This window comes from Streptomyces atratus, from assembly GCF_900119365.1.
In the GTDB taxonomy this organism is placed as follows: Bacteria; Actinomycetota; Actinomycetes; order Streptomycetales; family Streptomycetaceae; genus Streptomyces; species Streptomyces atratus_B.
On the sequence record NZ_FPJO01000042.1, the window covers coordinates 4,631 to 45,892 of the forward strand.

The following is a 41,262-nucleotide window of genomic DNA, read 5'->3' on the forward strand; positions in this document are numbered from 1 at the left end:
GCCTTCCAGAAGAACCAGGGCCTCCAGGCCGACGGCGTCGCCGGTCCGGCCACCTGGAAGGCTCTGGTCACCGCGCCCACCGGCGCCCGGCCCGACACCGGCCAAACCGCCCAGCCCGGCCCCGCCGGGTACTCGTTGAAGTTCACCAAGAACCAGAAGCACCCGATGTACTCGACCCTTGCCCTCGTCCATAACGGCAAGGCGGTCAAGAGCTACCGCGCCAACTCCGGCATGGGCAGCAAGGACACCTGCCTCTCCAACGAGGGCTGGCTGCCCAACGGGACCTACAAGGTCAAGGGGCACGAGACCAACCGCGGAGGGTGGAACTACAACCCCAATGTGCAGATCCGGGGCTACGCCATCCAGCTCGAAAACAAGACCTGCACGCCCGCGCCCGGCCAGAAGCCCGTCGAGCGCACCGACATGTTCATCCACAGCGAGATGCTCGCCGACGGCACGCAGGCCGTCGACGTTCCCCTCAAGGAAGACGACTTCTGGCGCTGGGACGCCGACTTCGACTACAAGTCCAACGGCTGCATCAAGCTCAAGCCCACCGACCTCAAGGACCTGTTCTCCCGCCTCGACCAAGCCGGCTGGCCGAAGAACCTGACCCTCCAAGTCGGCTGACACCTGCGCCACCTACGCCTGGTGGGCGGCACCCCATGAGGGTGCCGCCCACCAGGCGTTTCGCGGGGGCGACACCACTGGGGTACCGCCCACCATCGCTGATGGAGTGTCAGGCGGGATGGTGAGGCCGTTCCTCAGCGATGGTGCGGCCACCGGTCCCGAGGGGCAGCGCATCACCGGCCGCCCCGGCCGCCGGGCTCCCGTGCAGCGGGTCCGCAGCGGGGTGACGGCGCGGCGGCCGGGATCGTGGTGTGGGAGCAGCGTGCTGGCCCTGGCCTGCGGTGGTCGGGCCTGCGGTCGGCCCACGCCAGCCCCGCGGTCGGGCGGAGGGTGACCTGGATGTCCACGCTCAGCGTCGATCCGCAGGCTCAGGCAGCCGAGGCCCTGACACGCCCCTTGCCCCGGTAGTCCGGGGTCTGCGTCTTCATCTGGGACTGCTTGTGCTGCCCGGTACGCGTCGTGGTCGTGGCGGAGGTCGTCTTCTTCTCTTTGACGGACACGGCCCCGCTACTCCGACGGAGCGTCAGCCCGCCCAGACCTCGGCCTCGTCGGCCGGGACGGTGGTGGCCAGGCCCAGTTCCTTGCGGGCGGCGACCGACTTGTTCGGGTTGATGTCGGTGAACGCCGGGGCGTAGGCGATGTAGAACGTGTCGGCGTCGGCGGCGTTCGCGGCCTTCTTCCAGTTCCCGGCCGCCTTCGTCAGCGTCGCGCGGAGCTTGCCGACCTCGGTGCCCTCGATGCCGTCCAGGCCCTTGACGTGTGCGTCGAGGGCGGCCGCGACGGCCTTGGCCTGCGCCTTGTAGCCGGCCAGGTCGTCCTCGACGGCGTCCTTCTCGGACTGGTTCGCCCACAGGGCCTCGTAGACCGCGTTCGAACCGTTGAGGTACGTGGTCTGCTCGGGCTTGAGGGACTTCGCGGTGCCCAGCGAACCGCTGAACGTGCCCTTCTCCACGGTGTAGGTGCAGCTCACCGCGCGGTCACCCGTCGCCCAGCTCTCCTTGGTCGGGGTGTAGTAGAAGAGGGCGACGCCCTTGGGGAGCGCCCAGGTGTCCGGGGCGTACTTCTGCGCCTCGACCGGGCAGCGGGTGTCCGCGATCGTCGAGACCCCGTCGTCGCCGGGGTACCCCTTGCCCTTGTCGATCGCGAACTCGCCGACGACCTGGCCCTCGTGCGCCTCGTCGCAGGGCACGATCTCGACGGCGTACGCCGTCCCCTCGACCTTGCCGTTCGGGTTGTAGCAGTCGCCGATGTCCAGCGAGAACACCGAGCGCTGACGAGTCACCTTCTTCGCGCTGTCCTTGGCGCTGTCGACGGCGTCGGAGACGTCCGAGCATCCCACCGCACCGATCGCGAGCAGGGCGGCAACGGCAGATATGCCGCGAAGGGAACGATACTGAGCACCGATTTTCATGACGTGTACATCCCATTAAGTGATCTTTATGAAGGTCGCGCGCATCGTATGCCATTCCTGTGGCCCAGTTACACGAAGGCCCTCACCTCATCGCGGCGCCCCTGACTCGCGGCGGGCCGCGAGGGTTGCATCCGGGCTGCTCACAGGTGACCTGCCTTCGCCGATTGAGGACGGCGAAACAGACCCTTAAAGACGATACCGGTGACTTTGTTGGTGGTGGGTCGTTGGGTGTGGTGTGCCAAGGCCTGGACAGGTGAAGTCGTCGGGTGAGCGGTTGTCGGACCGGATCGCTCTGGGTGTGCTGACGCGGGTGTTTCCGCCCGAGTTGGTGGATGAGGTGGTTGTTGAACCTTCCGCTTGATCGTGGACACCTGGAAACTGGGACGTGAGAGCCCAGAGGAAGCAGTGCCAGGTGGGAAGCAAGTACACGAAGCGGTACTCCTCTGCGGCATCCCCGCGATCGACAGCACCCACAGTGACGGCAAGATCCACGTACCGTCCACCGAATGTGCCCGTACACTGACGCAGCGTAGGGGTCGCGCTACTGGGGCGCGCCGCCGCACGCCCGTCGCGGTTTCCCCATACACGCCTCCACGCCCCAATCCTGCGCCACCGTACGCATGTTCGCTCAGCAGCTCTCCTCCACCCGCCGCGGCGCCCGCCTGGCCCAGCTCCTGGCCATGGAACAGCTGACCGCCTGGGAGATGTCACCCGCCGTCATCGAACGAGCAGAGCACATCGTCGCGGAGCTGTCGTCGAACGCGGCGCTGCACGGCCGTGTCCAGGGCCGCGACTTCCTGCTGGCACTGACGCTGGACGACGCGGCCGGCACCCTGCGCATCGCGGTGAGCGACACGCGGGGCGAGTGCCGTCCCGCGATCCCCCAAGGTCAGGATCCGGACGACGAGTCGGGCCGCGGCCTGCTCCTGGTCGAGGCCCTGGCCGACCGCTGGGGCACGGAGCCCCGCCCTCCCTCCGGCAAGACCGTCTGGGCGGAGATCAGCCAGCACGGCGAGGGTCCGAAGACGGATTCCGGCCAATCAGGCAGCCAATGCCGTTGAGGACCGCCAAACGCTTTGAGTGACGGCATCCGGTCGGCCTACGCTCCGTCAACGGATCACGGCGCCCCCGAGCGCCACACCACGCCACCCCGCCACTCAACAGGAGTGTGTCCCTTGCCTTTCCCGCCCGGTGACATGGTCGCCGCCTTCGGCAGACACCTGCACTTGAAGAGCCTGGAACAGGCTCTGTGCGACCGTCATCCCGAGCTGGCCGACCGGGTGCACTTCGACGACGTGAACCGCCTGATGCATCTGAAGGTCACGTTGTCCGGCAAACGCTCGGTCGCTCTGGCGCAGGTACGTATGGGGTACACGATCGTCTGGGCGGTGCTGGATCCGGTTCTGAACAGTGAGCCGTCGGTCTGGCCGCTGGACACGCCCGACAAGGTACTCGTCGACGGCCTGCACGCCGTGGCGTCGGCGCACCTCACCGGCGTACCGGTTGCCTCACCATGGCGCTGGAACGAGAGCGAGGCGTCCGACATGACCGAGCTGGCCGACCTCCTGGATGCGCGGGGTGTGCGAGTGCGGCGCGTGGCGGCGGGGAACGGCTATTTCCCGTACGGGCCCCGCCACTCGCCGAAACTCGACATCGTGGGCGGACGTGATGGCAGCTTCGTCGAGGCCGAGTTCCCCGACGCGTTCGTCCGCGTCTCGCTCAAGCCCGCCCTCGGCTGGCTGGTGGATGTGTACCTCGCAGAATGCGGGGCTTGGGGCCGTGTCGATCTGGGCTGGAACCTGTGGCGCAGCACGCGGCCCGGGCCAGGGGTACCCCGTGCGGACGCGTCGGTGGCGGACATCGCCGAGGTGCTCGGCAAGGGCCTGAATGCCTGGGACGTGGAGGTGCCGTACGAGCCGGCCGACCGCGGAGAACCGGTTTCCGCCGAGCGCCGGTCCGAATGGCAGGAGTCCCTCTTCGCGGACGAAGCCGCCCTGCCCGAGTCGCCGGCGGACGTCGACGTCGACCTCGGTCAGCTCATCGAGGATTCCGCGCCGAGGACGTCGCGACGCTCGACCAGCCCCCTGCACATGACCGACACGGTTCTCGAGCAGCTGACGGCATTCGGCTTCGAGGACCTCGAAGAGGGGGACGCCGAACAGCCCATCCGGTCCGATACGTTCCACATCGAGTGGCACGACCGAGCCAAGAACCTTTCCACTTCCGAGGTTCAGCGGCTGAACGGCCTGGCCGCGGCGGCCGGTGAGGACACACCCAAGCGGCTCATCGTGATCACAACAACCGGTATCAGTCGCCCGGCAGCGGCCTTCGCCGACACCGCCAAGGCGTTTGTCTTCTTCGTCGACCGCACAGCGGACAAGCTGATGGGCCTGAACTCACGGGCTCGGGAGGCGCTCTTGCCCCATACGAACCCGGCCGAGCGAGGGCTGGAGCCCTGGTAGCCGTCCTGCCCGCGACGGTCGCGTCACAGACCGGCCCGCTCCAGCAGGATCTTCAACGCCCCCGGCTTGACCTTCTGCACGGACCGAACCTGGCCGAGTTCCATCTCGTCCCGGCCCACCGGGCTGCCGTACAAGGCATCGGTGGGTTCGGGCAGTAGGGTCGCCTCGACCCGATAGCCGAACTCCGGGTCGTCGGGGTCCTCCCGCGGTTTGCTGTCGACCTCGGCCACCGCCGCCACCCCCGACTCCGGATGGCTGAAGAACAACCACAGTCGGTCGCCCGGGCTCCATGCGGTTACGTCGGCTGAGCCAGAAATCGCTCTTCGGGTCATCGTGGGCAAGACGGCGCATGGTCTCCTTGCCGGCCGGCTCCCCGTCGAGGGTGTCCTTGTTCGGATTCAGGATGTAAATCCAGTCCTGCACGATCTCTCCCGTCGCCGTGGCGCTCGCTGCCCAGGAACCGGCCTCGCCGTGCTGAGCATCGTGCCAGCCACCTGAGTCGCATGCAGGAAGTTGCCCAACCTCGCCAGCCGCTGAGAACGCCACCTCGCGCTCCGGCATCATGGCCTCCATGACGAACGGGGTGGATGTGCGCACGGCTGCGGCCGAGTTCGACCGGACCGCCGTGGCGGACGCCGAGTCGGCTGCCGAGGACGAGCGCAAGCAGGTGCTGTCCCAGTTTCCGCTGGAGGAGTGGGCGGAACTGCCGCTGGAGCGCTACGCCCTCGGGCAGGCCGCGCCGCCCGGGTCGGGGCCGACGTACTGCCGGCTGCTGGAGTTCCTCACCCCGAATCTGGGCAGCATCAGGGGCGGCAGTGCCGCGAAACACATCATGTACCACCACGTCTCCGGTGAATGGCGGCTGGCCGCTCCCCTGCGCGGCATGGACTCACAGGACGCCTGGGCGGAACTGCGCGGTCAGTTCGTCCGGGCCTTCGACGCCGCCGGGGCGGGAGACTTCGATGCCTTGGACGACCTCGAAGTGCTGCGGTACGGGCCGACGTTGGTGACGAAGTCCCTGGCGACCTACTTCCCACAGCACTTCCTGCCGATCTACGCGGCCGAGCATCTGCGGACGTTCGTCACGCTGCTCGGTGGCGAGACGCAGGCCGGCGTTCCCGCCTTGCGCACGAACCGTCAACTGCGAGAACTCGTGTGGAGCCGTGAGGAGTTCGAGGGCTGGACGGAGCAGGAGGTGATGCGCTTCCTGTACAAGCACTTCAATCCTCGGCAACGCACCATCTGGAAGATCGCCCCCGGCGAGCGCGGCCGCCTGTGGGAGGAATGCCGGGACAGCGAGTTCATCTGCGTCGGGTGGGACGAGCTTGGCGATCTCGGCCAGTACCAGAGCGACACCGAACTGAAGCAGGCCCTGGACGCGCACTGGCCGCGCAGCAGCGGCGGCGGCAGCCTGACCCTCGCCCGCCGGCTGCTGGCCTTCCGGGACCTGGAGTCGGGAGACCGGGTCGTCGCCAACCGCGGGATGGACGAGGTCCTGGCCACCGGCAGGGTCGACGGGAGCTACCGCTACGCCCCGGACCGGCCGGAGTTCCACCACGTCGTCCCGGTGGTTTGGGACCTCTCCCACGCGCAGAAACTGTCGAAGCCCCAGCGCGGGTGGCGGTCCACCTTCGCCAAGGTCGACCCGTCCCTCTTCGCCAGGTTCACCGCACACAACGCCGGCTCCCACTCCGCCCCGGGTACGGGCCAGGCGCAGGCGGGCGCGCCGGTCGCGCTGCCCGATGACGTGCAGGTCGTACTGGACGCGCTGGAGCGCAAGGGTCAGGTGATCCTGCACGGGCCGCCCGGTACGGGCAAGACCCGGCTCGCGCTCGGCGCCGCCCTCGCCCTGGACGGCCGCGCGGACGTGCTCGGTACCGACGCCCGCCAACATGCCGAGGCGCAGGCCGAGATGCTGCATGGCGACCGTGTCCGCATGGTCACCTTCCATCCCTCCTACGGCTACGAGGACTTCGTCGAGGGGTTCAAGCCGGACCTGAGCGCCACCGGCCCGGGGCTCACCCTCGCCCTCACGGACGGCCTGTTCCACAGCCTGTGCAGCCGGGCCGCCGCCCATCCCGACCAGAAGTTCCTGCTGGTCGTCGACGAGATCAACCGCGGTGACCTGCCGCGGATCTTCGGCGAGTTGATCACGCTCCTCGAACTCGACAAGCGGAACCTGCCGGTCGCCCTGCCCATCAGCAAGCGCCGCTTCTCCGTACCGCCGAACGTCCGGGTCATCGGCACGATGAACACCGCCGACCGTAGCATCAGCCACCTGGACGCCGCGGTTCGCCGCCGCTTCGCCTTCCTGCCCGTGGGCCCGGACCCGGACGCGGTGTCCGGAACCGTCGGCCCTCTGGACCTGGCCGCGTTCTTCGAGTCCCTCAACACCCGCATCGCCCGCCATCTGGACGCCGACCACCAGATCGGGCACGCCTACCTACTGCGGGACGGTGAGCCGATCGCCACCGAGGAGGATCTGGCCGCGGCCTTCCACCACGAGGTGATCCCGCTTCTGGAGGACTACTGCCTCGGCCGGGCGGAACTGCTGCACCGTATCCTCGGCGGCCTGGTCGACGCCGAAACCGGGCGTCCGCTCCTCATGCCCCCGCAGGACCTGGCGGACGCGCTGGCGACCGAGTTCACCAGCGGCGTTCCCGGCCCGGATGCCTGACCGCACCCCGGTCCAGCTCGGCGAGTACGAGTCCGCCCCGCTGGAGCCCGATCAGCTCACTCCCCGGGACGTCGACCGTCTGCACGCCCTCCAGGCACGGGGCTGCCTGACCCTGACCCCGGACCGTACCGGGTGGCGACTCAAGGCCGACGCGACCGTCGGGGTCCTGGTCCTGGACCGTGTCCGCGTGGTCATCGCACCCAAGTTCGCCATTCCGGGAGAGCAGCTCATGAGCTGGCTCGCCTACGCCCTCGGCACGCCCGTCCCTGCGACGGCCAGGCGGTGGGCCACCGGCCCTGACGGTTACGCCGACCTGGTCGCCGCCGCCCTGCTCGAACAGTGCGAGCGGCTACTGCGGGAGGGACTGCGCCGGGACTACGTACGCCGCCGGAGTGTCGAACCGGTGCTCCGGGGACGCCTGGACGTCGCCGCCCAGGCCACCCGCCGCTACGGGCAATTGGACCATCTGCACGTCCGCACCTTCGACCGGGAGGCGGACATCTGGGACAACCGCGTTCTGGGGAGCGCGCTGAAAGCGGCGCTCAGCCTGACCGCCAGTCCCGACCTTGCTCGTGCTCTGCACGGCGCCGCCGGTGTCTTTCCGCAGGCCCCGACCCCGGCCGCGGCGCTCCGCGCTCTGGACCGCACCCACTACACACGCCTGAACGCCCGCTACCAGCCCGCCCACACCTGGGCCCGCCTGCTGCTGCGCGGTGGCGGTGTGACCGACCTGCTCACCGACCACGGCACCACGGCGGACGGCCTCCTGCTCGCCATGCCCGCGCTCTGGGAAGCCGTCGTCCGCCGTCTCGGCACCGAGGCCGTCGGCCCTCACGGCGGCCACGCCGTACCCGGCGGAAGCGGCGTCGGCATCACAGTCCGCGGAGACCTGGGCAGCGCCTCGACCTTCCGGCCCGATCTCCTGCTCAGCCTTCCAGGACACGACACGACACGGCACTTCGCACGCTGCTGCCCTTGGACGCCAAGTACAAGCGTTACGACCGCCACGGCGTGAGCGCGGCCGACGTCCACCAGCTCCTCACCTACGGCAGCGGCTACACGTCCGCCGATGCCCCGACGGCCGTCATCGTCCATCCCCAGCCGGGCAGTCACGCCCAGCGAACCCTCCAGGTACGCGGCCCCAAAGGCCTGTTGGGCATCATCCACGTCCTGGGTGTCGACACCCGCACCACGCCCGACCAGGCGACGGCCTGGATCGGCTCAGTACTGCGCTGACCGTCACAGGCTGCCCGGTCGGTGACGGCCGTCGTGGGCGGTGAGGTGCCTGGGGGGACGGTCGGCACGGCGGATCGGTCGGCCGAACGCATTTCCGTTCCGGGCAAGACACCCGAACGTGTGTACACACATCAACACGTCGTGAATTCATATAGGCCTGTTGACGTCGCTAACAAACTTCCGCCATGCTCGGATTAACAACGGCTCACCGTCCCCTCGCGTCGCCTTGGGCACGCCCGCCGCAGCCATCCAGAGCACCCAAGGAATCCGAGCCATGAGCGACACCAGCCTCCGTAACCTGCTCCTCGCCCGTTTGCCCGGATCAGGGCTCTCCCGCGAGGAGCAGGCACTGCTGCGCGGTCTGCTGCCTGCTGCTCAGCCCCGGAGCGGTGGCCGTTCCGGGACCGTGTACATGCGGTCCATCACAGCCTCGGGCTGGCGCGGTATCGGGCCCGCCGCCACTGTCCGGCTGAATCCCGGCCCTGGTCTGACGCTGGTGGCGGGCCGCAACGGCTCCGGCAAGTCGAGCTTCGCCGAGGCCGCGGAGATGGCCTTGACGGGCGACAACTTCCGCTGGCAGGGGCGCACTCAGGTATGGAAGAAGGGCTGGCGCAACCTCCACGAGCACTCCGCTCCCGAGGTCGCGGTGGAGCTCAGCTTCGACGCCGGCAGTGACGGTGAGGGCGCCAAAAAGCCCGTGACCGTACGCCGGGTCTGGTACGGCGAAGGGCTTGAGGAGTCCCGCACCGTCGTGGAGGAAGCCGGACAGCCCACCGGCGAAGTCGTGCACGATGTGATCGACTCCGAGCAACTGTCGCTGTACCGGCCGTTCCTCCCGTACACCCAGCTCGGTGCGGTGATCAACGGTCCGCTGACTACCTTGCACGACGAGATCTCCCGGATCCTGGGCCTCGAACTGCTCAGTGACGCCGACGCGGCGGCACGGGCTCGGGCCAAGACCCTGACCGAGACCGAGAACGCTGCGAAGGCCCTCACCGCCACCGTGATCCAGGAGTTGTCGGAGGTGGACGACCCGCGCGCGAAGGAAGCGATCACGGCTCTCTCCGGCAGGAGCCCTGACCTGGACGCCGTCCGGGCTCTGTTGCAGGGCCACGGCGCCGCGGACGAGGCGCACCTCGCCCGACTGCGTCGGCTGGCCGATCTCGAGCCCCCGGACCGTCCGTTGATCGCGAAGGCCGTGACCCGGCTGCGCTCGGCGGCTGCCGCGGCCGACGACGCACGCCACGGGTCCGCCGAGGATGCCCGGCAGTTGATCAAACTGCTCGACGCTGCGCTGGAACACCGCCGCCGCCATCCCGATGTCTCCGACTGCCCCGTCTGCGGCAGCACTGACCTGTTGGACCGCTCCTGGGCGGAGCGGACGCGCGCGCAGGTCGAAAGGCTCCAGACGGAGGCGGCCGAGGCCGAGGCAGCACACCGCGAACTCGTCAACGCAGTGCGGGAGGTGCACGATCTGATGCGGCCGGCACCCGCCTGGCTCCAGGCCGACGAGCCCTCCCTCGCCGCGCTCTGGCGGGATCTGGTCGCCTGTCGCACGGTTCGTGACCCGCGCGAGCTGGCCGACCGTGCCGAACGCGCTGAGGCGGTCCTCGGTGATGCCTGTGATCAGGTCCGTGAGTGCGCCCGCCGACGCGTCACAGCGCAGGACGGCCGCTGGCAGCCCGTGGCCGCACGCCTGTCCGCATGGTTGGGGCAGGCGGAGGCCGCGCAGGCGGCGAAGCCCGTCCGCAAGCAGGTCAAGGCCGTACGCGACTGGGTGCGGGCGCTCACCGACGAGTTGCGGGACGCCCGGTTCAAGCCGTTCGCCGACCAGTCCGGGCAGATCTGGCGACTGCTGTGCGAGCGGAGCAGCGTCTTGCTGGGGGCGATCGGGCTCACGGGTGTCGGTCCGCAGCGGCAGGTCAGTCTTCCCGTCTCCGTGGACGATGCCGACGCGCCCGCCTTCGGCGTCATGAGCCAGGGCGAACTGCACTCGCTCGCGCTCTCCCTGTTCATCCCGCGGGCCACCCACCAGGACAGTCCCTTCGGCTTCCTGGTCATCGACGACCCGGTGCAGTCCATGGACCCGGAGAAGGTCGACGGCCTCGCCAAGGTTCTCGACCTGTACGCACAGCACCGGCAGGTCATCGTCTTCACCCACGACACCCGGCTCGAAGAGGCCATCCAGCGCCTCGGCCTGAGGGCGACGGTCATGCGGGTGTCCCGGCAGACCGACTCGGTCGTTCACGTTTCCTCCGTCAGCGACCCGGTGAGCCAGGCCCTGGCGGAGGCACGGGCCATCGCCCTCGATCCGCACCTGCCACCGGAAGTCGCCGACCGGGTGCTCCCCTCGATGTGCCGTCTGGCGCTGGAGGCCGCCTACCAGGACACCGCGCGGCGTGCCCTGCGCGAGGCCGGCATCGGGCAGCGCGCCATCCAGGAGCGGGTCACCCGGCCGGGGCCCCTCACCGGCCTCGCGGCCCTCGCGATGGGCTTGCAGGGCAAGGAGGGGCGCGACGTGCTGGACGCCGTCGCCCGCGACCACGGCCTGTGGGCCCGGGAGTTGATCCAGCGTCTGAACCAGGCATCTCACCAGGCGCCGGCCACGCCCCTCGGTGACCGCGTGGCCCTGGTCAACCGTACGAAGCGGCTCGCCAAGGAGGTGCTGGCCCGATGACCACTCCCGTGCGTTCCACCCTCGTTCTCCCCACCAACGATCTCTTGGCGGCTGCAGACCAGTTGCTCAATCCCCCGGGCGACACCGCGCTCTCCCCCGGTGTCCGGGCGCGCGCCGCGGCCACCTTGATCCGGCTGGCCCTCGACGAAACCCTCGACGCCTTCTGGCGTTCAGTCAGCCCTCGCATGACCCGCAATGGCCGCACCCGCATGATCTGCCTGCAGTGGTACGTCAGTCCCTCCGTCGCGCGCCAGTGGTACACCGTCTGGTCCGGCCTCAGCGCCGCCTGTCACTACCACACGTACGACCTGCCTCCTACCCCCGCCGAGGTACGGGCCTGGCACCAGGACGTGAGTGAACTGCTCCGCCTCCTGGCCGCCACCACCGCCTGAACCACGCCGCCCTTCCCCGTACACGTGAGGAGCAGCACGATGGACGCCCGCCGCTACCGCATGGTGGTCACCAGCCGGACCGACTACGTGCGGACCGGTGCACTCGTCGACGAGCAGTTGCGCCACTGGCTCGCCCAACCACCCAAGCGCTACAACGTTGACGCATTCGCCGAGGGCCGCAATGAGATAGCCCGCGGAGTCACACTCGACCACGACTCCGTCACGGCTGTCACCGGCACCTACGGACGATGGCGGCTCCGGGAGACCACGCCCGACGGCACCTGGCAGACCACGGTTGTGACGCGGCAGATCGCCGACGGGCCGACCTGGGTTCAGCTCGACGTCGAGCACCTTCCCGACGACGCCGAGGCGGCCCCCGTGCCCGCCAAGACACCCCGGCTCGCGAAGCGCCTGCTGGAGGCGCTCGACGCACACGACGGCCTGGCCGACGTGACGGCCATGCCCCAAGTCGTCGAGGCGGAGGATGTCGAGGCGGTCATCGACGAACTGTGCGACGCCGACCGACGCCTTCCCGTCGTCATGGCGAGCACGCCGTACGACGTCGACTTCGACGCCTGGCTGGAGGGGACGATCGACCTTCTCGTCCGGCCCCTGGTCGGGTTGGCGATCCTCTACGTGCTCACCCCGGGAGCCGAGTCGGTCTTCAACCGGGCGTTGGAACACCACCGCGTGTACAACGGGGGGATCCGCACCTACCTGCCCGGCGTCGACCCGGCCTGGCCCGCCGACGGCCAGCGGCACCGTGTGATGTCGAAACGGCTGATCACCGAGAACCCTCGACTGGCCGCCCGCATCCTCAGCCAGCTCCCTCAGGGACTCGCCACCCGACTGCCACTGCCCGACGCCCTGGATTCCGTGCCGCTCATGCGCACACGGGCCAGGGACGGGGTCGGCGGCTCCGAACGCGAACGGCTGCGCGACGAGAACGACGCCCTGCACGAGATCCTGGAAGAGGCGGCACGTGAACAGCGCGTCAGAGCAGACGAGATCCGTGACCTCAAGCGGGAACTGCGTCAGGCGGAGAGCAACGAGGCCCAGGTCTTCGTCGACTACGACGAGCAGTACAAGGAACTCCACCGGGCCAAGGCGCAGATACGGGAGCTGCAGAGAGAACTCCTGAGGCTGGGCGCCGCCGAGCAGGCGTACGCGACGGTGGACCCGTCGGTGAACGCGCCCACGTCCTTCGCCGAGATCCTGGACCGGATCGGCGACATGCGACACGTCCACTTCAGTGGCCGGCCCAAGTACACCCTGGAACTCGACGACCAGGCCTACGGTTCGTCCTGGGTCCGGATGGCCTGGGATGCCCTGCTGGCCCTCCAGGACTTCGCGGAAGCAGTCGCCAGCGGCAAGGCGAACAGCGACTTCAAGCAGTGGTGTGCGGACGCGCCCGAGGGAGCGCACGTCATCTCGCCCCGCAAGGTCGTCAGGGACGAGTCGAAGTCCGTGAAGGCGAACGGCGACTGGAGCCGGGCGCGCACGTTCCCGGTGCCCCGCCACGTGCACCCGGACGGCAAGCTGTTCATGGGTGCCCACCTGCGGATCGGCGGAGGCAACACCATCGCGCCGCGCCTGCACTATTACGACGGAGCCTGTACCGATCACGGAATCTTCGTCGGCTACATGGGTCCGCATCTGACCAACACCATGACCTGAGGCAACGACCCGCGGCGAACGCCGGTTGTCGTACCCCGCGGGTAGGGTCGCGCGGAGTGGATCGGGAGGGCGCCGGGGCAAGGAGTGGAAGTGAACGAGCGAGACGAGGCCCGCCCCGAGGCGGTGCAGGCCGGGGCCGCCACGGTGTACCCGGAGTTCCTGCTGCGCCTGCCCAATAGAGGACCGCAGGCCCGGGGCCGGGTCCTGCCCGAGAAAGGGATGAACGGAAGCCTGAAGTTCCTCGTCCTCGCCGGCTCGCCCGTGCGTGCGGAGACGATGCCCGGCATCGGGCCTCATCCGTCGGCGCAGCGGGAACGGCTGCTGGCAAACGGCGGTATCGGGACGTCGTCGGACCGGTGGCCGGGATATTGGGAGACGACCCGGGACATCGAATGCAACTCCCCGTCCGCAGCCGCATCGGTGGTGACCGGGCGTAGTTCCGACGGTCTCTCGGAATGGCGCACGGAAGAGGGCTTCCCCCTCGTCGACTACCTCGGCGCCTCATGGCGCACCCCGCACAAGGCCTGGCTGGTGCGGGGGTCGAACGTGTCCGGGCGCGATCTGGTGAAGCGCCTGTGGGTGACCGAGGGCTGGGTGACTCTCGCGGCCATGCACCTGCCTCAGGTGGACGAGGACGCGCCGACCAAGAGCGTCCTGCGGCGGTACGTGCAGGAGGGATACGACGCCACCACCTCGTACAGCCAGAAGCAGGTGATGGCCGACGAACTGCACTACTTCCTGACCCAGATGCGGCAGGGCGACACCGTCTGCACCATCTCGGACGGGCAGCTGTACATCGGAACGCTCACGGGAGACGCGGAGCAGGTCGAGTCCGAGGGCGGGCTGTCGAATCTGCGGCGGAAGGCCGAGTGGCGGTCCGCCGGTATCCCCTACGACGAGTTGCCGGAGGCGCTCCAGCAGAAGCTGTCCGTGCAACACGACGTCGTCGACCTGACCTCCGTGCTGGCACTCGTCGAGGGACTCGGACGAAGCGACGAGGAACTCGCGCAGGAGGCCCAGGCGATAGAACGGGACCCGAGCGTGGAGATTCCGGCGATCACCGCCCGCCGTGAGCCCGAGCTGCCCGGCCCCACGGATGAACTGGCGGCCGAACTCCTCGTGCACGACACGGCGTGGCTGCGCGAAGTACGCGATCTACTGGCCGACGACCGCCAGCTGGTGCTTTACGGACCACCAGGCACCGGCAAGACATACCTGGCGCTGAAGCTCGCCGAGTTCCTCGGCGGCGGGCCCGAGCAGGTCAAGCTCGTACAGTTCCACCCGTCGTACGCCTACGAGGACTTCTTCGAGGGCTTCCGGCCTCAGGAGGACCCGCAGACCAGAGAGGTCGCCTTCCGGCTCACCGCGGGCCCGCTGCGCGAACTCGCCGACCTGGCCTCCCGCGAGGGAAACCGGCACATCCCGCATTTCCTGATCATCGACGAGATCAACCGGGCCAATTTGGCGAAGGTCTTCGGCGAGCTGTACTTCCTGCTGGAGTACCGCAACAAGTCGGTTCGGCTGACCTACTCAGGCGACGACTTCGCGCTGCCGCCGAACCTGTTCGTCATCGGCACGATGAACACCGCCGACCGGTCCATCGCCCTCGTGGACGCGGCGATGCGCCGCCGCTTCGCCTTCGTCGAACTGTCGCCGCGTACGGAGCCGACACGCGGTCTGCTGCGCCGCTGGCTGGCCAAGGAGGGCAAGGGCGCGGAGCCGGCCGACCTGCTCGAGGCGCTGAACTCCCGTATCGACGATCCCGATTTCCGTATCGGGCCCTCGTACCTGATGAAGAAGGGTGTGTACCGGGAGGGCGGCCTGGAGCGGACCTGGCGGACGAAGATCCTGCCCCTGATGGAGGAACATCACTACGGGGAAGGTGTGGACATCGAGAAGCGGTACGGGCTGGCCGCGCTGCGGGAGTCGCTGGGGTGACGTCCGCAGTAGGCACTGTACAGGCCGTCGAACTCGTCGAGCACGCGCCGGCGAGGCGTCTCGTCCTGCCGGATGCCGTCGGTCGTGCCCTGGCCGCTTCCGACTTCGTGGACGCGACCCCCGACCCGTACACGCCCGGGCACTGGTCGCTGAGGGCCGGCAGCAAGGTCGGGACCGTGGCCGTCACGGCACCGGGCGGCGGCGAACCGGTCACCGTACGCATCACACCCAAGGTGCCCATCGTCCGGCTCTTCTTCCTGCTCGGCTACAGCCTTGATCCGAGAAGGAGTTGGCGAGACGGCGAGGTCGAGGTCGCCGAGCACCGCGATCTGCTGCCCGCGCTCGCCCACGCTGTGGAACGGCAGGTGGACGGGGCACTGCGACAAGGCCTGTTGCAGGGCTATCGGGCGACTGAGGAATCCGCGCTCGTCGTCCGCGGCCGGATCAGGGAGGCCGAGCAGATACGGCGGCGCTTCGGGGCGAAGCTGCCGATCGAAGTGGCGTACGACGAGTTCACCACCGACATCCCGGAGAACCGCATCCTCCGTGCGGCCGTCGAACGCCTCCTACGCCTGCCCGGCATACCGCGCGACGTACGCCGCAGGCTGCTGCACCAGCGCGCCCGCCTGACCGACGTCACGGCGATCGTGCGCGGACAGCCGATCCCCGACTGGCGTCCCACACGCCTCAACTCCCGCTACCACCAGGCCCTGCGTCTCGCGCGCGTCGTCCTGGACGGTGCCTCCGCCGAGCACGGCCCCGGCGATCTGCGCATCGACGGCTTCCTCTTCGACATGAACAAGCTCTTCGAGGACTTCGTGACAACCGCCCTACGGGAGGCCTTCCAGGACCGGGGCCGGGGTTCAGGCGGCCATACCGCCCGCCTCCAGGACTCTCACCACCTCGACGAGGCCGCCGCGATCCGCATGAAGCCGGACTTCGTACTGTACGGGCCGGACGGCACCCCGTGCGCGGTGGCGGACGCCAAGTACAAAGCCGAGCGACCGAGCGGCTATCCCGACGCCGACCTGTACCAGATGCTGGCGTACTGCACGGCTCTCGACCTGCGCGAAGGGCACCTGGTATACGCGAAGGGCAATGCCCCGCACGCCGCCCACCAGGTGCGCCACGCGGGCATCGTCATCCATCAGCACGCCCTCGACCTGGACCAGGAACCCCCCGGACTGCTCACGGACATCGAGGAGGTGACCCAGCGGCTGGCGAACACCCCGCGCGTATGATCGACTGCGGAGTGTCCGTCCAGGGTGGGGAGTTCACCTCGTGCCGCAGCTCGCGTTCGCCAACAGCTTCTGGGAGAGCTACGACGTCCTGGAGAAGCCCGTCAAAGCAGGCGTACGCAAGGCGATGCAGAAGTTCCAGCTGCTCTCCGTGCCCGAACTGCACGCGGACAAAAGGCTCCACCTCGAGTCCGTGCAGAACGCGCAGGACGCACGCATGCGGACCACCGCATCAACGACTTCTAGCGCGGTGTCGTCCTCGCCCCGGATGACGGCAGTGATGTGTTCCTGCTCGTCAACGTCGTACGGCACGACGACGCATACACCTGGGCCGCCAAACGGCTGTACACGACGAACTCCGCGACTCGCGCGCTCGAAGTCCGCAACGTGGTCGCCATCGAGCAGCTGACCCCGGCCCTGGAGAAGGCGGCTGCCGCCGCCGACTCCCTGCTCTTCGCGAAGTACTCGGACACCGTGCTGCGCGAACTGGGGATCGACGAGCAAGTGTTGCGTGCGGTGCGGACCATCATCGACAAGGCTCAGCTCAAGGCGTTCGAGACACTGTTGCCGGAGGACCAGTGCGAGGTGCTCCAGTACCTCGCCGAAGGGTTCGGCCCCGACGAGGTGTACCGGGACGTGGTCGCCGTCCGCCGTCCGGTCGACGCGGGCCCCGACCCCGACGAGAGCCTCGCCGTCGCCGTCGCCATCGCCAACACCACGAACCGCATCACCCTTGTCACCGGCCCCGAAGAGCTCGCGGACATCCTGGAGAAGCCGTTCACGGCCTGGCAGGTCTTCCTGCACCCTTCACAGCGCCGCGTCGCCTACCGGGTGTCGTACGGCGGCCCGGTCCAGATCACCGGCGGTCCCGGCACGGGCAAGACGGTCGCGGCCCTGCACCGCGTCAAGCATCTCCTCACGCGCTCGCCCGACACCCGCGTCCTGCTGACCACGTACACCAACGCCCTGGCCGGCTCACTGCGCGAGAACCTGTCCCTGCTCCTGGACGGTGACGACGCGCTGCTCGGCCGCGTCGATGTGACCACGGTCAACGCCTACGCGCACAACGTCGTGACCCACCTCGACGGCAAGGCCCCATCTCCCATGAACGATCGGGAGGAACGGCAGCTTTGGCAGCGTGTCGTCAAGCAACTGGGGCTGCCGTGGACGGAGCAGTTCCTGGCTCAGGAGTACCGACACGTCGTACTCGCCCAGGACCTGCGCACACCTGACACCTACCGCAGCGCCCTGCGGCGCGGGCGCGGCAGGGCGCTGCCGTCGGCGCGACGCGACCAACTGTGGTCGCCCGTCGAGCTGTTCGAGTCGATGCTGCATGCCCAGAAGGCCACCACGCATCTGAAGGTGTGTGCGCGTGCGGCCGACCTCCTGGCCGGGTCGGCGCCCACGCACGACCACGTCGTGGTCGACGAGGCGCAGGATCTGCACCCCGCGCAGTGGCGTGTCCTGCGCGGCGCGGTGGCACCCGGCAGCGACGACCTGTTCATCACAGGCGACCCGCACCAGCGCATCTACGACTCGAAGGTGTCGCTCGGCTCCCTGGGCATCTCGGTGGCCGGCCGCACCCACCGTCTGCGCATCAATTACCGGTCGACGGAGGAGATCCTGATCTGGTCGACCGGCATCCTCAGCCCGGTGTCGGTCGACGACCTGGGCGGCGAGGGAAGCGACAGCCTGGCCGGTTACCGCTCCCTGCTGCACGGCCGGAGGCCCCACGTGGACGGGTACGGCTCCGAGCAGGCGGAGGTCGCGGCGCTCGTCGAGCGCGTCGAGGGCTGGATCAACCAAGGCATCCGGCCGTCGGAGTCGGGGTGTGCGCCCGCTTCAACGTGCTGCTCGACAAGGCGTACGACAAGCTGACCGCGGCCAGGATCCCGGTGGTCCGGGTCAGGGACAACCCGGGGCCCGGCGCGGACGGGGTGCGGCTTGCCACCATGCACGCCATGAAGGGGCTGGAGTTCCGCTGCGTCACCGTCCTGGGAGTGACGGCAAGCGCGGTGCCGTTCGCCCGCGAGGTGACACCGGCCTCCGTGGACGCGCTGCAGCGCGACTCGGATCTGCTGCGGGAGCGGTGCCTGCTGTTCGTGGCGTGCACGCGTGCGCGGGAGGCGTTGGCGGTTACGTGGAGCGGGTCGGCCAGTTCGTTCGTGCCGTAAACGAATCGGCGTACAGGGCAAGCGATGTGACGCTCCCCGTCAGCTTTCCGGGGCGAGCGCGCCGTTGCCGAGCCCGTCCCTGGCCAGTGTCGCCGCGTCCCTGCTCAGCTCCACCACTCTCCGCGCTCGCTCCTCGAACTCCTGAAGCGCGCGGAAGGCTGCCCCGTACCGCCGTTGCTCGGTGATGTCCATCTGCGGGATGCGGGCGCCCTTGCCGTCGAGGCGGAAGGTGCCGCTGGTGCTCGTGGAGCGCCGGGTGTTGGCCGCGCTGCGCAGGAAGCCCTGAAGGTAGTCGGTGTCGAGCTGGTCGCTGATCGAGACCGGTTCCGGATCGCCGTACTCGACGAGCCCTGCGCGCGCGAGGTCAGCGACGCTGACGGTAGGTCCGTCCAGAGAGCTGGGACCATCGCCTTCGACCAACGCCGGCAGCAACTCCGCCAACAGCCTCACCTGCTCGGTCAGCTCCCGTCGCAAGGTCTGATACTCAACCGCGTAGTCGCGATGGGAATCCTCGACATGACGGCCGGGCGTGAGGTCCACGGCATCGTCAAGCAGATCGATCAGGGGAACTTCCGCCATCTGCTCGGGGGCCGGTTCCAGTGAGCCGTCCGGATCGCCCGCCGTCAGATCGACCATGCGGACACTGGTGACGGCATCCCCGAGGGTCCGCGGACGACGCAGCTGCCAGAGGTGGACCGGAAGCGCATGCGAGGCCGCCGTACCGGACGGAAGGGCGGTGACCTGGGTGAGGATGCCCCGTCGTACGAGCTCGGCGCGGATGCGACGGCCCGCCTTGCGGTAGGCGACCGAGGCGGGCAGGACCATGAGGACACGACCGCCGGGCGCGGTGTGCGCATAGGCGTGCTGCAACCAGGCGAGTTCGCCTTCGGCACGAGACGGGGTGCCGAACTCCCAGCGCGAGTCGAGCAGCAGATCCTCACGCCCCCAGTCGGGTTCACCGACTGGCGGATCGCAGACAACCAGGTCGGCCTTGAGGTCCGTCCACTGGTCGTCACGCAGGGAGTCTCCCGTGACGATGCCGACACCGATGCGCCCGGTGAGGTCGGCTCTCAGTCGCGCGAACATGGCCCTGTTGGCGTCGGACTCCTGCCCGCAGCGCCTGGAACCGTGCTCGGGACCGACGGCGAGCAGGAGGGAGCCGATCCCGCAGGCTGGGTCGAAGAGAGTCGCGCCAGGTGCCATCTCACCGGCGAAGTGGCATACGGCACGGACGACGCGCGGTGAGGTGACCTGGTCCGATCCGGCCCGGCGTACGGAGTCGGTGAAGCGCTCCGCGAGGACGCTCACCGCCTCTGCCGCGCCACCGCTCTCGGCCAGATCCCGCGCGAGCCGGACGACGTCCGCCGGAAGCTCCTCACATGCCTCTCCCTCGGTGAGGAGACGGGCGACATGCACGAGCCCGCCGAGCATGTCGTCGCCGTACACTCCGCGCAGCGCCTGCCACAGCTGCACCTCCACGGAGACTTCCTGCCCCTTGCTCTGCCTGTCCAGCCAGGCCTGCACCTCAGCCAGATCGAACAGCGGACTGTTGACACCCCCGCCGGTCGGCGTGGGGAAGTCGTCGTAACGTCGCCGCCAGTTCGAGACGGCGGCGCGGGTGACGCCCGCCAGCCTGGCAATCTCGGAGCCGGTGACCAGTGGGTTGGCCTCTGGGGCGGGAGTGTCCATCACACGGCCAACCGTACACAGCACTCATGCCGCTATCAATACATGTATTCGTTGACGGCGTTAACAGTGGATGCGATTACTTACTCCGTGTACCGAATTTTGTGGCTATTTCTAGGGCGCCCGAGGCGTCCCTGATCGCTGGCCGGTGTCCTACGAGAGGAGACCGGCCAGTGCGTCGCATGCTCACGCTTCTGCGACCGATGCGGCCATCCGGTCCGCTCGGCTGGCAACCGGCTGTGCACCGGGACTGCCGCCGCAGGGCCGAGCGGCTCGCGACCCAACAGTTCTGCCCGCGCTGCGGCAAGCCGGGTCACCTGCGGGAGGGCACCAGCTGATGCAGGTCGTGCTCGCGCCCGGTTCCACCCAAACAGCCACCGCGGATGCCGCGAGCGCGGCCAACCGCTGCGACATGCCGGACCGGGCCTGTGCTCGGCCTGCTGGCAGAGACATCCCGAACGCCCCTCATCCGCGGCAAGCGCTTCCGGGACCAGCTCACCGATCCGCCCGCCTGGCTCGAGAACTTCGTCACGAATGTCGCGGCCCGATTCTGCGTCGCCCGGACCTGCGGCCTCGTCACCGACCTGGGCCGATTCCTGGACGACGAGCCCTCCAACTCGACCCAGGCCCTGCTGGAGCGATCCCGAAGGCCCAGACGGTCGATGGGGTCCCTTCGCCCGTGAGGACTTCTTCACCATCCGCGCGCTCTGCCCTGCCCACCGACAAGGCCGAACGGCTCGCCGTCGATCGGCGCAAGCGCCGCATCGAGGCCGTTCCAGAACCGCTCCGACCGACTGTGGCCGTCTTCGATGCCTTCCGCATATCGGCTTAAAGTCGGCGCCGTGCTGGCACCCGCCTTCGCAGCGACCACAACCTGGAAACCGTCAGATTGCCCTCGAAGGCGACCAGGTAGTCCTTGCCGACCGGCCGAAGGTGCCGTTGGGTCATCAGACACGGGGTCGGCGGCAGCGGCTTGAGAGCCGCGTGGTCGCGGCTGGCCCGCTCCCGGATGACCTCCCAGTGCGTCCTGCGGATCTGGGCCCGCCACTGAGGCACTCAGGCTGTCAAGGCGACGCCCATCTCCTTGCGGACGAGAACACCCGTCCGGACAGGACGTGGTCGCGGACGATGAGGACCTGCCGTTCGAGGCGTCGTGGGGGCCGGTAGGCGGACGTCCGCCCGGAGGCCGTTCGGTCCGATGCTGACCGTTTGCTGACCCGAGCGGCCTCATCATGCCTCTGACCTGCACAGATGGCCAAGCGTTAGATCTTGGACTTGAACATTGTACGCATCATCAAGGCACTCCTGGGCGTAGGCTCCCTGCCTGCATTTTTGCAGGTCAAGGGCGTTCTTCACTGTACAACCGCACACCTTGGACTCGTAGATCGCAGAGAACAAAGGCCTCGGGAAACGTTGCCGAGACCAGCCAGAGCATCGACGCCGGCAAGAAGATCAAGGGATGCAAGCGACACCTGATCACCGACACCACAACAGCCTGAACATTGATCAGATGCCTTCGGTCGTAGCGGACATCGGCGTCCGGGGTCGACCGGGGCCGGCAGCGCATGGGGCAGGCCCTGCCGGAATACGCGGTCTGACAGAATGGCCTCCGAAAACTCAGGCGACGCGCGTCAGGAAACCGGTGTGAATCCGGTACGGTCCCGCCACTGTGACCGGGCTGCAGCAGCCCGGAAGCCAGATACTGGCCGCGCCGCCTTCTCGTACAACCCAGGGGACGAGGACATCCCCCGGAAAGGCTCGGCCATGCTCCGGATCCGCCGTGTACCACTCGCGCTCATACCGCTGCTTCTCCTGCCGCTCACCAGCTGCGGCTCCGGCACGAACGGCGAGCGCAAGGCAGAGGCCGCACCGGCCGCCGACGGTTTTCCCTACACGGTCACCAACTGCGGTACGAAGACGACCTTCGACGCCCCGCCGAAGCGGGTCGTCACCATGAACCAGCACGTCACCGAGATCATGCTGGCCCTCGGACTTCAGGACCGGCTGGCCGGGACGGCCTACCTGGACGACAGCATCCTGCCGGAGTACCGGTCCGCGTACGCCAGGACCACGGTGCTCGCGAAGGAGTACCCCTCCAAGGAGGTGCTGCTCGGCGCCAACCCCGACTTCGTCTACGGCGGGTACAACAGCGCCTTCGACAAGGCCAAGGGCCAGGACCGGGCGGGGCTCCAGAAGGACGGCATCAACACCCGGCTGAACATCGAGAACTGCACCGAGGGCAAGGTCGGTATCGATCAGCTCGCCACCGAGATCACCCAAGTCGCCAGGACCTTCGGCGTACCGGAACGCGGCGAGAAGCTGATCGCCGAGGAGCGGCAGAAGATCACGACGGTCGAGGCAGAGCTCAAGGGCTCCTCACCTCCCTCGGTGTTCGTGTACGACTCCGGCGACAGCTCCGCGTTCACCGCGGGCGGTAAGGGCATCGGCAACGAGATCGTCCGGCTCGCCGGAGGCAGGAACGTCTTCACGGACCTCGACGCCACCTTCGGCGACGTGTCCTGGGAGCAGGTCATCAAGCGCAAGCCCGAGGTGGTCGTGATCTACGACTACGGAGGCACTACCGTGGCGGCCAAGAAGAAGCGGCTGCTGAACGATCCCGCACTCGCGGACGTGCCGGCGATCAGGAACAAGAAGTTCGCGGTACTCCCGCTGTCCTCGGCCGTGCTCGGTGTCCGGGTGGCCGACGCCGTGCAGGACCTGGCCGGGCAGCTGCACCCCGGCACACCGTGAGCGCGGAGTCCGCCCGCCCCGGCCCGAAGTCCGTACTCCGCTCGCCCCCCGTCGTGATCGGCGTCCTCACTGTGCTGCTGCTCGCGGCGGCTGTGGCCGGTCTGGCGCTCGGCCCGGTACGGATTCCGCCCGGCGAGGTACTGAGTACGGTCCTGGGTGGTGAACGCACCGGTGCGTACCCGACGATCGTGTGGGAGGTACGACTGCCCAGGGTGCTGCTCGGGACCGTCGTCGGCGCCGGGCTGGCCCTGTCGGGCACGGTGCTCCAGGCGCTGGTGCGTAACCCGTTGGCCGATCCGTTTCTGCTGGGCACCTCGTCCGGGGCGTCAGCGGGCGCCGCCGTGGTCGTCGTGCTGGGGGTCGGCGCCGGGGCGGCCACCGACGTGGCGCTGCCCATTGCCGCGTTCGCCGGGTCCATGGCCGCGCTGGTCGCCGTCTACGCGATGGCCCGGCGCGGCGGCACCATGACAACGGGCCGGCTGATCCTGGCCGGGGTGGCGATCCAGTACGTGCTGTCCGCGTTCACCAGCCTGATCCTGGTGCTGTCCTCCCGGGCCGAGCATGTGCGGGCGATCCTGTTCTGGACCCTGGGCGGCCTGGGTGGCGCCCGCTGGGACCAACTGGCACTGCCCGCTGTGGTATTGGGCGTCGGGGCCGTACTCCTGATCAGCCTGGCCCGTCCGCTGGATCTGTTGCTGACCGGGGAGGAAGGGGCCCGCAGCCTCGGCCTGGACCCCGGACGCTTCCGGGGCGGGGTCTTCGTGCTGGTGTCACTGATCATCGGCGTGCTGGTCGCCTACAGCGGGGCAATCGGCTTCGTCGGCCTGATGATTCCGCACGCCGCCCGGCTGGTCGTCGGCGCGTCCCACCGCAGGCTGCTGCCGGTGACCGCGCTCGGCGGGGCCGTCTTCCTGCTGCTGGCCGATCTGCTGGCGCGGACCGTGGCAGCCCCCGAAGAGATTCCCGCCGGGGTGATCACTGCCCTGGTGGGCGGCCCGTTCTTCCTCTGGCTGCTGCGCCGCTCCAGCCGTACCGAAGGGATCACCGGATGAGCCCGGCACCGTCCCCGACGGCGCTCGCCGCCGACGGGATCAGCTACGAGGTGGCCGGCCGTACCCTGCTCGACGCGGTCACGCTGGACGCCGCCCCCGGCGAGACGGTCGGCCTGGTCGGGCCGAACGGCAGCGGCAAGACCACCTTCCTGCGCTGTGTGTACGGCGCCCTGCGCCCCGCAGCGGGTCGGGTCCTGCTGGACGGAGCGGACGCCGCGGCCCTCGGTGTGAAGGAACGGGCCCGCCGCGTCGCCGTCGTACCGCAGGACAGCCCCGGCACCTTCGGCCTGACCGTACGCCAGGTCGTGGCGATGGGCCGAAGCCCGCACAAACGGTTCTGGGAGCAGGACGACGCCGGCGATGCCCGCCGCATCGACCAGTCGCTCCAGCGCGTCGGCGCGGCGCCGCTGGCCGACCGGCGGTTCGAAGAGCTGTCCGGCGGGGAACGGCAACGGGCCCTGATCGCCCGCGCCCTGGTCCAGGAACCGGGGCTGCTGGCGCTCGACGAACCCACGAACCATCTGGACATCCGCTACCAGCTGGAGATCCTCGGCCTGGTGAGAACCCTGGGCACCACCAATCTGCTGGTGCTGCATGACCTCAACCTGGCCGCTTCCTACTGCGACCGGTTGTTCGTCCTCAGCGCCGGACGACTGGTGGCGTCCGGCTCCCCGCACGCGGTACTGACGGAAGAACTGCTGGCCGAGGTCTACGGGATACGATCCCGGATCGGCGTCCACCCGGTCACCGGCTCCCCCAACGTCGTCTACCTCCCGCTGTCATGAGTGACGACACTTCCCCCGTCTGGACGCCCTTGCCGCACGGGCCACGCTGGCAGGTCACCGAAGGCGAACCGTCCGCGAGCGAAGCAGGGCTGTGGCTGGCAGCCGACCGACTGGCCGATCCGGCGGGCATGGAGCTGTCGAGTCTGCTGGAGCGCGAGCGCACCGGCAGCGGCCACCGCACCGGTCATGCGACCGCGCTGACCCTGATGGCGGTGTACGCGGGCTGGGTCACTGCCGCCGCCGTGCTCCATTGGGCGCTGTACGACGAGGTCCCGGACATGCGGTCCGGCAATGTCCTGGTGCGCCCCGCCACGCACGGGATCGACGGAGTCCGGGTGCGCAGAGCCCGGCTGCTGGTGCCCCGGGCCGGGGAGGACTCCGTACGGCTGCTGCACCGCACCGTGCTCGATGGGCATCTGCTGCCCATCGCCGATGCACTGCACCGTCGTACCCGCGCCGGGGCCAGGCAGTTGAGTGGAGGGATCGCCCATGGCTGCGCCACAGCGCTGTGCGCGTACGGCGCGCGGGTGGATCTGCTGGCGGCCCGCTGGCGGCAGATCGTGGACACCGCACCCGGCGGACTCGCGACGCTGGGCGAGGTGGTACGGGTCCGACGAGCGCCGGACGGCCCGGAGCGGCTGGTCTATCTCCGCAACACCTGCTGTCTGTACTACACGGGTGCGGAGGCGGTGCGCTGTGCGAGCTGTTGTCTGACAAGCCGCGAGGAGCGACTACGGGCCTACACGAGGCCGAGGTAGCACCAGCGGCTCCGAGGCCCAGGCACCGGTTCCAGCGAGGACGGCGCGCAGTCCCGGCGGTCGACCTCGGCATTGGGCCGTTGGGTGAGCCAGGCGGCCAGGGCGAGACCGACTGCGGCGAGGGTCGAACGCGGCCGCTCGGCGCAGCCGGCAATGGTCCGGAGCGACCCGGTGGACGGCCACCGCGCGCGGCCCGGCAAGGTTCGGGCGCGGTGGCCTATGGCTCAGCGGTGGGCGAACGCGGGGGCGCTTCCCCGGGCCGGTAGACGCACTCCGCGAGCGTCGCGTACTTCTTCCAGCCCAGCGTCTCGTACAGCGCGCGCCCGGCGTCGGTCGCACCGAGAACGCCGAGGACCGCGCCCTCTTCCAGCGCGCGGTCGGCGAGCGTACGCATCACGAAGCCGCCCAGCCCGCGCCGCCGGTGGGCCTCCTCGGTCACCACCCGGTCCACGGCCACCTCGTCCCCGAGGACTGCCATCTGCCCCTTGGCCGCCTGCCGGCCCGCCGCATCCAGTCCCCGGACACAGATGACTCCTCCGCCGGACTCCAGGGTCGTGGTGTATCCCTCGGGCGCGGCCGGGTTCGTAGCCATCAGGTCCAGGGCCATCAGATGCCCGGTCTCCTCCCAGGCCACGACCCACCCCTGAGGCAGCCAGGGCTCGATCGTCTCCGGTTCCGCGGGCATCTTCATCCACGTCCGCGGCGCGGTCACCGAGGCGGCGGCACTGCGGACCGGCGACAACGGTGGCGGAGGGCCGCGGTGTTGCCGTCACCGGCAGTGACGACAAGACGGCACGGGTGTGGGACCTGGCCGGCGGAGAGCCCATGGGCGTGCCCCTCGTCGGTGGGGTGGGCGGTGCGGCCCTCCCGTCGGCCGGACCTGTGTCATACGTCCCGGTGGCCGGTGTCCAGCGAGCGGAGGAAGGCCAGCGTGCGGTCGAGCAGCAGCGCGGCGGCCTCGGCGTCGTAGGACGGCAGCGAGTTGTCGGCGAACAGGTGCTGATCGCCGGGATAGAGGTGCAGTTCGGCGTCGGGGGCCTCGTCGGCCAGGGCGCGGGCGGCGTCCGCGTCGCCCTCGTCGGTGAACAGGCGGTCCGCCTCCATGGCGTGGACACGGACCGGGAGCCGCGACGGCCACGCCCCGAAGGCCGATGTCGGCACGCATGAGTGGACGAACACGGCGCCGCGGGCGCCGGCTCGTGTCTGTGCCAGCTTCTGGGCGGGCAGCACGCCGAGGGAGAACCCGATGTAGACCAGCTCCGCCGGTGAGTCCGCCACCGCCCGGACGCCGCGGTCGAGCAGCTCGTCGAAGCCGGTCTTCTCCGCGTACGCCAGTCCCGCGTCCAGGGTGTCGAAGGTGCGGCCGTCGTACAGGTCGGGGGTGTGCACGGTGTGCCCCTCGCCGCGCAGGGCGTCCGCGAAAGCGGTCACACCGGGGGTCAGGCCCTGGGCGTGATGAAACAGGAATACTTCGGCCACCGTGAGCCTCCAACAGCCTTCGGTCAAGGATCGGTTGGTCAATCTAAAAGGTCCGGGGGCCGTTGATCAATCCGGAGACCGTTGATCAGCGGCGGCTTCCCGGGCCGCGGAACCGGTCCGGAGACCGGACCGCGTCCGGCGGCCTCCTCACTCCTCGGGCGGGGGTGCCAGCAGCATCGGCCAGTCGGCGTCGGGCGCCCGGTCCGGGGCCCCGGTGAACACCGCGGGCGCCGCCCGCGCGTACAGCTCCGGGTCCGCCTCGGTCTCCGCCCGCAGGACCAGCACCGCCTCCGGGTCGGCGGACGAGCGGCCGGGGAACGCGACGAGGTCCGCACCCGTCCGCGCCGGCGGGGCGGGGTACACGGCGATGTCGACCGTCAGGCGGCGGCCGTCGAGGGTGTGTTCGGCCCAGCCGTCGGTCTGCGACAGGAACAGCACACCGTCACCCTCGTAGCAGTGGTCACCGAGCCGGGCGACGGCACGCTCACCGGGTGAGCCGTCCGGGTCGACGCGTACGACCCGGTCACCGAGGTGGACTGGGACACCCCGCTGGACAAGGACTTCCACGGTGCGAGCCCGGAGTGGAGCACGCCAGGAACGCCTCCCCGGCCGCGTCGCCGCCCTTCCGCAAGCAGCGCAGCGGATCCGGGACCGGGCGGCTCCCTCCCTGGGGTGCCGTCCGGTCCCTGTCCCGCCGGGCGGTCAGGTCGCGTCGGGGTCGACCGCGACCCGCCCCCTGGCGCGCCTGCCGACCACGGCCGCCGCCGCGACGGCACTGCCCGCGAAGGCCAGGGCGACCATCCACGGCTGGTTGAAGACATGCCGGGTGGCATGGTCGACGGAGTAGCGGCCGGGCCCGGTCAGGCCGATCGCCGCGGCGGTGAAGCCGAGGAACGCCGGGTACTCGTAGCCACCGCCCTGCGCGAAGAATCCGGCGGGTGCGTGGACGGCCACGGCGCCCGCCATCGCCCCGGCCGCGGCCGCGCCGGCCGCCGGGGTGGCGAGGCCGAGTGCCAGCAGCACTCCGCCGCCCGCCTCGCCGAGCCCGGCGGCGACCGCGCTGTGCTTCGGCGGGTGGAAGCCCATCGCCTCCATCGCGGCGGTGGTCCCCTGGATGCCTCCGCCGCCGAACCAGCCGGCCAGCTTCTGGGTGCCGTGCGCGACCAGTACCGCGCCGGTGCCGACGCGCAGGACGAGCAGGCCGAGGTCACGCCGGTCGAGGCAGGCCATGGGTGTCTCCGCAGGGGTTCGGGGGTGGGCGGGGTAAGCATGTGCGGTCGCACCGCGTCGGGCGGATGCCGCGCTTCCACTTTCCGCGCCACGGGCCGCCGACGGGTCCTGGTGTTACGCCGTTCGGGGGACGGGCCGTGCGCGGCACTGAGACCCACGCCATTGTGCAACTTGTTGCACAATGGCGTTCCGGTGGTCTACAACTGGCGCAACCGACACTGCGCGAGGAGCCGCCGCATGAGCCCGTACCCGAATCTGCTGAGCCCGCTCGACCTGGGGTTCACCACCCTCCCCAACCGGGTGCTGATGGGTTCGATGCACATCGGTCTCGAAGAGGTCGAGCGCGGCTTCGAGCGGATGGCCGCCTTCTACGCGGAGCGCGCCCGGGGCGGCGTCGGCCTCATGGTCACCGGTGGCATCGCCCCCAACGCCCGGGGCTGCTCCTTCCCCGGCGGGGCCAAGATGACCACCGAGGCGGAGGCCGAGCAGCACGCGCGGGTCACCGCCGCCGTCCACGCAGCGGGCGGCCGGATCGCCATGCAGATCCTGCACTTCGGCCGGTACGCACACCACCCCGCTCTGGTGGCGCCGAGCGCGATCCAGGCGCCGATCAGCGCCTTCACCCCGCACGCCCTCACCGACGACGAGGTCGAGGAGACCATCGAGGACTTCGCGAGGGCGGCCGAACTGGCCCGCCGCGCCGGGTACGACGGGGTCGAGATCATGGGCTCCGAGGGCTACCTGATCAATGAGTTCATCGCCGCGGCCACCAATCACCGCACCGACCGCTGGGGCGGCTCGTACGAGAACCGCATCCGGTTCCCCGTCGAGATCGTGCGCCGGGTCCGTGAGCGGGTCGGCAGCGACTTCATCGTGATCTACCGGCTGTCGATGCTGGACCTGGTGCCGGGCGGTTCCTCGCTGGAGGAAGTGGTGCGTCTCGCCCGCGAGATCGAGTCGGCCGGGGCGACGATCATCAACACCGGGATCGGCTGGCACGAGGCGCGCATCCCCACCATCGCCACCTCGGTGCCGCGTGGCGCCTACACCTGGGTCACGGAGAAGGTGCGCGGGGCCGTCTCCGTGCCGCTGGTGACGAGCAACCGCATCAACACGCCCGAGGTCGCCGAGGAGATCCTCGCCTCGGGCCGGGCGGACATGGTGTCGATGGCCCGGCCGTTCCTCGCCGACCCCGACTTCGTCGCCAAGGCCGCCGAGGGCCGCGCCGACGCGATCAACACCTGCATCGGCTGCAACCAGGCCTGCCTGGACCACATCTTCAGCGGCCAGGTCACCTCCTGCCTGGTCAATCCGCGCGCCTGCCACGAGACCGAGCTCACCCTGTCGCCGACCCGCACCGCGAAGCGGGTGGCGGTCGTGGGCGCCGGGCCCGCCGGTCTCGCGTGCGCCGTCTCGGCGTCCGAGCGCGGGCACCGGGTGACACTGTTCGACGCGGCCGAGGAGATCGGCGGCCAACTGAACGTGGCGCGCCGGGTCCCCGGCAAGGAGGAGTTCGACGAGACGCTGCGCTACTTCCGTACCAGGCTCCGGGAGGAGAAGGTCGAGCTCCGGCTCGGTACGCGGGTCGCAGTCGGCGCGCTCGACGGTTTCGACGAGGTCGTCCTCGCCACCGGCGTCACCCCGCGCTCCCCCGCGATACCGGGCCAGGACCACCCCAGCGTGGTCGGCTACCTCGACGTCCTGCGCGACGGGGCCCCGGTCGGTGAACGGGTCGCGGTCATCGGGGCGGGCGGCATCGGCTTCGACGTCGCCGAGTTCCTCACCGACCCGGGCGACGGGGCGAGCCGCGACCCCGAGGTGTTCTTCCGGCAGTGGGGCGTCGACACCGGCTACCGCGACCGCGGCGGCCTCCGCGCCCCGGAACGAGCGAAGACCCCCCGGACCGTCCACCTGATCCAGCGCAGGACCGGCAAGGTCGGCGCGGGGCGGGGGAAGACGACCGGCTGGATCCACCGCACCGAGCTGCGCCACCGCGGCGTCACCATGATCGCGGGCGCCGCCTACGACCGGATCGACGACCAGGGCCTGCACCTCACGGTCGACGGCGAGCAGCACGTCCTGCCGGTCGACACGATCGTGGTCTGCGCCGGTCAGGAGCCGCGCCGCGACCTGTACGAGGAGCTGCTCGCCGCAGGCCGTACGGCGCATCTCATCGGCGGCGCCGACGTGGCGGCCGAACTGGATGCCAAGCGGGCGATCCGCCAGGGCACGGAGCTCGCGGCCTCGCTGTGACGCGCCGGCCTCGTGGCGCGGGGACCGGCCCCCGTACCACGGGGCCGCGGCCGGCCGTCCATAGGATGCACCCCATGTCACTCCCGCATGCGATTCTCACCGCCCTGCTCGAGAAGCCGTCGTCGGGGCTTGAGCTGACCCGCAGGTTCGACCGGTCGATCGGCTACTTCTGGTCCGCCACGCACCAGCAGATCTACCGGGAGCTGGGGAAGCTGGAGCAGGCCGGGCAGATCCGCGCGCTGCCTTCGGAGCAGCCCGCCCGGGGGCAGAAGAAGGAGTACGAGGTGCTGCCGGCGGGCCGTGAGGCGCTCTCCGCATGGGTGGCCCGCTCCGAGGACCCCAAGCAGGTCCGGGATCCGCTGCTGCTGCGCATGCGGGCCGCGGCCGTCGTCGGGGCACCTGGTCTGGATGCGGAGCTCCGCCGCCATCTGGGGCTGCATCGCCGGCAGCTGGCGCAGTATCTGGAGATCGAGGAGCGGGACTTCCCGCCCGAGCGGAGCTCCGAGGAGGACCGGCTGCGCCACCTGGTGCTGCGCGGCGGCATCGATCTGGAGAACTTCTGGATCGGCTGGCTGACGCGGGCACTGGATCAGGAAGAGAAGCCGGGTCCGTAGGTGGGTCGTTTCTGTACGTGACAGTCCAGTGGCGCCGCGACATGCAGCAGCGCGCCACCGGCGTTCAGCGCGACCGCCGACCACCAGGCGCCTCGTCCGAGCAGCCGCAGCACCCCGGCGTCCGGTTCGGTCCGCCCGGCGAGCCGCGCCTGCGCCACCGCGGCCGAGGCGTAGGCGGCGGCGGAGACCAGGGACAGCGCGACGGCGATCACGGTGGCGTTCATCGCCGCGCCCCGGTCGAGGCGTACGCGGCCGGGACGGCGGGCTCGGTGGCGTACGGCACGGCCGACGGCGCGGGTTCGCCCGTCGTGGACGGCCACGGGAGAGGGGCCCGTACCGGATCCGTGCGCGGCAGCCGCAGTGCCGCGAGGGCCACCGCGAGCAGCGCCGAGACCACGATCGAGTCGAGCCAGTAGTGGTTGGCCGTGCCGACTATCACCAGCAGGGTGATGAGCGGGTGCAGCAGCCACAGCCAGCGCCATCGCGTCCGGGTCGCGACGTTCAGCCCGACGGCGACCATCACCGCCCAGCCGAAGTGCAGCGAGGGCATCGCGGCGAACTGGTTCGCCATCGAGTCGGTCGCCGGAGTCGCCCCGTACACCGTCGGTCCGTACACCTGGCCGGTGTCGACCAGTCCGGCGGCGTCCAGCAGCCGCGGCGGGGCGAGCGGGAAGAGCAGGTGGAGGGCGAGCGCCGCGCCGGTGAGTGCGGCGAGGATGCGGCGCGACCAGACGTAGTGGCGGGGTCGGCGCCAGTAGAGCCACACGAGGAAGAGCAGCGTGGCCGGGAAGTGCACGGTCGCGTAATAGGTGTTCGCGAGGTGGATCAGCGTCTCGTTGTGCAGCAAAAGGCTCTGGACGGCGCCCTCGCCGGGCAGGTGCACGGCGCGTTCGAAGTCCCAGACGTCTCCGGCATTGCGGTACGCCTCGTCCACGTGACCGTTCGCGGCCCGGCGGCCGATCTTGTAGATCACGAAGAGACCCACGACCAGAAGAAGTTCGCGGACGAGGGGCGGTCGGGCAGAACTGTCCGGCTCCCGATCTGCTGGCTCGCTACCGGCGTACATCACCCGGTGCCCCTTTGCTGATGAAGCGGTGTTACGGCGGCATGGTCCAGTCCATGCCGCATCGATACGCCAGTGTACCGATACGCGAACGTATCGGTACACGCGCGTATCGGTACACTGGCGTATCGAAGGACCTCGTCGCAGCTCGCCGAGAGGGAAGACACATGTCGCCGCAGGAAGTCGCACAGGAACCGGCACACACGCCGCGCCGCTCGAAGATCACGCCGGAGCGGGCCCAGGAGTTCTACGCGGCCGTGCTCGACATGCTGCGAGAGTCCGGTTACGAGGCGCTCACCATGGAGGGCGTCGCCGCGCGGACCCGCTGCGGCAAGTCCACGCTCTACCGGCAGTGGGGCTCCAAGCCCGAACTGGTGGTGGCCGCACTGCACGGCACCCGGCAGGCACTGCTTCCGCACATCGACACCGGCAGCCTCGCGGGCGATCTGCGTGAGGCGGCACGGTCGATCGGCGCGGGCTCGGGGCGCGACACCCCGCTGGTGCACGCCCTCAGCCATGCCGCGCTGCAGAGCCCCGAGCTGCTGTGCGCGCTGCGCGAGGTGCTGATCGCGCCCGGACTGGCGGCGATCGACGCCATGGTCCGGCGCGGCGTGGAGCGTGGCGAGATCCGGCCGGACAACCCGGCGGCGGAGTTCGTCTCCGCACAGCTCCTGGGCGTGATGCGCGCCCGGCCACTGCTGGAGGGAAAGAACGCGGACGAGGCGTATCTCACCCGGTTCGTGGAGAACGCGATCCTTCCCTCGCTCGGACTGAGTGCGCCCGCGCACTGAGGGCTGTCCCAACAGACGTGGGCCGTTGTCCGAGCGGATGACGACGACCCGCAGGCGCCGCACCGTGGGGACGGGGGCGGCGCACCATCCGGGCGGCCGGTGACTCCTTGGGGACTCACCGGCCGCCCGCGGTTCTCGCACCTGTTCCACCAAACAAACAGTTGGTAGATTTACCCGACCGTGCAGGACGGAAGACGGCGGGGCGGACCCATGGACATCGGCAATCCCATCGACTTCACGGGGCGGGCCGTGATCGTCACCGGTGGCACGAAGGGCATCGGCGCCGTGATCGCCGAGGCGTTTCTCGCCGCCGGGGCGGACGTCCTGGTCTGCGGCCGCGGCGAACCGCCCGAGTTGCCCGGGAGCGGCACCCGCCGGGCGCACTTCCGGTCGGCCGACGTCCGCGACCCGGCGGCGGCCGCGGCGCTGGTCGACGCGGCGGCGGATCGCTTCGGACGGCTGGACGTGCTCGTCAACAACGCGGGCGGCTCCCCCGACGCCGACGCGGCCACCGTGTCACCGCGCTTCGTGGAGAAGATCATCGCCCTCAACCTCCTGGCCCCGTTCCATGTGGCGCAGGCCGCCAACCGGGTCATGCGGGAACAGGACGCCGGAGGCTCGATCGTCAACATAGGCAGCGTCTCCGCGCACACCCCGCAGCCGGGCACGGCCGCGTACACGGCCGCGAAGGCCGGACTGCTCGCGCTGACCCGGGCGCTGGCCCTGGAGTGGGCGCCGAAGGTTCGCGTCAACCACATCACGACCGGACTCGTCCGCACGGAGAGTGCAGCATCGGTCTACGGCGAGGACGGCGGCGCCGCGCTGGCCGGGGTCATCCCGATGCGGCGGATGGCGACACCGGACGACGTGGCCCGCGCCTGCCTGTACCTGGCGGGCGACCTGGCCTCCTACGTCAACGGAGCCGATCTGGCGGTGCACGGCGGGGGCGAGGTTCCGGCCAGATTTCTCGCAACAGCACGGGGCTCGACGGCCGAGGCCGGCGAGCACCCTTTCTCGTCCTCTTGACGATAATCATCAGCCCCGTTATCGTCTTCACGACGAGAACAAAGGGGGGCCCGACATGGCCGACATCACCAGGCGCTTCGGCTGGCGCCATCTGCGCTCCGCGCCCACCGCACACATCCGCCACCACAAGCGCGGCCGGCTGGCCCACGACGGGCCGGGGCTGAGCTTCTGGTACCGCTCACTGAGTGCCGCACTCTCGGAAGTCCCGGTGAACGACCGGGAGCTGGCGATGGCGTTCCACGCCCGTACGTCCGACTTCCAGGACGTCACCGTCCAGGCCACCGTGACGTACCGGATCAGCGACCCGGCCGAGGCCGCCGCCCGGCTGGACTTCTCGGTCGACCCGGACACCGGGGTCTGGCGCGGCGCCCCGCTGGAGCAGATCGCCACCCTGCTGACCGAGACCGCCCAGCAGCACACCCTCGACGTACTGACCAGGACGGCGCTGGCCGAGGCGCTGGTCGACGGTGTCGCGTCGGTACGCGACCGGGTCGCCGCGGGGCTCGCCGCCGAACCGCGGCTGCCCGCCACAGGTATCGACGTGGTCGCGGTACGCGTGGTGGCCATCCGCCCCGAGGCCGAGGTGGAGCGCGCCCTGCGCACCCCTGCCCGCGAGCAGATCCAGCAGGAGGCCGACCGGGCCACCTATGAACGCCGCGCCGTGGCCGTGGAGCGGGAACGGGCCATCGCCGAGAACGAGCTCGCCAGCCAGATCGAACTGGCTCGCAGGGAGGAGCAGTTGGTCGAGCAGCGCGGTACCAACACCCGCCGCGAGGCCGAGGAGCACGCAGCGGCCGACGGGGTACGCGCCGAGGCCGAGGCGGCACGCAAGGTGCGACTGGCCCGCGCCGAGGCCGAAGCCGCCCGCGAGGTCGGCGCCGCGCGGGCCGAGTCCCAGGCGGCCTGGCTGCGGGTGCACGGCGAGGTGGACGCCGCGACCCTGCACGCCCTCGCGGCGACCAGGCTCGCCGAGAACCTGCCGCGCATCGACAGCCTCACCCTCTCCCCCGACGTACTCACCGGCCTGCTCAGCAAGCTCGGCAGCACCGGCCCGGAGACCCGGGCATGAGCCTCGCCCCGCGCGCGGTCCTGGTCCACCGCACCACCGAGTACGAGGAGTTGCTGGCCCGGCACGGCACGCACGGACAGGCCGCCTTCTTCCTCTCCAGTCGCGGCCGGTCCATCGACGAGGTGGCCCGGCGGCACCAGCGGACCCAGCAGGCCCTCGCCGATGTCGCGTCCGCCGTACCGCTCCAGTGGCGGCAGTCGCGGGTGGAACGCGCGGACCTCGACCGTTTTCTGTTCGGGCCGGAGGACGTGGTGGTCGTCGTCGGACAGGACGGGCTGGTCGCCAACGCCGCCAAGTACCTCTCCGGCCAGCCCGTCGTGGGCATCGACACCGAGCCCGGACGCAATCCGGGCGTGCTCGTCCGCCACCGGCCCCGCGACGCGGCCGCCCTGCTCCGGGCGGCCGCGTCCCCCGGAGGCGCGGCGGACGAACTCACCATGGTCGAGGCGGTGGCCGACGACACCCAGCGCCTCCTCGCCCTCAACGAGATCTACCTCGGCCCGCCCGACCATCAGACCGCCCGCTACCGGCTCGGCCCGGACGCACCCGACGCCGCCGCCGAGCCGCAGGCCTCCTCCGGCGTCCTCGTCGGCACCGGCACCGGCGCCACGGGCTGGCTCCGCTCGCTGTGGCAGGAGCGCCGCAGCGAACTCCGCCTCCCGGCGCCCACCGACCCTCGCCTCCTCTGGTTCGTCCGCGAGGCCTGGCCCTCCCCCGCCACCGGCACCTCGCTGGTCGCCGGCGAGTTGAGGCGCGGGCAGGGGCTGAGGCTCACCGTCGAGTCCGACCGGGTGGTGGTCTTCGGAGACGGGATGGAGGCGGACGCAATGGAACTGACATGGGGTCAGACGGTACGGCTCGGCATCTCGGCCACATCGCTGCGGCTGGCCCTCTGACGTCCTGCCGGTCCGCGTGCAGGGCGGCGGCGCGGTGGTCCGTAGGCTGCCACGTACGACCGGAGTGCCGGGCCCCGCGCCCGCGCACTCCCCCACCTGCGAGCAGCACAGGGAGCACCATGAAGACCACGCCCGCGGACACCTCTTCCCGCAACACCCGCCCGCCGCAGGCGCAGGCGGCGCTCGGCGTGGGTGTGATCGTGCAGGACGGCCAGGGACGGGTACTCCTCGGCAGGCACCACGGCGGGACCTGGGAACTGCCGGGCGGCAAGGTCGACCCGAACCACGAGTCCATCGCCGAGGCGGCCGTCCGTGAGCTCCGGGAGGAGACCGGGCTGGAGGCCGACGCGAAGGACGTGCGCGTCTTCGCCATGCTCCACGACGTGGTCGGGGGGATCAACCGGGTATCGATGGGCGCCGCGGTGACCCTGCGGTCGGCGAGCCCGCGGGTGACCGAGCCCCATCTGATCAGCACCTGGCAGTGGACCGGGCTCGACGCCCTCCCGGAGCCGTTGTTCGGCCCCTCCGCCCAGGTGCTCGCGGCCTGGCGTCCCGATCTCCCGATCGAGCACCCGCCCGCGCACCGGCTGGCCATCGCGGACACCGAGGGCACCGTGGACGACGCATAACCTTGCCCTATTAATCATTTGCCTAGTGGTCATAGGCAGAGCTAGCGTCCCCCGCATGAAGGCCGTGACAGAGCAGGACATCCGCGCATCGTTCGCCAACTGCTCCAAGGGGGAGGCGAAACGTCTGCCCCTGCCCCGTGATCTCGACGAGCAGCCCTGGGACGATCTGGACTTCCTGGGGTGGCGGGATCTCTCCGCCCCCGGACGCAGCTACATCGTCACCGAACGCGGCGACGAACTGATCGGCGTGACGCTCCGCTTCCCCTCCCGGCAGCGCGGCTTCCTCCACCGGAGCATGTGCTCGCTGTGCCTCACCACGCACCCGGGGAGCGGCGTCTCGCTGATGACCGCCCGGAAGACCGGCGTCGCGGGGCGCGAGGGCAATGCGGTCGGCCTGTACATCTGCACCGACCTCGCCTGCTCGCTGTATGTCCGGGGCAAGAGGACCGCGGCGCCCGGCGCCCGTTTCAAGGAGACCCTGACGCTGGAGGAGCAGGTGGAGCGGACCAGGACCAATCTCGACGCGTTCCTGGCCAAGCTCCTCGGCTGACCCGGCCACCGGGCGCGGCGCCGGTCCTCAGTCCGGGGCGTCGGCGGTGAAGGTGACGGGCAGCCGCTCGGGGCCGCGCAGCACTCCCGGCCGCCACCGCAGTTCCCCGGGCGGCACGGCCAGGGCCAGGTGGTGGAGGCGGCGCAGCGCGGTGCCGATGGCGATCTGCCCCTCCAGCCGGGCCAGCGGCGCCCCCAGGCAGTAGTGGATGCCGTGCCCGAACGCGAGGTGGGCGTTGTCCTGCCGGGAGATGTCCAGGCGGTCGGGGTCGGGGAAGTGGTCCGGGTCGCGGTCGGCGATGGCGGACGCGACGAGCACGGTCGCGCCGCGCGGGATGTCCACGCCCGCGATGGTGACGTCCTCGCGCGCGAACCGGGCGATGCCGGGGTTGACCGGTCCGTCGTAGCGCAGGAACTCCTCGATCGCGCCCGGCAGCAGCGCCGGGTCGTCCCGCAGCATCCGGAGCTGGTCGGGGTGGACGAGCAGCGCCGCGATGCCGCTGCCGATCAGGTTGACCGTGGTGACGTACCCGGCCACCAGCAGCAGGAAGGCCATGGCGATCAGCTCGTCCTCGTCCAGGCTCCGCTCCTCGTCCCGGGCGGTCACCAGCGCGCTGAGCAGATCGTCTCCGGGGCGGTCCCGCTTGGCTGCGATGAGCCCGGTCAGGTACCCGCGCATGTTCCGCCATGCCTCGTCCGTCCGGGCCGGGTCCGGTGGCCCGGCCCCTTGCAGGACCAGGTCGTCGGTCCACCGCTGGAATTCGTGCCGGTCGGTGACGGGTACGCCGAGCAGTTCGCCGATCACGGTGACCGGGAGCGGCAGCGCGTAGCTTTCGACGAGGTCGGCGCGGCCGTCCGGCCCGATCCCGTCGAGCAGCCCATCGGCGATCTCCTGGACGCGGGGCCACAGCCCGGCCACCCTGTGCGCGGTGAACGCCTTGGACACCAGCCGGCGCAGCCGGGTGTGGTCGGGGGGATCGGTGCGGAGCATGTTGCGCAGTGCGGACTCGCGGTCCGTGGCGGGCAGCCGCTCGATGAGCCGGGGGTCCGACGCATCGCGGACGTCGCTGCTCAGCCGCGGGTCGGACAGTGCGGCGAGGCCGTCCTCGTACCGTGTGACCAGCCATGCGTCCAGGCCGCCGGCGATGACGGCGCGCCGTACCGGGCCGTCCTCGCGCAGTTGCCGGTAGACCGGGAAGGGGTCCGCCACGAAGGCCGGATCGGCGTAGGGAAGAAGGACCGGCTGCTGGCTCATCATGCCTCCCGGAGGCCACCGCACCTCTCCGCGCGGTTTTGTACGCTCTGAACCGTTTGTGCGCTGCTGCGTTCCAGCGTAGTGGCCCTGGGACGGCCCGCGCTGTCAGGATGCCGGTTCGCCGTTCCCGCGGCACCAGGTCCGCAGCAGCACCTGCCGCCCCTTCGCCTCCCGTGCGACGGGCTCATCCGTGGTGGGCCGGAATCCGGTCGATCGCGCCACGGCGGCACTCGGGGCGTTGCCGGCCTCGATCCGGAGCAGTACCCGCCGCGCGTCGAGACGCTGAACGGCGTATTCGGTGGCGACCGTGACCGCTTCGGACGCCAGTCCCCGGCGCCGGTACCGGGGCCCGATGCCGTAGGCGAGCTCGATGTCCCTGTCGTCCAGGTCGTCCTGGCAGATCAGCACCTCGCCCTGGGGCTGCCCGCCGTCGGCCGTGATGGCCAGTTGCATACGACGCCCCTCGGCCCGCGCCTCACGGGCCCGCCCGAGGTACTGGCGGGCGGCGTCCGCGTCGAACGGCGAAGGTACGGGCGTCCAGCGGCTGATCTCCGGGTCGTCGTACATCTCGATCAGCGCGGGGATGTCCTCCTCGTCCCACTCCCTGAGCACGATCCGTCGCCCGGCCAGGCGGACAGGGGCGGCGGGCAAGGTTCTCGGTCGATTCTCCATGCACCGATCGTGCCCTGTCCGACCCTGATCCGCCGCACAGGCCCGAGTGCCGTCACGTCGCATTCGGCCCCGGGCAACTCGGTGCGGAAGAAGAGAGGTTGCACTCCGCGGGTACAACGGCGGGGAGTTGCCCCGGCCCCGGGAACGGCCCAGAGGCCGCGTCGGAAATATCCGATACGGCCTCTGGGCGACGGACGCAGACCGGCACGGACGGCCCAGGGCGAGCTCGCACGCACGGGCGAAGCGCGCACCACCACCGTCGGGCCGGGCGTGGCCGGTTCCGGGCCCGTGCCGGTACGCGCTGCCCGGTTGTCACCAGGTGGTGAGGTCGACCGCGTGGGCGCAGTGCGGGTCGGTTCCGTCGGTCGTCCAGCGTTCCTTCTCGCGTACGAGCGTGGGGAGTGCGGCGAGCAGCGCGGTCAGCGCGCCGGTGAGGCGCACATCGACCGCGACCGGCCCGTCGGCTTCCCCGACCGCGATGTAGAGCCGCATGCTGTCCTGCCCCGTGAGGAGGAAACCGCACAGCGGGGGGCTCGGTGGTGACTCGGTGAACGGCCAGGCCAGTGTTCGCAGTACGCGCAGCACTCGGTCCGAACTTGTCGGCGGAGCGGGTTCGACGACGGAGGTGTCCACCCGGACCAGGGCCATGCCCATCACGGACGCGTCCGGATGCGGGGGGCCGCCGGCTGTGAGCGTTCGTGTCCAGCCCAGCACCAGCGGGGCGGTGACCGGCTCGTCCTCGTCGTCCACCAGCGGTACCTCGTAGGCGACCAGCGCGTTCGGTGCCACGGCGTCGCCAGTACCGGTCACGATCCGGACCGCGTCCCGCGTCGGCAGCACCCCGCGCAGGCAGGTCCCGCCGACGAGAGGCACCGCCGTGTAGTCGAGAAGGAAGCGTGTGATGTACGCCTGCTGCTCGACCGTCTCCCCGCACAGCCCGCTCACTCGTTGATCCAGTTCGGGCACTTGGTGACGCCCTTGCAGTAGGCCGTGATGACGCCGATCTTCTTGCCGTTGCCCGCGTCGTACTCGCCGTCCGCGGTGCGGCGGGCGTACTGCACGATGACCACGATATTGACGAACCGGGTGCCGTTGCGGGCGACTCCGTAGTACTCCAGGCGCCCCCCGCTCTTCTTGTCCACCTTCCCGGCCAGAGCCGCGTCGACGACTCGACACTTCCTGATGTTGTGCTTGCCTGAGAAATGGTTCCAGCCGAGATCGCCGTTGCCGTACCGAGTAGGGATCACCCGACCCTCGGGATCGGTCTCCTCGCACTTCGTCTTCTTGTTCCAATGCCGCTGTGCCGACGCGTCGGGCACCGGCCCGGCAACGAGTACGGCACCCACGGCTGCTGCGGCCAGGGCGCTGATCAACTTCATGACCGGACCGTGCCACACCCCGGCCGGTCATACGCCGTCTTCGCTGACAGGATCGTTCCCTTGCCCCCGGACGAGTGACTCTCCGGCCTCACACACGAATTGACCGGCCAGGCAGCACCACCAGCACGCCCTCGCGGCATAGAGATCGAGTGTCCAGGATCACGGGGAAACTTCCAAGGCCGGGTAGTTAGCGTTTTCGCAGGTCACGCAAGGGGTGTTGACGGGTTCTCGACGTGGAGCAACGGAGCTCGTTGGTACAGGCAGTCGTCCAAGACAGCTTGTCCCGCAAGGAGCTCCGTTGCCTGTTCATTGTGTCTCGCCGTCGGCGCTGACGGCCATCACCCGTACGGTGACTGTGGCCGCAGGCCGGTTCGCTCCCGGACATCTGGGAGAACTGACGCCGATCATGCCGTTCGAGCTGGTCGACGCGGTCTTGTCCGAGACCAGGACCGTACAGCGGCGGTTGCGTGATCTGCCCTCGCGGGTCGGCATCTACTTCCTCCTGGCGATGTGCCTGTTCCCCGAGATCGGCTACCGGCTGGTCTGGGACAAGCTGACCGCCGGCCTGTCGGGGATGCCGATCGTCTGCCCGAGCACGAAAGCGCTACGTGATCTGCGCCGCAGACTCGGCAGCACGCCGGTGCGGGCGTTGTTCGAGGTGCTGGCTGGGCCGTTGGCCCAGCCGAACACACCGGGGGTACGGTTCGGCCCGTATCGGACGGTGTCGTTCGACGGCTGCAGCTCGATCAAGGTGCCTGACAGCGAGCGCAACCGGAGCTGGCGGGGGCGGTGTCCGCACGGCGGCTATCCCCAAGT

38 protein-coding genes, 2 pseudogenes and 1 riboswitch are annotated in these 41,262 nt (G+C 70.1%); of the genes and pseudogenes, 26 read left to right on the forward strand and 14 right to left on the reverse strand.

The annotated features are described in order from the left end of the window. The coding region (locus BT364_RS35865) for a L,D-transpeptidase family protein (RefSeq protein WP_177328369.1) at positions 1–627 on the forward strand (627 nt) is incomplete at its 5' end. Positions 628–995: 368 nt separating this feature from the next. Here the strand turns inward: BT364_RS35865 and BT364_RS43660 are convergent. Together BT364_RS43660 and BT364_RS35870 are read right to left on the reverse strand one after the other, a co-directional pair. After that, a complete protein-coding gene (locus tag BT364_RS43660; protein WP_256260372.1) occupies positions 996–1,127 on the reverse strand; it encodes a hypothetical protein in 132 nt (43 codons plus the stop codon). Positions 1,128–1,150: 23 nt separating this feature from the next. Next, a complete protein-coding gene (locus BT364_RS35870; protein WP_072489370.1) occupies positions 1,151–2,038 on the reverse strand; it encodes a septum formation family protein in 888 nt (295 codons plus the stop codon). Between the two features lie 620 nt (positions 2,039–2,658). Between BT364_RS35870 and BT364_RS35875 the strand changes: the two genes are divergently transcribed. Beyond that, entirely contained in the window at positions 2,659–3,099 is a 441-nt protein-coding gene (locus BT364_RS35875) for an ATP-binding protein (protein ID WP_072489371.1), read from the forward strand. 135 nt (positions 3,100–3,234) lie between these two features. After that, a complete protein-coding gene (locus BT364_RS35880) occupies positions 3,235–4,500 on the forward strand; it encodes a hypothetical protein (protein WP_256260373.1) in 1,266 nt (421 codons plus the stop codon). Between the two features lie 23 nt (positions 4,501–4,523). Here the strand turns inward: BT364_RS35880 and BT364_RS43670 are convergent, their stop codons facing one another. Continuing rightward, positions 4,524–4,766, reverse strand: a complete 243-nt coding sequence (locus BT364_RS43670; protein ID WP_256260374.1) for a hypothetical protein — start codon at positions 4,764–4,766, stop codon at positions 4,524–4,526. Positions 4,767–5,071: 305 nt separating this feature from the next. Between BT364_RS43670 and BT364_RS35890 the strand changes: the two genes are divergently transcribed. From BT364_RS35890 to BT364_RS35925, 9 genes and pseudogenes are all read left to right on the forward strand, one after another. After that, the gene (locus BT364_RS35890; RefSeq protein WP_072489397.1) at positions 5,072–7,177 is read left to right on the forward strand and encodes an AAA family ATPase; all 2,106 of its coding nucleotides are present in this window, start codon (positions 5,072–5,074) and stop codon (positions 7,175–7,177) included. Then, complete coding sequence (locus BT364_RS35895) at positions 7,170–8,192, forward strand: McrC family protein (RefSeq protein WP_256260375.1); 1,023 nt, start codon at positions 7,170–7,172, stop codon at positions 8,190–8,192. The genes BT364_RS35890 and BT364_RS35895 overlap by 8 nt, the downstream gene beginning before the upstream one ends. Further along, positions 8,153–8,413 carry an McrC family protein gene (locus tag BT364_RS43675; RefSeq protein WP_256260376.1) on the forward strand — a complete coding sequence of 87 codons (261 nt, stop codon included), beginning with the start codon at positions 8,153–8,155 and terminating at the stop codon, positions 8,411–8,413. Before BT364_RS35895 ends, BT364_RS43675 begins: the two co-directional genes overlap by 40 nt. A gap of 274 nt (positions 8,414–8,687) precedes the next feature. Then, the gene (locus tag BT364_RS35900; protein ID WP_072489373.1) at positions 8,688–11,090 is read left to right on the forward strand and encodes an AAA family ATPase; all 2,403 of its coding nucleotides are present in this window, start codon (positions 8,688–8,690) and stop codon (positions 11,088–11,090) included. After that, positions 11,087–11,482, forward strand: coding sequence for a hypothetical protein (locus BT364_RS35905; protein WP_072489374.1), 396 nt, complete (start codon positions 11,087–11,089; stop codon positions 11,480–11,482). The genes BT364_RS35900 and BT364_RS35905 overlap by 4 nt, the downstream gene beginning before the upstream one ends. Positions 11,483–11,521: 39 nt before the next feature. Then, entirely contained in the window at positions 11,522–13,159 is a 1,638-nt protein-coding gene (locus tag BT364_RS35910) for a hypothetical protein (RefSeq protein ID WP_079179815.1), read from the forward strand. 90 nt (positions 13,160–13,249) lie between these two features. Beyond that, on the forward strand, positions 13,250–15,097 hold the full coding sequence (locus BT364_RS35915; RefSeq protein WP_256260377.1) for a DUF4357 domain-containing protein: 1,848 nt from the start codon (positions 13,250–13,252) through the stop codon (positions 15,095–15,097). Continuing rightward, complete coding sequence (locus tag BT364_RS35920) at positions 15,094–16,338, forward strand: McrC family protein (protein ID WP_072489375.1); 1,245 nt, start codon at positions 15,094–15,096, stop codon at positions 16,336–16,338. The genes BT364_RS35915 and BT364_RS35920 overlap by 4 nt, the downstream gene beginning before the upstream one ends. A 40-nt stretch (positions 16,339–16,378) precedes the next feature. Beyond that, a pseudogene (locus BT364_RS35925) lies at positions 16,379–18,509 on the forward strand (UvrD-helicase domain-containing protein). Positions 18,510–18,548: 39 nt separating this feature from the next. Here the strand turns inward: BT364_RS35925 and BT364_RS35930 are convergent. Next, positions 18,549–20,198: an N-6 DNA methylase gene (locus BT364_RS35930; protein ID WP_072489376.1), complete on the reverse strand. Its 1,650-nt coding sequence runs from the start codon at positions 20,196–20,198 to the stop codon at positions 18,549–18,551. Positions 20,199–20,623: 425 nt separating this feature from the next. On the opposite strand from BT364_RS35930, the gene BT364_RS35935 reads away from it, so the two are divergent. From BT364_RS35935 to BT364_RS35960, 5 genes are all read left to right on the forward strand, one after another. Continuing rightward, positions 20,624–20,878, forward strand: coding sequence for a hypothetical protein (locus BT364_RS35935; protein ID WP_072489377.1), 255 nt, complete (start codon positions 20,624–20,626; stop codon positions 20,876–20,878). A gap of 924 nt (positions 20,879–21,802) precedes the next feature. Beyond that, positions 21,803–21,939: riboswitch (adenosylcobalamin (AdoCbl) riboswitch) on the forward strand. Between the two features lie 20 nt (positions 21,940–21,959). After that, positions 21,960–22,946: an ABC transporter substrate-binding protein gene (locus BT364_RS35945; protein ID WP_072489378.1), complete on the forward strand. Its 987-nt coding sequence runs from the start codon at positions 21,960–21,962 to the stop codon at positions 22,944–22,946. Continuing rightward, complete coding sequence (locus BT364_RS35950; protein ID WP_072489379.1) at positions 22,943–23,998, forward strand: FecCD family ABC transporter permease; 1,056 nt, start codon at positions 22,943–22,945, stop codon at positions 23,996–23,998. The genes BT364_RS35945 and BT364_RS35950 overlap by 4 nt, the downstream gene beginning before the upstream one ends. After that, a complete protein-coding gene (locus BT364_RS35955) occupies positions 23,995–24,783 on the forward strand; it encodes an ABC transporter ATP-binding protein (protein WP_072489380.1) in 789 nt (262 codons plus the stop codon). The genes BT364_RS35950 and BT364_RS35955 overlap by 4 nt, the downstream gene beginning before the upstream one ends. Beyond that, entirely contained in the window at positions 24,780–25,541 is a 762-nt protein-coding gene (locus BT364_RS35960) for a (2Fe-2S)-binding protein (RefSeq protein WP_072489381.1), read from the forward strand. The genes BT364_RS35955 and BT364_RS35960 overlap by 4 nt, the downstream gene beginning before the upstream one ends. 217 nt (positions 25,542–25,758) lie before the next feature. Here BT364_RS35960 and BT364_RS35965 read toward each other — a convergent pair whose 3' ends face one another. The 4 genes from BT364_RS35965 to BT364_RS35980 all read right to left on the reverse strand — a co-directional run bounded on the left by BT364_RS35965 (position 25,759) and on the right by BT364_RS35980 (position 28,250). Then, on the reverse strand, positions 25,759–26,232 hold the full coding sequence (locus BT364_RS35965) for a GNAT family N-acetyltransferase (protein ID WP_079179816.1): 474 nt from the start codon (positions 26,230–26,232) through the stop codon (positions 25,759–25,761). 194 nt (positions 26,233–26,426) lie between these two features. After that, the gene (locus BT364_RS35970; protein ID WP_072489383.1) at positions 26,427–27,020 is read right to left on the reverse strand and encodes a dienelactone hydrolase family protein; all 594 of its coding nucleotides are present in this window, start codon (positions 27,018–27,020) and stop codon (positions 26,427–26,429) included. A gap of 147 nt (positions 27,021–27,167) precedes the next feature. Further along, complete coding sequence (locus tag BT364_RS35975) at positions 27,168–27,587, reverse strand: hypothetical protein (RefSeq protein WP_072489384.1); 420 nt, start codon at positions 27,585–27,587, stop codon at positions 27,168–27,170. A 135-nt stretch (positions 27,588–27,722) separates the two neighbouring features. Next, complete coding sequence (locus BT364_RS35980) at positions 27,723–28,250, reverse strand: DoxX family protein (RefSeq protein WP_072489385.1); 528 nt, start codon at positions 28,248–28,250, stop codon at positions 27,723–27,725. 237 nt (positions 28,251–28,487) lie between these two features. Between BT364_RS35980 and BT364_RS35985 the strand changes: the two genes are divergently transcribed. Together BT364_RS35985 and BT364_RS35990 are read left to right on the forward strand one after the other, a co-directional pair. After that, on the forward strand, positions 28,488–30,503 hold the full coding sequence (locus BT364_RS35985) for an NADPH-dependent 2,4-dienoyl-CoA reductase (protein WP_072489386.1): 2,016 nt from the start codon (positions 28,488–28,490) through the stop codon (positions 30,501–30,503). A 74-nt stretch (positions 30,504–30,577) separates the two neighbouring features. Next, positions 30,578–31,117 (forward strand): PadR family transcriptional regulator, encoded by a 540-nt coding sequence (locus BT364_RS35990; protein ID WP_072489387.1) that lies wholly within the window; start codon positions 30,578–30,580, stop codon positions 31,115–31,117. 32 nt (positions 31,118–31,149) lie between these two features. Here BT364_RS35990 and BT364_RS35995 read toward each other — a convergent pair. After that, a pseudogene (locus BT364_RS35995) lies at positions 31,150–31,341 on the reverse strand (hypothetical protein); the annotation flags it as partial. Next, positions 31,338–32,186: a phosphatase PAP2 family protein gene (locus BT364_RS36000; protein WP_072489388.1), complete on the reverse strand. Its 849-nt coding sequence runs from the start codon at positions 32,184–32,186 to the stop codon at positions 31,338–31,340. The gene BT364_RS36000 and the pseudogene BT364_RS35995, both read right to left, overlap by 4 nt. A 161-nt stretch (positions 32,187–32,347) precedes the next feature. Here BT364_RS36000 and BT364_RS36005 point away from each other — a divergent pair, with 161 nt between their 5' ends. From BT364_RS36005 to BT364_RS36030, 6 genes are all read left to right on the forward strand, one after another. Next, positions 32,348–32,971, forward strand: a complete 624-nt coding sequence (locus BT364_RS36005) for a TetR/AcrR family transcriptional regulator (RefSeq protein ID WP_072489389.1) — start codon at positions 32,348–32,350, stop codon at positions 32,969–32,971. Between the two features lie 210 nt (positions 32,972–33,181). Next, entirely contained in the window at positions 33,182–33,997 is an 816-nt protein-coding gene (locus BT364_RS36010) for an SDR family oxidoreductase (protein ID WP_072489390.1), read from the forward strand. Between the two features lie 55 nt (positions 33,998–34,052). After that, complete coding sequence (locus BT364_RS36015; RefSeq protein ID WP_072489391.1) at positions 34,053–35,066, forward strand: SPFH domain-containing protein; 1,014 nt, start codon at positions 34,053–34,055, stop codon at positions 35,064–35,066. Next, positions 35,063–35,962 carry a hypothetical protein gene (locus BT364_RS36020; RefSeq protein WP_072489392.1) on the forward strand — a complete coding sequence of 300 codons (900 nt, stop codon included), beginning with the start codon at positions 35,063–35,065 and terminating at the stop codon, positions 35,960–35,962. Before BT364_RS36015 ends, BT364_RS36020 begins: the two co-directional genes overlap by 4 nt. 119 nt (positions 35,963–36,081) lie before the next feature. Further along, positions 36,082–36,591, forward strand: a complete 510-nt coding sequence (locus tag BT364_RS36025) for a nucleotide triphosphate diphosphatase NUDT15 (RefSeq protein WP_072489393.1) — start codon at positions 36,082–36,084, stop codon at positions 36,589–36,591. A gap of 55 nt (positions 36,592–36,646) precedes the next feature. Then, positions 36,647–37,141, forward strand: coding sequence for an FBP domain-containing protein (locus BT364_RS36030; RefSeq protein WP_072489394.1), 495 nt, complete (start codon positions 36,647–36,649; stop codon positions 37,139–37,141). 27 nt (positions 37,142–37,168) lie between these two features. Here the strand turns inward: BT364_RS36030 and BT364_RS36035 are convergent, their stop codons facing one another. From BT364_RS36035 to BT364_RS40625, 4 genes are all read right to left on the reverse strand, one after another. Beyond that, a complete protein-coding gene (locus BT364_RS36035; RefSeq protein ID WP_072489400.1) occupies positions 37,169–38,395 on the reverse strand; it encodes a cytochrome P450 family protein in 1,227 nt (408 codons plus the stop codon). A 105-nt stretch (positions 38,396–38,500) separates the two neighbouring features. Continuing rightward, the gene (locus BT364_RS36040; RefSeq protein WP_072489395.1) at positions 38,501–39,067 is read right to left on the reverse strand and encodes a GNAT family N-acetyltransferase; all 567 of its coding nucleotides are present in this window, start codon (positions 39,065–39,067) and stop codon (positions 38,501–38,503) included. A 312-nt stretch (positions 39,068–39,379) separates the two neighbouring features. Next, a complete protein-coding gene (locus BT364_RS36045; RefSeq protein WP_143166606.1) occupies positions 39,380–40,033 on the reverse strand; it encodes a hypothetical protein in 654 nt (217 codons plus the stop codon). Further along, positions 40,009–40,446 (reverse strand): hypothetical protein, encoded by a 438-nt coding sequence (locus BT364_RS40625; RefSeq protein WP_256260378.1) that lies wholly within the window; start codon positions 40,444–40,446, stop codon positions 40,009–40,011. Before BT364_RS40625 ends, BT364_RS36045 begins: the two co-directional genes overlap by 25 nt. 298 nt (positions 40,447–40,744) lie before the next feature. Between BT364_RS40625 and BT364_RS36055 the strand changes: the two genes are divergently transcribed. Next, positions 40,745–41,262: transposase domain-containing protein (locus BT364_RS36055; protein WP_371268691.1), on the forward strand; the 518-nt coding region annotated here is incomplete at its 3' end.

What these genes read in the sequence shown, in the direction of transcription:
- BT364_RS36025 (WP_072489393.1), top strand. Translation starts at nt 36,082, where the DNA reads ATGAAGACCACGCCCGCGGACACCTCTTCCCGCAACACCCGCCCGCCG.
- BT364_RS36010 (WP_072489390.1), top strand. Translation starts at nt 33,182, where the DNA reads ATGGACATCGGCAATCCCATCGACTTCACGGGGCGGGCCGTGATCGTC.
- BT364_RS36035 (WP_072489400.1), bottom strand. Translation starts at nt 38,395, where the DNA reads ATGAGCCAGCAGCCGGTCCTTCTTCCCTACGCCGATCCGGCCTTCGTG.
- BT364_RS36020 (WP_072489392.1), top strand. Translation starts at nt 35,063, where the DNA reads ATGAGCCTCGCCCCGCGCGCGGTCCTGGTCCACCGCACCACCGAGTAC.
- BT364_RS35960 (WP_072489381.1), top strand. Translation starts at nt 24,780, where the DNA reads ATGAGTGACGACACTTCCCCCGTCTGGACGCCCTTGCCGCACGGGCCA.
- BT364_RS36030 (WP_072489394.1), top strand. Translation starts at nt 36,647, where the DNA reads ATGAAGGCCGTGACAGAGCAGGACATCCGCGCATCGTTCGCCAACTGC.
- BT364_RS35945 (WP_072489378.1), top strand. Translation starts at nt 21,960, where the DNA reads ATGCTCCGGATCCGCCGTGTACCACTCGCGCTCATACCGCTGCTTCTC.
- BT364_RS35910 (WP_079179815.1), top strand. Translation starts at nt 11,522, where the DNA reads ATGGACGCCCGCCGCTACCGCATGGTGGTCACCAGCCGGACCGACTAC.
- BT364_RS35930 (WP_072489376.1), bottom strand. Translation starts at nt 20,198, where the DNA reads ATGGACACTCCCGCCCCAGAGGCCAACCCACTGGTCACCGGCTCCGAG.
- BT364_RS35890 (WP_072489397.1), top strand. Translation starts at nt 5,072, where the DNA reads ATGACGAACGGGGTGGATGTGCGCACGGCTGCGGCCGAGTTCGACCGG.
- BT364_RS35905 (WP_072489374.1), top strand. Translation starts at nt 11,087, where the DNA reads ATGACCACTCCCGTGCGTTCCACCCTCGTTCTCCCCACCAACGATCTC.
- BT364_RS35870 (WP_072489370.1), bottom strand. Translation starts at nt 2,038, where the DNA reads ATGAAAATCGGTGCTCAGTATCGTTCCCTTCGCGGCATATCTGCCGTT.
- BT364_RS35965 (WP_079179816.1), bottom strand. Translation starts at nt 26,232, where the DNA reads ATGAAGATGCCCGCGGAACCGGAGACGATCGAGCCCTGGCTGCCTCAG.
- BT364_RS35980 (WP_072489385.1), bottom strand. Translation starts at nt 28,250, where the DNA reads ATGGCCTGCCTCGACCGGCGTGACCTCGGCCTGCTCGTCCTGCGCGTC.
- BT364_RS35990 (WP_072489387.1), top strand. Translation starts at nt 30,578, where the DNA reads ATGTCACTCCCGCATGCGATTCTCACCGCCCTGCTCGAGAAGCCGTCG.
- BT364_RS35895 (WP_256260375.1), top strand. Translation starts at nt 7,170, where the DNA reads ATGCCTGACCGCACCCCGGTCCAGCTCGGCGAGTACGAGTCCGCCCCG.
- BT364_RS35875 (WP_072489371.1), top strand. Translation starts at nt 2,659, where the DNA reads ATGTTCGCTCAGCAGCTCTCCTCCACCCGCCGCGGCGCCCGCCTGGCC.
- BT364_RS35880 (WP_256260373.1), top strand. Translation starts at nt 3,235, where the DNA reads ATGGTCGCCGCCTTCGGCAGACACCTGCACTTGAAGAGCCTGGAACAG.
- BT364_RS35900 (WP_072489373.1), top strand. Translation starts at nt 8,688, where the DNA reads ATGAGCGACACCAGCCTCCGTAACCTGCTCCTCGCCCGTTTGCCCGGA.
- BT364_RS36005 (WP_072489389.1), top strand. Translation starts at nt 32,348, where the DNA reads ATGTCGCCGCAGGAAGTCGCACAGGAACCGGCACACACGCCGCGCCGC.
- BT364_RS36040 (WP_072489395.1), bottom strand. Translation starts at nt 39,067, where the DNA reads ATGGAGAATCGACCGAGAACCTTGCCCGCCGCCCCTGTCCGCCTGGCC.
- BT364_RS35985 (WP_072489386.1), top strand. Translation starts at nt 28,488, where the DNA reads ATGAGCCCGTACCCGAATCTGCTGAGCCCGCTCGACCTGGGGTTCACC.
- BT364_RS36015 (WP_072489391.1), top strand. Translation starts at nt 34,053, where the DNA reads ATGGCCGACATCACCAGGCGCTTCGGCTGGCGCCATCTGCGCTCCGCG.
- BT364_RS35955 (WP_072489380.1), top strand. Translation starts at nt 23,995, where the DNA reads ATGAGCCCGGCACCGTCCCCGACGGCGCTCGCCGCCGACGGGATCAGC.
- BT364_RS40625 (WP_256260378.1), bottom strand. Translation starts at nt 40,446, where the DNA reads ATGAAGTTGATCAGCGCCCTGGCCGCAGCAGCCGTGGGTGCCGTACTC.